Consider the following 57,671-nt stretch of genomic DNA (forward strand, 5'->3'; position numbering starts at 1 on the left):
CTGACCGTGACCGGCACCGTGAACGAGTACCCCACCGCAGCCGACACCGACGTCGTGGACCACCCCGCCACCGTCGTCACCGACGCCGCGGCTGAGGGCAATGACGCAGCATTCGTCACCCCGGCGAAGACCAGCAGACAACTAATCAAAGCGCACAGCCGACGACGCATACGGTCCCCCAAGAAGCAGCAACTTTTGGTGATCATGGCGCCCGCGATGCCCTTCGCACAGCCGATCACGGCAAAATGGCTGATCGCAGGGGCAGCATTCATACTCTGTGGCAGAACGGTCTAGTACATCTGCTCGACAGCCGCTATGCCAACTGTCGGTTGTGTGACGACCGATGGAAGGAAGCGGCTTTTGAGGCTGTTGAAGCTTCGACGGCGCCCGGAAGTCCACGGGACCGCCTGAACGGTCTGCGATGAGGGCGCGACCGCTATGCGAGCCGAGCAGGGACTGACTTGCACATCAGCACGCCAAGGTCGTGGTCGCGGCGTCACCAGACAGACCCCGATGCCGCGCGCTGACCTTGGATCGCTCACATACCCACCCGCAGGCTGAACCTCATGCGGGCGTAGCCAACCACTGCAGACTCATGGCCAGGAGCAGCGAAGAAAGCAAGGACATGTGGCGACAAGGAGGCCAGCAACTTCAGGCACGCGGCGGAAAGACACGCCCTCGATCGTCAGCATGGACGCCACGCCACGTCAGAAACCCCTACGGTCGACCGTATGTGGGAGGGACTCGGGTCGGCGGTCATCGGCGCTGTGGCGGTCGTGGTTGGCGTTTGGTTCGCGCAATGGCTGAGCGAAAGGTCCAAGCAGGCGGCAGCGAAACTGGATGCGGAGGTGGTGCTAGGCATCGCCATCGGCGATCAGCGGGATGCAGCCGTCAAGGGTCGGGGCGCACGCAGAGGCGACTACCACCTCTGGCCACTTCGCAACGAGCTCTTCCGGCTCCGGCCAGTCCTGGGGGCTGACTCCTCGAGTTACAAACTGGCCGCCGAATTCTACAGGGCGGTGGAGTCCCTTCGAGACTGGATCAAGCACCGGTCGCCCGCTGCAGCCGCCGCGGATGATGACAGCCTCGATGTCGCCTTCGCGCGCTACGCAAAAGCACTCGATCAGTATGCGGAGTCAGTGCGAACCTATCTCGGGACACCTGCACAGCTTCGCGGTACTCCTCCCGAAGCGCACATGCCTGAGCTGCCGTAGGCCCTAGGCCGCACCCGCCCGCGGGATGATCGTGGCGGTGCGACGCAACTCAGACGCTCGAGACCTCACGCTCGGGGTCGACGGCCAAGTGCGGTGGGATCGTGTCTGGACGCGGCAGCCTGGTTGGCGCATAGTCGCATCGGATGAGACTCACGCCCAGGAGGATGCATGGCCACGCTGGATGAGTTGCTGGACACGACACTGCCCCTGAATCGGAAAGAGCGGTATTACACCGGGACGGTGTTGCCCGCCCTGTTGTGTGCCGACTCGATGCGCCACTTGGACCGGCTCGCGCGCCCGGATTTGCTCAACCTCGGCGAACTCGACGTGCGCGACGATCCGGAGGATTGCACGGTCCTATTTTTCACCGAGTACAGCCTTATTGAGTCCGCCATCGGAAAGGCAGCGGGCCTGTACCCGGGAATGGCGGCTCTAGCCAAGGACACCCCGGACATCGTCATCCTCATCACCGAGCCGTCCCCAGTCCTGATTGCCCTCGAAGCGAAGATGTTCGATCGCCCCAGCAAGCCAGACCTGCTGAAGCAGTTGTTGGCGCAGAAGGTGCAGTTGGACCAAATTTGCGGCCACCTTGCTGGCCACTTGGGTGTCGACAAGGTGACTCTGGCGCACTGGGCATTGCTTCCCGAGGCGCTCGCAGCGGCGATGCCCGAGCTCGGGACACCAATCATCACCTGGGAGCGACTCCTAGCCGCCTACGCCGACGTCGATCAGCGCTACTTCCTAAGCGTCTTGGCCACGGCACTGAGGCGATACCCCGATTTGGTCAGCAAGTGGGCTGGCTACCAGGACGGCGACCTTGCTGGGGCGAAGCTTGTTGAACGGCACCTGGCCGGAGACCCCACATGGCCATACATGGGTGCGCAGGGTGGACTGAATGGCAGCCGGGTTACCGACCGCATCGTGAATGGAACGTGGGCCACGACTCACTACCAGTGCCGTCACGAGGCGCTCCCTGGCAACCCGAACTGGTTCTCTGTCGCGGAATTTGTCCAGAGACTCAAGGCAGCCGGCGTCCCGGTGGCCGCGCTGGCCCCGACGCCCGACGACGCCAAGATTGGCTGAGAGTTGAGCGTCGGGGCCAGTGCCAGTCGCGGCGGAAAGACGCATAATTCAGTCCGCCCCACTCACCGCTTGCGCCAGAGTTTCACCGCCATTACGCCCGCTACCACAGCACCGACCAAGAGTGCTCCCTGTGCGAGCAGCAGCCCCGCGCGTAGCGGAATAAACTGCCCGGCGCCGTCCCACTCTTCGAAAACCTGAACTGCCAGAGGCAGGAGGATTGCGGCGACGGCTGCCTCGAAGATCGTCAGGACGGCCGTAGCGACCGCATAGCTGGTGCGCTTCCTGCGGAGAGTCGCTGCCTCGTAGTTGTCGGAGACTCTTGGATCGCCAAGCAAGTCGTTGATCATAGGCCAAATAGCCGCCAGGTAGGCCGCTGCAACAGCAAGTAGGAGGCTAACCACAGAGAATGTGTCTGTAATTTGTTTGTCAAGTGCCACTGCGATCGCTCTCTCACTGCTTCTTTATGGGCTCGGTCCAAGGGCGGGCTGGCATGTCAAAATTCGAACGCAGGAAGTCGTAGGTTTCCTCGGGGAATGCCCAGACCGATCCCTTCACGCTGGTCGGGTCGGATTGGGTGCTTGCTCGACAAGTCGACAAGATTGCATCCTTTATGAAGCCCGCCGGGAGGCTGATCTCCCACTTCTTCCCGCTTGCCGATCGCGCTTTGTCCAGCGCCCCCTTCACCTCTTCCGCGATCCTTTCGTTTAGCTCGACCGAGTACCTAGCGAAGGCGGTTGCGATCAGCCGTCTGGCGGTCGGTAAGGGAACCTTGAATAGGGCCGCCACGACCTGCTCGCTGTTGCCGGGCGGTAGGCCTGCCTCGATCAGCCGGAAGACACGGTACATACGCAGGTCTGTAATCGATGAAAAAAGTGCCTCGCCTGTGGCGTATGCCAGGGCTTCACGGGCCCCCGCCAGGAGCACGTACCCCAAGACGTCGTCTAGGTCTGCCGCCGGCCCAAGAACGGACTTTAGGCGCGCTCGCTGGTCGTCGGATACGTCGACTGTCAGATTCACCATGGACTCAGTCTTACCGATTCAGGCCCTAACTCGGCGCAGCATGGCTACTTCGCACCCACCGAACGCTGAGGCAAGGGGGCGCCTCTGTGGCCCTGAACCCCATGTTGCAGGGATGCAGGGGTCTTCGGCCCCTGGAACTACGACGCGCGGAGTGCCGCTCAGCAGAGACACCAGCCTCGGGTTCAATGAGTTTGACCGTCAAGCACCTTCCGATAGAGACCTGATGTGCGCCGGGCCCAAGGTAGGAGAATGCACGGCGTCAAGGGACGAACAACTGCCTGCGAAGGAGCTAGCGCTTCGGGCAGACTGGGCTGGTGGACGGCGATGAGTACGACCGAGCACTGAGGTATCTCTTTGCATCTCTGGAGGGAATTGGCGCGAATGAGGTGCTGCAGACCGTGGTGGCAGCCGGTTCGGACTCGACGTCAACGGGCGGGCAGTTGGTGGCATCCCTCCGTGCTTTGCGGAACACCGTCGCCGCATCCGACCGAACTCGCGTTCGCCGAGTGTTGAATGATTTAAACGAGTTCGCTTCCACGGAGACGGGGGAGCCCATCTCCACGGTATATCTCGAGTTGACCGAAGCTGAGGCTCGGGCGGCCGGCACCGAGCGGCTCGACCTAGCTGAGGATACCGGCGACCTGCGAGAGCTAGTCGTCCTACTGGATGATCTGATCAGCGAACTACTTGACGATGGGGCTCTTGATAGTGCCTCTGAGTGAAGCCCAGTTTCGCGCTCGCATAGATGCCATTCTCGCCGGCTATCAGTCCGGCGGCACGAGGTCGAGCGTCATCGCCCCGGGAGCAAAGCAAGGCAAGCTGTACGAACTTTGGGTAGCTGCAGAAGTGCTGCGACGATTGGCAATTCACGAAGGCTATACGGCGACCTTGCGCGGCGGCACCTCGCTGGTCCTTCGCAGTCAAGGCGGGCCAATAAGCCTTGCCTACGCACACTTCGAGCTCGCTCACCCGCGACGACCCCCGCTCGCGATGTGGACAGACATAGAATTCGTTGGGATGAGTTACGGCTTGACGGGCCCAACGTCAAGACTCGCCGGAGCCTTCTACCATGAGCTTGACCTAGTGGTTGTCGATGCTGGCGTTACAGGTCGTCCACGCCATGACCAAATCGTTATCGGCGTTGAGTGTAAGAACACGAACACGTACGAGAAGCGGATGGCACGCGAAGCGTTCGGTGTTCGCCGGGAACTGAGTCTTCTCCAGCCGGGGCGCACCCGGTTCCGGTCTTGGCCGATCGCAGACGTGCCCGCCGTTCCTCCGTCGTGTCTCATGGTCTACGCGAGCGACGGACGGGTCTCCCGGTATGTCGACCCCGGCGTCGCTTACGGGGTCCAGTTCGAGCACTTGTCGGCTCCATAAGCAGAGCCCTCGCGGCGGATAGACGCATCTTCCGACCCCCCGCACGGATCGGTGCATTCGGCGGGGGAATGGTGCGATTACCTCGCGGCGACCTGCATTATGGAGCGACCCCGAGACGAACGGCATGGAACATATGTCATCAACCTCATCGAAGGACCCGATCCCCAGCGACGGTGAGCGGAACGCGCTGGTCGGCTACAGCGCGCAATTCGTCCTGGCCGCAAAGGTCGTTCACCGATACATACCGACGCTGCAGTGGATTCGTGTCGCAGACCCCAGCGCAGGCGTTGCGGACGACTTCCAGTTCGTGGCGGCAGGGCACCGGCACGCGCTGCAGGTCAAGTGGTCCCAGTACCCGAACACGTTCAACTTCAGTGACCTCCTCGGCAGCGTCGATGGGAAACCGTCCTTATTTGCTGCGCTAGCGGAGGCTTGGAAACGCCTCCGCAACGAGTGGGACGGACCCCTAACGGTTCACCTGTGCACCAACAACTTTCCATCTATCGCTAAACCGCGCGCCAAAAGTGCCCTGGCCACTGCTACGGATACCCCTCAGCATTTCGCGGCGTTCCTCTCGCGATCGTTCGTGCCTGTGCAAGAACACCTTCGGCTCAACCCGAAGGACGGCTGGGCGCAAATCGCCATCCTCGACCTCGTCACGTCCTGGTCGGAGGCATGGACGACGATCAAGGACGGCTGCGGGCTGACCGAGAACGAACTTGCAGACTTCCTCCGCGAATTCGACTTGGCTTTCATCCCACTGGACCACTCAGATCTGTTGCCGCCGCGTGCCATCAACGACCAGAATCATCTTGCGGCAACCCTTCAAAGAATCGTCGTGGATCCCGTTCGAATCGTCCAACTCGACCGAGCCGAGCTCATGGTGAGACTCGACTGGTCCTCGCGAACCCGCTACCAGAACCCGCACCGCTTCCCAGTCCCGGACACGTACACGGCCAACAGCGCCGCACGCATCGCCCTCGAAGACGCACTAGCCTGCCACCAGAACGGATACGTCGCGCTCATTGGGCCGCCAGGCTGCGGCAAATCCACCTTGGTAGAGAAAGTGTCGGTTGCGGGTCGCCTCATCAGGTACTACGCGTTCGTGCCCGATGCTCCAGACCCGCTGAGCGGTCGCGGCGAAGCCCGAAGCTTCCTGCACGATCTCTCCTTGGCCCTGGAGGAAGGCGGCATTTACCGCGAGGGCTTCGGTGCCGACCTCGCCGGCCAACGTGCGGTGCTATTCGACCAGCTGGCTCGGGCCGGCGAGGCATACCTCAAGGACGGCACCCGAACCACGATCGTTGTCGACGGGCTCGATCACATCTCACGCGAACAGAACCCGGCACGGTCCCTGCTGGACGAACTACCTAGCCCTGCCGCGTTGCCGTTGGGCGTATGTGTCGTTCTAGGTTCACAGACCACATCGATCCTCCCAGCGCCGGTCCGCGAAGCCTTGGACGATGACAGCGACGGCCCCCGCGTCGTGGACGTCCCGCCCCTCGCGGACGATGAGGTCGTATCGATCGCGACCATGGCCGGAGTCGAAGACTGGATGCTGCCGGGGCAGTTAGAAGACCTCGTCGAAATCAGTGAGGGCCACCCACTGGTGCTCACTTACCTGATTCAAGACCTGCGCAATCTTGAAGCCGAGCCCAACGAGGAAGCACGCCGTCTCCTCGCCGGGCACATGCTCAGTGGCGCTTACGAGTACCGCGGAAGCATCGATCAGCGATACAGGCACTACCTCGGATCGCTCGCGAAAGACGATGAGGACGTCTTTGCGATCCTCGGAACAGTGTGCCGACTTCGAATCCCAGTCGACCTCGAGTGGTTGGAGACGTGGGTCGAAGCCGCCGCGGTGACCCGGTTTGTATCCCTCACACACACGTTCTTCCGCCGCGAAGCTAACGAGTGGACATTCATTCACAACAGTTTTCGCCGATTCCTGGTCGACCAGACTGCGATGGTCGGCGGCCAGGTCCGCGACTGGAAGTCACGCCAACTTCACGAGCAACTCGCCGAGCAGTGTGCCGCAAGCATGGACTGGCCCCAGTACCGAGATGAGGAACTGGCGCAGCGCTACCTCGCAGGACAGTTCGACCAGGTCCTCAAGGTCGCCACCCCTGCGGGCCTCCGGGCGAGCCTGTTCGCCGGCCGACCCTACGGTGTCGTCCGCGACCAAGCCGTCGTCGTCCTTCGAGCGTCAGCAGAAGCCCAGGACTACCGCGCCCTGAACCGCTCACTCATGTTCCTCAACGAACTGCACCAACGCGACTACGTCGTAGAGGCGGACGCGATGGCGAAAGTCATGAGTTATGTCGACCCGGAGCGAGCCGTAGAACACGTCGTTCAGGGGAGAACTCTGCGGATCAAGGCCCCCGCAGCTCTTGAGGTCGCTGCAGGTCTGGCCGCCGATAACTTCCTTGAGTCTGCCGAGGCGATTCTGCGCGCCGTAGGTGGGCTGCAAGGTCTTGCCGCTGATTTGGGCCGCGCTCACGGTCGGGGGCACGAGTGGGCGTCGAGCGTCGCCGACTGGGCCGAAGTCGTATGGCACCGCTCGGGACTAGACCGTGTACTCCATGAGTTGGACCACCTGCTTCCGTTCCCTGAGCCTCTTGTCGAGGCAACCAGCACCGGCATAAGAGCCGAGACGAACGACGGCGGCGTTCCCTCCGCCAGCTCCGGCGACGACGGTAGTGACCACCTCACCGTCGGCCACCCTGTCTCAGATCCGGCTCAGGTGAGTGCCGGTGACGACCCGGCTAGCGACCCTGCTGGCAACGCCCCTGACTTCCCGCCTGGCAACCCGGTCACGGACCCGGCTTATGCCGTTGATGAAGGCGCTGCCGAGCATCCAGCGGAGGACCCAGCTGAGAGCCCGGTCGATAACACAGTCGACGCTGTTGATCAGGAAGGTGCCGAGCCGATCGACGGAAGCGCCGAGGCCACAGATGCCGTCGGCGGCGCCGGCAGGACCGCGCTCATGGTCGACGATGAGCGCTGGCGGGCCGAGCGCCAGGCACGCGACGCCCGGGAGGCGCGGGCGGCGGTCATCTCCGCGCGAAACGCGGTTCACGCCCGGTGTTTCGACCTCGCGGACAGCGTTCGCGACGGTGATGCATTGTCCCTCTTGGCCAAGCGGATCAACGCGGAGTCCAGTCCCGACTGGCGCGCGCGCATGCACGTCGTCGCGGCTCGCACGGCCCAGCAGGATGGCGATCCCGCCGAAGTACTACGCCAAGTCCAATTGCTCCTAGCGATCGAGGGCCCCGTCCACAGCAAGTCTTCGGCGCCGAGTCCCGTAGCTGCCCCTATGCCGGCCGCGCAAGAGCCGAACGCAGACGTTTCCAGCGGGGCGGCCGAGGGGGCCGAACCGGTTGTTGACACCCATCGGGTAGTCGACGCACATCACACCAACCCGCCAGCGAACGTTGCTGGCGCCGTCGACGCCGACATTGAAGAAGATGAAGAGGAGGTCACTCCTCCTAGGCGACGCCTTTCCCTCAACCTCCGAGTCGTCGCCGCGAACGCACTTGCGCTCTCGGGCCAGGCACACACCGACGAGTTCCGGGATCTTCTGCCACCCGAAACGATGCCAGCCTGGCCGGACTACGTCGGATCCTCGGACGGTCTGGAGTCCTACAGGACGATGCTTCTCGTGCTGCGCATGCGCGCACTGCATCACCTGATTGACATCTACGACACCATCCCCGACGGCGGACTCGAAGTCCCGGCCGCAGCTCACGACCCAGCCCGCACGAGACTCGTTGCAGCACTGACCAACGTCGCCCAACTTGAAGCACAAGCAGTCGCTGCGTCAATGGGCTTCGCTGAGAATCCCGACGTGCCAGCGTTCGCAGAACCCGTAATACGCCTCCTGGAACTGCCAGGTACAACGACACGAGACTGGACCGGCTGGTATCGGATCCCTGAGGCAGGCATTGAGCTCATCACCAGCCTGGTGCCCTTGGCCTACCGGTGCGGAGGCAAGGCACAACTCGAGCGACTGCTAGCGCAGTTCAAGAGGGCCTGGGACAACACTGACCGTGCCGCCTACTGGCCGGCACGCAGACGTGTCGCGGTGATCCGTGCCGCAGCCGCGTGTGGTGAAGCCACCGAATGGTGCCGCGCAGAACTCGACCAGGCAGAAGCGCTCGTGGTTGACGAGGGCGACCCCCACGGCCGGGCGGCCACCTGGCTCGAGGTTGCCAGAGCACGAACGGACACAGCAGATTTCGAGAACGCGATGGCAGCAGTCGGACGCGCCCACCGAGACGGATGGGGCCCAGGGCAACACGATAGAGACCAACAACTGGTGGCCTGGCTGTCCTGGCTGACCGAGACAGCCGACCTCGGAGCAATCGACCAAGCCACTTTCTTGGAGGATGCCTGCGTCTACGCGGCCCGACTCCTCGGCGCCACGGATGAGGCGGATCAACAGGCCAGCGAAGCCGCCGGAGATCTCATCACCGCCGTGTTCCGCCGCGACGCCAGACTCGCCACCAACATGGCCGAAACCTTGTGTGACCGCGGCGTCATTACAGAACCGGACACCATCACGGCCCTCCTCTGCGGTGCAGCACAACGCGCAGACGTCGACCCGGAACTAGTTGCCTCTCTGCTGACTGACTTGCTCATGCCGCTCAGCCCCGACACTCCGTATGACCTCGAAGAGGTCCTTCTCGGTCGGTGCACAGACAAAGCGGAGCTGACCGAACGGTTCGCGCACGCTCGGTCCCTCTGGTCCGTCCCCGACTCGCGGACAGCCGGGGAAGACGCCGCTCGACCTCCGGCAAGCCCCCCGACCGTCACAGAAGAGGTCCCTAACCTGCCGCTGGCCACGATCCTTGGCCAGATGCGGTCCCACAAGGATCCCAACGTTGCGGCAGACACAGCACAACGGTGGTCGCACTCGCTCAATCAATTCACAGACAGCACTCCAAGTGCTGTTGCAGTTGCCGTCCTTGAACAGGCGGAACGACTCGAACTCTCCAACCTCGACGTGGCACGAGCGGCGGGGATCGCGTCTCGGGCCGGCGCGACAGACCGTGCTCGAGAAGCGCTCGGGCGCATTCTCGCCCGAATCACTCCCTACGGTTGGCAGCGCAACTGGGATGGCGGAAGCCGTATTCAAGTGTTCGAGGCCGCAGTCCGCGGGGGTTCACGCGACCTGGTTGACCTCGCAGCTCGCGACCTGGTCGGGCTCATCGCCTCGAAAGCCATCGTGGGTGAGTTCTTGCCACGAGACCTCAAACGCTTCGCAAAAATGTTCGGGGGGACAGACTTGGTCTCACAGTGCTGGCCCGACATCCGCGACTACCTCGACGTCTTCGCGCCCGCCAGTGACGAGCTCGACGAACTGCGACCTAGCACTGCCGACAACCCCGAGTCCGAACTCATCGCTTGGACGACACAACACCTTGGCCACCCGATCAGGATCATCGACTTCGGTGTTCGCCGGGTGCTCGCCCGGAACTACGCACAGCATCAATCGGATATTGAGCTGGCTCTCGCGGAGTCCGTCTCCAGCGGCGGTTGGTTGGCCGAGGCGGCCCTGCACGTCCTCGTAAGGGCTGGCGCCGAAAGGGCCACAGCCGCAACAGACCCTGCCGCAAACCCGGCGACCCCCGCCGGGCTATCGCCCGCACTCACCACCGCCCTGCAGAACGCAGCCGTCAGCGACGACGCCATCAACCGACACCTCGCAGCTCAGGCCCTGGGCCTCAACGGGCTGCAACCCGCCCCTGCCCCCGCGGCCGACCTTTCGCCGCTATACAGAATGGAATTGCCCCCACTACCCAAACGCGAGACCCCCGAACTCGATCGGCGCGGCGTCCCATTCGTCGATTCGAGCAATCCCCAACAAGTCATCGCCCCCTACGACGAGGTACTGCGCGGAATAGCAGACGACGTGGGGATAAGCGCGCGCAACCTCTACTACCGAGCCGCATTGCTAGGACGAACCAAACCTGACCTGTGGACTGGCGGTGGACACAACGCCCACTTCGCACGGCTCTCAAGGAGAGGTACTAGGCATGCTTACCGCCCCTGGGCGTACATGATCGGCCGCAGAGGATGCTCACGCGTTATCGCAGAGCTCATCGACGCCCGAGTCCTGCCCTACGGACTACGCTCGCCATGGTTTAGCGTCCTCTTCGACGACGCCTTGAACTGGATCACTCCGCGCCCGCTCGACCGGACCACACCACTCCCGTGGCGCGCACCCGACAGCAAGGACTACGCGTCAGAGGAGTGGTGTGGCGAAGCCGAATCCGCAGCTGGCCACTACGCAGCGCACTTCGCTGACAACCACGTGATCAGTGAGGATTCTGTGTGGCGCTGGCTTACTTGGGAGACTCCCGAAGAAAAGCGTCGCGTACGAACGCAGCATCGGAAGCCCGCCACCTCGTCGCTTTTCATCGCTAAGCCCGGGCCAACTATCGAAATGACTGTCTACGACGCGACTCGTTATCCCGCCCTCCCTGATCTGACTTGGTCCCACGAAGAACTGGTCGTCCGCGGAAGGCCGTATCACTCCGACCCCGAACTTGTCGAATGGCTGGCCCTCCACCCCGCCGTCGCTGACGCTCTGGGCTGGGTCAAAAGCGAGACCGTATTCGAGTGGATCGGCAGCGACGGTGACTGGCGCGCCCAAAGCATTTTCCGCGTCCGAGGACAACTAAGCCACGAGCCACCGTCCAAGGTCACGTGCGCTGAAGTCTGGCAGGTCGTCCTCAGCGACCAAGGATGGCTGGAACTATCCGCGAGGTTCACCACCCTCGAACGTACCGTCAAAGTGAACCGCGTCCTCAAAGCGGATCAGCGAGGACGGCGGGGCCGGCTTGAGAAGAACGCCACGGCGACCATCCCTGATACCCCGTGAGGGCACATGCGTCTAAGTGGGCGAAATGGGCTACCTAGAGAATCGTCAGGCGGAAGGGCTGGCGGCTTTCAGGTCGGAGGCGTAGACGCCTGAGCGCTCCTGGCCGGACAGTTCGCCGATCGCGTCCATCGTGGCGTCGGTGACCGCCCGGAGCAGAGCCGCCTTCTGGAACTGCGACGACAACCCAGCCACGTCGATCGGCTGACCGAACCGGACCGTCACCTTCCCCGGACGGAACCCGTTCGACCCCGCCGGCTGGACCTTATCGGTCCCGATGACTGCGCACGGAAGCAGGACGGCACCGGTGTTGAGCGCCATACGAGCGACGCCGGTGCGGCCGCGGTGGAGGCGGCCGTCGGGCGAGCGGGTGCCTTCGGGGTAGACCCCGAACGCCTCCCCCGAGCGCAGGATCTCCTCGCCAAGCTCCAGGGACTTCATCGCAGCACGGGGATCGGACCGGTCGACCGGGATCGTGCCCGCGGTCGAGTGGAACCACCGAACCGCACCGCCGCGCAGACCCGTGCCCTGGAAGTACTCCGCCTTGCCCAGGAAGTGCACCTGCCGACCTGAGGCGAGCGGGATGACGATGGAGTCGATGAAGGACAGGTGGTTCGACGCGACGATCAGCGCACCGTCCCGCGGGACGTTGGAGCGCCCCTCGACCCGCAGGCCGGTGAGCAGTCGCAGCGGAGGCCCGATGAGGACGTGCCGCATGACCGCACGGCTCGCCTTGTCCTCCAGCGCCGCGAGCGCGTCGCCCCTCAGCCTCACGCCGACGTCACTCCCACTCGATGGTGCCCGGCGGCTTGCTGGTCACGTCGAGCACGACGCGGTTGATCTCGCGCACCTCGTTCGTGATCCGCGTGGAGATCTTGGCGAGCACCTCGTACGGAACCCGGGTCCAGTCCGCCGTCATGGCGTCCTCGGACGAGACGGGCCGCAGGACGACGGGGTGACCGTACGTGCGGCCGTCACCCTGCACTCCCACCGAACGCACGTCGCCGAGCAGCACCACCGGGCACTGCCAGATGTCGCGGTCGAGGCCGGCAGCCGACAGCTCGTGACGGGCGATCGCGTCCGCCGCCCGGAGGATCTCCAGACGCTCGGCCGTCACCTCACCGACGATGCGGATGCCCAGGCCCGGGCCGGGGAACGGCTGGCGCCAGACGATCGCCTCGGGCACACCGAGCTCGAGCCCGACCTGGCGGACCTCGTCCTTGAACAGCGAGCGCAGCGGCTCGACGAGCTTGAACTGCAGGTCGTCAGGGAGGCCACCCACGTTGTGGTGCGACTTGATGTTGGCCGCGCCGGTGCCGCCACCGGACTCGACGACATCGGGGTAGAGCGTCCCCTGCACGAGGAACTCTACGGGGTGGTCGGAGTCGCCGCGCGAGCCGACGACGTCGCGCGCCGCCTGCTCGAAGACGCGGATGAACTCGCGCCCGATGATCTTGCGCTTCTCCTCGGGGTCCGAGACGCCTTCCAAGGCCGACAGGAACTGCTCGCGCGCATCCACCACGACCAGGTCGACCCCGGTCGCCGCGACGAACTCCTTCTCGACCTGCTCGGCCTCACCCGAGCGCAGCAGCCCGTGGTCGACGAAGACACAGGTGAGCTGGTCGCCCACGGCCTTCTGCACGAGCGCCGCTGCGACCGAGGAGTCGACACCACCGGAGAGCGCGCACAGGACCCGCGACTCCCCCACCTTGTCCTGAATCGCCCCGACGAGCTCGTCCACGACATTCGCCGCGGTCCAGTCGCCGGAGAGCTTGGCCCCGCGGTAGAGGAAGTTCTCGAGCACCCGCTGGCCGAACGTCGAGTGCATGACCTCGGGGTGCCACTGCACGCCATACAGCTGGCGCTCGTCGTCCTCGAACGCGGCGACGGGCGCACCCGCGGTGGAGGCGGTGACCCGCATGCCCGCGGGCGCCTCGGTGACGGAGTCGCCGTGGCTCATCCACACCGACTGGTCGCCCGGCTGGCCGTTGAAGAGCGTGGACGAGGCGTCCGAGATCGAGGCCGGCGTCGAGCCGAACTCGCTGAGCCCCGTGTGGGCGACCGTGCCACCCATGGCCTGGGCCATCGCCTGGAAGCCGTAACACATGCCAAAGACCGGGACCCCGGCCTCGAGCAGCGCCGGGTCGAGCGACGGCGCACCCTCGGCGTAGACCGAGGACGGCCCGCCGGACAGCACGATCGCAGCCGGGCCCTTGGCCAGCATCTCGTCGACCGCCATGGTGTGCGGGACGACCTCGCTGTAGATGTTCGCCTCGCGCACGCGCCGGGCGATCAGCTGCGCGTACTGCGCGCCGAAGTCGACGACGAGCACGGGCTGGGACTGCAGCGGCGTGGAGTCGACCTCGACGAGGTCGCCCTCGGCGGCCTCGACGCGGTCGTCGTCCTGGGCCTGCGTGATGTCAGAGGTGTCGGCGGGGGCGCCGTCGGTCGCGGGGGCGTCGCTCACAGGGGTGTCGCTAGGGGTGTCGCTCACGGGGCAAGGCTACCGGCGAGCGCCGGCTCCACCTCCGCGGCCACCTTCCGCTCGATCCAGAACGCGACGAACGGGATGCACGCACCGAGCACGATCGCGGCCATCCGGCCCATCGACCAGCGCTGGATCGTGCCGAGGTTCCACACCGTGAACACGAAGCCCATGAAGATGAACCCGTGCACGGGGCTCCACCAGGTGAGCGCCTCGTTCTCGAACCCGTACTTCATGATCATCTCGGCGATCAGCACGAACATGGCCGCACCAGCCGCGAAGGCCATGACCTTGAACCACTTCAGCGCCCGCGAGGTCTTCGCCGGGTCCTTGATGCCGCGTGCCTCAGTCGACATGTTCGTCCTCTCGCTCATGCTGAGCATCATCGCGCACCATCCTGAACCACATGAACGCGGCGAACCCGCCGAACACCCACCACTGGAACGCGTATGCCGCGTTGCGCCACTTCAGCCCGCCGACCACCTCGGGTGGGGGCACCCGTTCCAGGCCCGTGCTGGGCTGGAGGCCGAGGCCCGCGGCGGTCCTCTCGGACTGGGCGAAGATGAACGCGTTGTAGATGTCGCCGGGCCACCGGTTGACCAGGATCGACAGGTCGATCGACCCGAGCGCCTCCTGCGGCCAGGCCGGCATCCCGGTCGGCGCCTCGGCAGGGGACTCCCCCGGGGCCAGCGAACCGTCCACCGAGACCTTGCCCGCCGGAGCCGTACCTGCAGCGGCCGGGTCGGTCACGAAACCCCGCACGACGGCCAGCCGCGCCCCGGTCTCCTCGACCACCAGCGGCGTCACCACCCAGTACCCGGTCTTACCGTCGAGGCGGCGCGGACCGACGATGAACTGGTCGGCCGGGACGTACTCCCCGATCGCGGTGACGGCGCGGTTGGACTGCGGGTTCGGGAACGCCTCGTGCGGGCGGACCACGGTGTCGATGAGGGCGGGTCGGGCCTCACGGGCCTTCTGCAGCGCCTCGGCGAGGCCCTTGTCCTGCGCGACGTGCAGCTGCCACAGGCCGAGCTGGGCGCACGCCCAGACGATGCCGACAAGGAGGGCGAACAGTCCCAACCATCGGGGCTTCAGGGCGGTTCGCAGCACCTCGTCAGGTTACGGGACGCCTCGAGTCGTCGAAGACGAGGATGCTCCCGCCGTAGCAGGCGACCCACACGGCCTTGCGCGTCGGCTCGTAGGTGATGCCGATCGGGTGGTAGTCGGTCGCGACCTGCCCGATGACCTCGAGGTCGCTGGTGCGCAGCTTGCTCACCGTCGACGACTCGTAGTTGACCGAGTAGATCGCCGCCCCGTCGGTGGAGATCGTCAGCGAGCGCGGCTGGTCACCGACCCGGGTCGTGGCCAGCACCCTGCCTGTGGCGCGGTCGAGCTTGGCGACCGTGCCGGAGCCGTTGTTCGTGACGTAGAGGTACTTCGCGTCGGGGCTGAGGACGATGTGCCGGGGGCCGTCACCCGTCCCGGCGAACCGCGTCACCGCCTTGGTGCGCAGGTCGACCTTGACGATCCGGTCGGACCCCATCAGGGCGACGTAGGCCGTCCGGCTGTCGGGAGCGACGACGATGCCGCGGGGGTAGGTGCCGCCGAGCGGGATGCGGGCGACCTCCTTGTTCTTGGCGATGTCGATGACCGACAGGTCCCAGGTGCACCAGTTGGTCACGAGGACCGTCTTGTCGTCGGGCGTCACCGCGACGTACTTCGGCACCGCGCCGACCTCGACCACCCGGTCGATGGCGAAGGTCGTGGTGTCGACGCGGTAGACCGTGCTCGGCGACGTCCCGTCACCGGCGCGGCAGCTGTCCAGGCCCTCGGGGCCGTACCCCGCGCCATACATGGAGTAGTTGGACACCCACGCGTGCTTGCCGTCGGCGGTGAAGGCGGCCTCGACGGGCGCGCCCTTGGTCGTGCCCGGGTGGCCCTTGATCCCGAACTTCGCGAGGTCGACCGAATCCTTGACCGTGGCGAGCAGGGCCCCGTCGGCGCCGAACGCGGAGACGGAGTGGCGGTACATCATGTTCTGGGCGACGACCACGCCGGCCGGTGAGGCGACGACCGACTTGGGGGTCAGGTCGCCGGTGAGGCGCATCGTGCGGACCATGGCGGTCTCGGCAGCGGTGCGCCCGACCTCCCCCTGGGGCGAGGCGGGACTCGGCTTCGGGGCGGCTGCCTGCGGCGTGCCCTTGGGCGTGACGGCCGTGGCCGGCGCGCGCTTGGTCACCTGCGCCACCGAGGTGGCCGCGGGTGTCGCCTCGGCGTCACCGGTGAGCAGGGCCGCGGCCAGGCTGACGCCGAACGAGGTCAGCGCGAGGAAGCCGACAGCGGCTGTGGCCGCCACGACGCGCCGCCGGATGTACTTCTTCTCCAGACGGGCTCTACGCGTGGGCACCTGGGGTGACACGCGCCCATGGTAAGCAGCCTCCACCGACAGCCCCCGCAGGCGCACCGGTGGTCCCCGACCCCGTTCGCGGTCGGAGGAGGAGGTCAGAGGAGACGGAGCGACGCCGGCCAGCCAAACCGGCCCGACCGAAAACCAGTGTCGGGCCGTCGGTGCAGCCGCCTACGGTGGGGACCCTGATGCGCGAGATCCCCTTCCCCGATCCCGGCCGTCCCGACACCCGCAGCACGTTGCGCTTCATGGTCTGGATCGGTCGCGAGCAGTGGCGCACCCAGACGCTCGGTGCCCTCACCGGGATGGTGTGGATGGTCTCCATCGCCCTGATCCCCGCCGCCCTCGGCAAGGGCGTCGACGAGGGCATCGTCCCCGGCGATGTCGACGGCCTCGTGAAGTGGGCGCTGGCCCTGCTCGGGCTGGGCGCGATCGCCGCCTCGACCGCCGCGGCCCGGCACTTCTTCGCCGTCCACAACTGGCTCTACGCCTCCTACCGCAGCGCCCAGCTCACCGCCGAGGGCGCCGAGAAGGCCGGCCCGGTGCTCACCCGCGTCATGCCGTCGGGCGAGGTCGTGACCGTGTTCGCCAACGACGTGATGCGCCTCGGTGGCCTGTATGACGCGTTGGGCCGGTTCGCAGGCGCCGTCGCCAGCTACGTCGTGGTCGGGGCGATCCTGCTCGCCGCGTCCCCTCCGCTCGGCCTGCTCGTGCTGGCCGGTGGACCGGTCATGCTCGCGAGCCTGGCCCTCATCGTCCGCCCGCTCCAGCGCCGCCAGGCCCTCCAGCGCGAGGAGGCGGGCCGGCTCACGACCCTCGGCGCCGACACCGTCGCCGGGCTGCGCGTGCTGCGCGGCATCGGTGGCGAGCAGACCTTCCTGCGCCGCTACGAGGACCAGTCGCAGCGGGTCCGCCACCGCGGGGTGCACGTCGCCGGCATCCAGGCCGCGCTCGACTCGGCCCAGGTGCTGCTGCCCGGCGTCTTCGTCGTGCTCGTGACCTGGCTCGGTGCCCGCATGGCCATCGCGGGCGAGATCAGTGCGGGGCAGCTCGTCGCGTTCTACGGCTACACCGCGTTCCTCACCATGCCGCTGCAGACCGCCATCGAGATCGTCGACCGCGGCATCCGTGCCCACATCGCCGCGGGCAAGGTGCTGCGGGTGCTGGCCGTCACGCCCGACCACGACCCGCACCGACCGGCCCGGGACGGTGCGGCGTCTCCCGACGACCACGCCGACCTCGTCGACCCGTTGTCCGGCACCGTGGTCCGCGGCGGACGGCTCACCGCGATCGTCTCGGCCAGGCCCGAGGAGTCGGCGGCCGTCGCCGACCGGCTCGGCCGACACGGCCCCGGCCCGCACCAGACCACCTGGGGCGGGACCCGGCTCGACGACCTCGCGATCAAGGACGTCCGCCGCCGCGTCGTCGTCAGCGAGCCCGACCCGCGCCTGTTCACCGGCGTCCTGCGCGACCAGCTGCTCGGCGGCGCGGCCTCCGACGACGCCGGCGGGCGTGACGTCCTCACCGACACCTCCGACGCGAGGGTGCTGCGCGCCCTCGAGGCGGCCAGCGCCACCGACGTCCTCGACGCCCTGCCCGACGGACTCGACGGGCTCGTCGAGGAGCGCGGCCGGTCCTACTCCGGCGGCCAGCGCCAGCGGCTGGCGCTCGCCCGGGCCCTGCTGACCGACGCCCCCGTCCTCGTCCTCGTCGAGCCGACGAGCGCCGTCGACGCCCACACCGAGGCCCGGATCGCCGAACGCCTCGCCGACCACCGTCGCGGCCGCACCACCGTGGTGACGACCGTCAGCCCGCTCCTGCTCGGGCAGGCCGACGAGGTCGTGCTGCTCGAGGACGGGCTCGTCGCCGCCCGCGGCACGCACCGCGACCTGCTGGAGCACGCGGCATACCGCCACGTCGTCCTGCGCACCGAGGAGGACGACGCATGAGCGGCCAGACCCACCCCGACGAGGTCAGGACCGACCACACCCGGCGCACCCTGCCGATCGCCGACTCGCGCGCCGTCTGGGAGCACACCCGCGAGCTGATGGCCCACCACCGCGGGCTGCTGGCGCGCGTCCTCGGCCTGCACGCCCTCGCCGCCCTGGCGGCGCTCGCCGCGCCGTGGCTCGTCGGTCGGCTCGTCGACGAGGTCAGCGGGCGAGGGAGCCTCGGAGCCGTCGACAAGATCGCCGTGGGCCTCGCCGTGGCGGTCGTTGCCCAGACCGGCCTGACGTGGGCGGCGCGGCGGCTGTCGTTCATCCTCGGCGAGACGGTGTTCGCCCAGCTGCGCGAGCAGTTCGTGGCGCGGGCGGTCAACCTGCCCCTGTCGACGGTCGAGCGCGCCGGCACCGGCGACCTCGTCGCCCGGACCACCAATGACGTCGAGGCGTTGTCGCACGTGGTGCGCTTCGGCATCCCGTCGCTGTTCGTCGCGGTGATGACGGTGCTGATGACGATCGTGGCGGCGCTGTTCACCTCGCCGCTCGCGAGCCTGGCGATCCTCGCCGGCCTGCCCTTCTACTGGTTCTCCACCCGGCGCTACCTGAGGTATGCCGCCAACGGTTACCTCTGGGAGCGCGCCACCTACGCCTCCCTCAACGGCGTCGTCGCCGAGACCGTCGACGGGGCGCGGACCATCGACGCCCTGTCGCTCGCCGGCGTGCGCCGGCACCGGTTCCACCAGGCGCTGCGCGAGTGCTACCGCGCCGAGCGCTACACGCTGGGGCTGCGGCTTCGGTGGTTCCCCTCGGTTGTCTTCGGCTACTACGTGCCCACGGCCACCGCGGTCCTGTGGGGTGGCTGGCTGGCGGTCAACGGCAACATCACCGCCGGTGCCGCCACCGCCGTGACGCTCTACGTCCAACAGATGGTCGGGCCCCTCGACGAGGTGCTGAGCTGGCTCGACGAGATCCAGGTCGGGGCGACCTCGCTGGCCCGGGTCATCGGTGTCGGCGCCGTCCCGCCCGACCGCACCGCCACCGGCGAGCACCCCGACGGGCCGGACCTGTCGGTCCAGGACGTCCGCTACTCCTACCGTCCCGGCCACGACGTCCTGCACGGCGTCAGCCTCGACCTGCGCCCCGGCGAGCGCCTGGCCATCGTCGGGCCCTCCGGCGCCGGAAAGTCCACCCTCGGACGCCTCATGGCCGGGGTCGACGGACCCCGCGAGGGCCGGATCGACGTCGGCGGCGTGCCCCTGGTCGACCTCGAGCTCGGAGAGCTGCGCGGCGAGGTCGCCCTCGTGACGCAGGAGCACCACGTGTTCGTCGGGTCCCTCGTCGACAACCTGCTCCTCGCGCGCCCGGAAGCCAGCCGTGACGACCTCGCCGACGCCCTGCGCGCCGTCGACGCGTGGGGATGGGCCGAGGGGCTGCCCGACGGCCTCGACACCGTCGTCGGCAGCGGCGGCCACATCCTCAGCGAGTCGCAGTCCCAGCAGCTGGCCCTCGCCCGGCTGGTGCTGGCCGACCCGCACACCCTCGTCCTGGACGAGGCGACCTCGCTGCTCGACCCGCGCGCCGCCCGGCACCTCGAGCGTTCGCTGGCCGCTGTCGTCCAGGGCCGCACCGTCGTCGCCATCGCCCACCGGCTGCACACCGCGCACGACGCCGACCGGGTCGCCGTCGTCGAGGACGGCCTCGTCAGCGAGATCGGCACCCACGACGAGCTGGTCGCCGCCGACGGCGCGTATGCCGCGTTGTGGGCGTCCTGGCGCGACGAGGCCCCCGCGAGCGGGCGCCGGAAGACTACCGGCGGGTAGGGCGTAACCCCCGTCCGAAGCCGTCGTTGACCGGGTGGTGTGGCTGGAGATCCCACCCCCGGCTCATCTCCAGCCACACCAGTCAGAGGCGGCGGTCGCGGGATGCAGGGATCCCTCCGACCGCCGCCTCCGACGTGCGGGGGTGGTCGTCAGGAGGCGCCGTACCGCGTCACGGCGGGGTTGGCCGCCTTGACGGGTTCGAGCGCCAGGTAGCCCTCGCCCTGTGCGGGCCGCGGGTCGTGCTCGCCCTTGTTGGGCCACAACGACATCGCGCGCTCGGCCTGGGCGGTGATGCTCAGCGACGGGTTGACACCGAGGTTCGCCGAGATGGCGGAGCCGTCGACGACGTGCAGGTCGGGGTAGTGCCAGACGCGCTGGTAGCCATCGATGACGCCGCGCTCCGGGCTCGAGCCGATCGCCACTCCCCCGAGGAAGTGCGCCGTCATCGGGATGTTGGCGACCTCTCCGAGGCTGCCGCCGGCGAAGGCGCGCAGACCGGTCGCCTCCGAGAGCCGCGCGGCGAGCGCCTTCATCGATTCCTGGCCGGCCGGGATGTACGTCGGGTTGGGCTCGCCGTGGCCCTGCCGGGAGGTCAGCCCCCGGCCGCCGAACCGCCCTCGGGTGCCGGTGACGCGCAGCGAGTTGTCGCGGCTCTGCATGATCAGGCCGATGATGGTGCGCTCGCTCCACCGGTACTGCGAGAAGGAGCGCACGAAGACCACCGGGTGCTTCACCGCCTCCACGAGGAACTGGACGGGTCGGGGCAGCCGGTCGCCGGGGACCATGATCGTCGCCATCGCCCCCATGAGGTTGGAGCCGGGACCGTAGCGGCAGTTCTCGACATGGGTGTCGGCAGTGGGGTGGAACGACGAGGTGATCGCGACGCCCCTGGACAGGTTCTCGCCCCGCGGGACCTTCTCGACCATCACGCCGTTGAGGGCCTCGGAGTTGGTGCGGGTCAGGTGGCCCAGGCGCGAGGAGAGCCTCGGCAGGGCGCCGTTCTGGCGCAGCGTGTGCAACAGCTTCTGCGTCCCCCACGTCCCGCCGGCGAAGACGACCTGGTCGGCGGTGACGGTGCGACGGTCCTTGCGCAGCCACGCCCCCGTCGCCTCGTGCGACACGGCATACCCACCGCCACGGCGCGGGGCCACGCGCACCACGGTCCGCATCGGCTCGATGGTCGCGCCGAGGTTCTCGGCGAGGGCGAGGTAGTTCTTCACCAACGTGTTCTTCGCGCCGACCCGGCAGCCGACCATGCAGTTGCCGCACTGGGTGCAGCCCGTGCGCTCCGGTCCGGCACCGCCGAAGTACGGGTCGGGGACGCGCTTGCCCGGCATGCCGTAGAAGACACCGGTCGGGGTCTTGCGGAACGTGTCGCCGACACCGAGGTCCTCGGCGGTGCGGCGCATGACGTCCTCGACGATCCCCTCGCACGGGTTCGTGACGACACCGAGCATCGCCGTGGCCGTCGAGTAGTGCTGCTCTAGCTCGGACTGCCAGTCGGTGATGTCGGCCCACTGCGGGTCCTTGAAGAACGGCTCGGGCGGCACGTAGAGGGTGTTGGCGTAGTTGAGCGAGCCGCCACCGACCCCCGCCCCGGCCAGCACCATGACATCGGGGAGGCGGTGGATCCGCTGCACCCCAAAGCATTTCAGCTTCGGCGCCCACAGGTAGCTGCGCACGTCCCACGACGTCCTGGCGAAGTCCTCGTCGCGGAACCGGCGGCCCGACTCGATGACGTGGACCCGGTAGCCCTTCTCCACGAGGCGCAGCGCGGTCACCGACCCGCCGAATCCCGACCCGACCACCAGGACGTCGACGTGGCTTCCCGCGGGCAGCGCGCCGTCGTCGCCGGAGGGCAGGCTGGAGGAGCTCTCGGCCGGGGCGCTCATCGGCGACCGACCGCCTTGAGGGTCCGCAGCGCGGCGGTCATGACACGCGCGTAGCCCTCCTCCGACAGCCCCAGCGAGGGAGCGATCGGAAGGAGGTACTGCGCGGTGACGTTCTGCGACTCCGTGTACTTGAGGATGCCCTCGGCCCCGTGGCGACGCCCCACCCCGGACTGCTTCATGCCACCCATCGGAGCGGCCACACTCCCCCACGCGGCGGCATACCCCTCGTTGACGTTGACCGTGCCGACGGCGATCGCCGTGCCGATCCGCCGTCCACGCGCCACGTCGCGGGTCCAGACCGAGGCGTTGAGGCCGTAGTCGGTGTCGTTCGCGAGTCGGATCGCCTCGTCGTCGCTGTGCACGCGGTAGATCGACACGACCGGCCCGAAGGTCTCGTCGTCGCGGACGTCCATCGCGGCCGTGACCCCGGTCAGGACGGTCGGCTCGTGGAAGAACGGCCCGAGGTCGGGTCGGGCACGTCCGCCGGTGAGGACCCGGGCGCCCTTGGCCCGGGCGTCGTCGACGTGCGCGGTCACCCGGTCCAGCTGGGCCTGCGAGACGAGCGACCCCATGTCGGTGCCGAACTCCAGCGCCGGCCCGAGCGTCATCGCCCCGACCGCCTCGACGAACCGCGTCGTGAACTCGTCGGCGATGCTGTCGTGGACGATCAGCCGCTCCACGGAGATGCAGAGCTGACCGGCCGACGAGAAGCAGGCGCGGACCGCACCAGCGACGGCCTTGTCGAGGTCCGCGTCGTCGGCGACGTACATCGCGTTCTTCCCGCCGAGCTCCAGGCTGTACCCCGCCAGCCGGCCGGCCACCGACACCGCGACGCTGCGACCGGTCGCCGTCGAGCCCGTGAAGCAGACGTAGTCGGCGAGGTCGACGACGGCCTGCCCGACGTTCGCCCCGTCACCGAGGACGACCTGGAGCACCGACTCCGGCAGCCCGGCTTCGGTGAGCAGCTGGACCACCCGCAGGGCGGTGAGCGAGGCCTGCAGGTCGGGGCGCAGGACGACGGCGTTGCCGGCCATGATCGCCGGGATCGCGTCAGTGATCGCCAGCGACAGCGGGTAGTTCCACGGGCTGACGATGCCCACCACCCCCCGCGGGTGGTGGTGCTCGGTCGTCTGGGTCAGGACGGGGAACAGCCCGGCGCGACGCCACGGTCGCAGGTATGCCGCCGCGGAGCGGCCGTAGTGCCGCGCCACCAGGGCGACGTCGGCGACCTCCTCGAAGGCCTGGCCCCGCGTCTTGCCGGACTCGAGCTGGACCACGTCGAGCAGCTCGACCTGTCGGTCGAGCACGAGGTCGTGGAACCGCAGCATGATCCGCTCGCGGACCTCCATCGGCGTCCGCGACCACGCGCGCTGGGCTGCGCGCGCGGCGTCCACGGCGACGGCGACGTCCTCGCGGGTCGACAGCGGCAGCGAGGCGAGGGGCGCCCCGGTCATCGGGGTGTGGCTCACGTGGTGCTCCGCGCGGGGCGCGGCGACCACCCTCCGGGCCAGCCGTCGGACGAGGGCCGGGTCCACGGCATACGTCGCGGTGGGGTCGGTCTCGGGGTCGGCGATGAGGTCCGGAGCCATAGGGGCAGCGTAGGTGCGGCCCACGGTTATTACCAGTAGTAAGTTAGCGCCGTCTCACGTGGCCTGGTAGGGCGCGACGACGACCTCGACGCGCTGGAACTCCTTGAGGTCGGAGTAGCCCGTGGTGGCCATCGCCCGGCGCAGCGCACCGATGAGGTTGGTCTGGCCGGAGGCCGTGCGACCCGGCCCGAAGAGGATCTGCTCGAGCGGCGCGATGGCACCGACCTCGACGCGCGAACCACGCGGCAGCTCCTGGTGGTGCGCCTCGGGGCCCCAGTGCAGGCCGCGCCCGGGGGCGTCGGTCGCGCGGGCGAGGGCGGCACCGAGCATGACGGCGTCGGCGCCGCAGGCCACGGCCTTGACGATGTCGCCACTGTCGCCCATGCCGCCGTCGGCGATGACGTGGACGTAGCGACCACCGGACTCGTCGAGGTAGTCGCGGCGGGCCGCGGCGACGTCGGCGATGGCGCTGGCCATCGGGGCGTGGATGCCGAGCGTGCGACGGGTGGTGTGCGCCGCTCCCCCGCCGAACCCGACGAGGACACCTGCGGCGCCGGTCCGCATGAGGTGCAGGGCAGCGGTGTACGAGGCTGCGCCGCCGACGATCACGGGGACGTCGAGCTCGTAGATGAAGCGCTTGAGGTTCAGCGGCTCGGCGCGACCCGAGACGTGCTCGGCGCTGACCGTGGTGCCGCGGATGACGAACAGGTCGACCCCGGCGTCGACGACGTGCTTCCAGAACTGCTGGGTGCGCTGCGGGCTGAGGGCACCGGCCACGGTCACGCCGGCGGCACGAACCTGCTTGAGCCGCTCGACGATGAGCTCGGGCTGGATCTCGGCGGCGTAGATCTCCTGCATCCGCGCGGTGGCGGTGGCCGGGTCGAGCGTCGCGATCTCCGCGAGCAGCGGGCTCGGGTCGTCGTACCGCGTCCACAGCCCCTCTAGGTCGAGGACGGGCAGGCCGCCGAGGTTGCCGAGCTTGATCGCGGACTCGGGGCTCATCACCGAGTCCATCGGGGCCGCGATGACCGGGATGTCGAAGTGGTAGGCGTCGATCTGCCAGCCCACCGACACCTCTTCGGGGTCGCGGGTGCGGCGGGACGGGACGACGGCGATGTCGTCGAAGGAGTAGGCCCGACGGCCGCGCTTGCCTCGGCCGATCTCGATCTCAGTCACCGCGCAAGGCTATCGGCCACGGACCCGAGTGCGAAAAGGCGATGTCCCGCCGCCGGGTGAGGGGGGTGCCGGCGGCGGGACATCTTGGATCGTCGTGCCCGCACGACGGCGGGACGCGACGAGTCAGCGGGCTGACAGCCCTGCTGCGACCACGGGGGACAGGTCGTACCGGCAGCCTAGGAGCGCGACGGCAGTTGACGGCTCAACCGGATTGCGTAGCGGCGACTGGACACCGGACTGGACACCGTTCTGGACACCGAAGCCCGTCCGCCGGTGAACACCCAGCCGCGTCCGCGGGTGGCACCCAGCCGCGTCCGCAGGTGCGGACGCGGCGAGAGTCAGCGGCTGCCGTAGTTGGGGGCCTCGACGGTCATCTGGATGTCGTGCGGGTGGCTCTCCTTGAGCCCCGCCGAAGTGATCCGGACGAACTTGCCGCGCGCCTGGAGCTCGGGGACGGTGTTGGCGCCGACGTAGAACATCGACTGCGCCAGGCCCCCGACGAGCTGGTGGACGACGTTGCCGAGCGGTCCGCGGTAGGCGACCTGGCCCTCGATGCCCTCGGGGACGATCTTGTCGTCGCTGGCGACGTCGGCCTGGAAGTAGCGGTCCTTGGAGTAGGACTTCTTGCCGCGCGAGGCCATGGCACCGAGCGAGCCCATGCCGCGGTAGGACTTGAACTGCTTGCCGTTGACGAAGATCAGGTCGCCGGGCGACTCCTCGCAGCCGGCGAGCAGCGAGCCGAGCATCACGGTGTCGGCGCCGGCCACGAGGGCCTTGGCGATGTCGCCGGAGAACTGCAGGCCACCGTCACCGATGACCGGCACCCCGGCCCGGCGGCAGGCCAGCGACGCGTCGTGGATGGCGGTCACCTGAGGCACGCCGACGCCGGCGACGACGCGGGTGGTGCAGATCGAGCCCGGCCCGACACCGACCTTGACGCCGTCGGCACCGGCGTCGACCAGGGCCTGGGCCCCGGCGCGGGTGGCGACGTTTCCTCCGATGACCTGGACGTGGCGGGTGGCCGGGTCGGCCTTGAGGCGGCGGATCATGTCGAGCAGGAGGCGGGCGTGGCCGTTCGCGGTGTCGGCGACGAGGACGTCGACCCCGGCCTCGACCAGGGTCGTGGCGCGCTCCCAGGCGTCACCGAAGAAGCCGATGGCGGCACCGACGAGCAGGCGACCGTGGTCGTCCTTGCTCGCGTGCGGGAATTGCTCGGACTTCACGAAGTCCTTGACGGTGATGAGCCCGGCAAGGCGACCACGGTCGTCGACGAGCGGCAGGCGCTCGCGCTTGTGCTGGCGCAGGAGCGCGGTGGCGTCCTCGCGCGAGATCCCGACCGCGCCCGATACGAGGGGCATCGGGGTCATCACGTCACGGACGAGGGTCGTCGCCCACTCGGCGACGGGGGTGAACCGCAGGTCGCGGTTGGTGATCATGCCGATCAGGATGTTGTCCGGCTGGACGACCGGCAGCCCGGAGACGCGGTACTCGCCGCAGATGCGGTCGAGCTCCTCGAGCGTCGCGTCCGGGCCGATGGTGATGGGGTTGCTGATCATCCCCGTCTGGGTCCGCTTCACGAGGTCGACCTGGTAGGCCTGGTCCTCGATCGACAGGTTGCGGTGCAGGACGCCGAGGCCTCCCTGGCGGGCCATGGCGATCGCCATGCGCGACTCGGTGACCGTGTCCATCGCCGCCGAGACGAGCGGGATGCGCAGCGAGATCTCGCGGGTGAGGCGCGCGGTCGTGTCGACGTCGGACGGGATGACATCGGTCTCGCCGGGCAGCAGCAGCACGTCGTCGTAGGTCAACCCGAGCTTCGCGAAGGGGTCGTGGTCCTCGACGTCGGGGGCCTGCTGGGCGAGTTCGGGGAGGCGGTCGTCAAACCCAAGGCTCATTGCCCAATCGTAAGGCAGCCCCGCGGATGCCCCGGACGACCCCGAAGGGCGTCCACGCTGCGGACAACGACCGCATCGCGGGACCGGCGCCCAGATCGTGGCCAGCCCTTGAACAAGTCCATACGTTCTGCACAGGTTTGCGCAGGTCAGCCGCGAGTAGCGTCCGAAGCGAGCGGCACGGAGCCGCCGGAGAGCTGAGGGAAGACATGGCGGAGTTGTCACGACTTCCGGGACCGGTGGCAGACCTGTGGGACTGGCAGATGGAGGGGTCCTGTCGCCAGGTGAACCCCGAGGTCTTCTTCCACCCCGAGGGCGAGCGCGGCCCGGCCCGACGCTCGCGCGACTCGGAGGCCAAGCAGGTCTGCGCGAGCTGCCCCGTCCTGAAGCTGTGCCGCGAGCACGCCCTGCGGGTGCGCGAGCCGTACGGCGTCTGGGGTGCGATGACCGAGGACGACCGCGAGCGCCACTACTCGGGTCAGGCGGTCTCGGCCGCGAGCTGAGCCCTCGTAGACTTCCGTCGTGAGCACCGAGCACGAGGTCCCCATCCGCGACGAGTCGATCCGACTGGGTCAGCTGCTCAAGCTCGCCGGTGTCGTCGACGACGGCGCGATGGCGCGCTCGGTGATCGAGCTCGGTGAGGTCTCGGTCGACGGCGCCCCTGAGGTCCGGCGCGGAGCGCAGGTCCGCCCCGGCCAGAGCGTCATCTTCGCGGGCCAGACGATCCGCGTGGTCGCCGGCGGCTGAGCCCAACCCCGGCGTCGGGGTGGCGTCAGTTCGCGTTGAGCAGCGCCCGGAGCATGCTCCGCGTCTCGGGATCGGCGCGCCAGGAGTCCCGCAGGTGCCCGTCCACCGAGAACTCCTGCCCGCAGGTGCTGCTGAGCTCAAGGACCCGACCGGTCTCGGTCCGCGCGCGGATCACCGTGCGGTACGCCGGTCCCTGCCCGCAGTCACCCTTCGCCGTACGCCGCGACCCTGCCCGTGCGAGCTCCTCGTTGAGGTGTGCGAGGTCCGGCAGCCCCAGCACGTTCCCGCGCACCTGACGGAACCTCGGTATGGCGCTCGGTCGCGCCGGCGCCAGGGGATGCAGGCACGCGGTGGCCGAGACCAGCACCGTCCCGCGGCGCAGCCCCGGACCGGTGCCCGTCGGGTCGACGGTGCGGCCGAGCGCCGTGGGACACCCGAGGAAGTCGCCGTCGCCCGGGTCGGAGCGGGCCGCCTGCTCGGCGGTGGCGACGTATACCTGCGCCAGGGCGGGCCACCCGTCGCAGGCCAGTCCCTCGTTGGCCCAGGTGGTCGTCGTGCCGTCCCGTCCGAGGAGCAGCAGGCGGAACGCCGGGCCGTGGGGGAGGTCCGGGCAGGCCGAGCCTGCGCCTCGGGGTTCGAGGACCAGGGAGTCCAGGGCGAGGGCGTCGGTGACCGGGTCGTCAGGAGCCAGCGGGCCGCTCCACACGGAGTCGTCGTCGGTGCGCGCGCACACCAGCGCCGCCACGAACGACGCGCTGAGTGGCGGCTCGACAGGTCGCGGCGGTGCGGGCGACCCGGGTGACGAGCGGCAGGACAGCGCCGACGGCACCAGCCTCGCGGTGGGCCGCGGCGCAGGGGCCGGGCCCGGCACCTGCCCGGGAGGTCCGGGGACGAGGCTGACGACGAGCGCCGTGACAGCCACCGCCCCCACGGCGAACAACCACCCCCACGCACCCCGGCGTCGCGCCGACGGCGCCACCTCCGCCGAGAGCAGGAGGTCCACCGGCGGGTCGTCCGGCGCGAGCGACTCGAGCAGGCCGCGCACCCCACGCTCATCGAGCCCGAACCGGTCGTTGAGCACCGCGAGCGCGTGGCGGAGGTGGTGGCGGACCGGGCCGACGTCGTCGTCGAGCAGGTCGGCCACCTGGCCCACCCCGAGTCCGTCGAAGAGGACGAGCACCAGGATCGTCCGCTCCACCCGAGAGAGGGCGTCGAGCGGCCCCAGAGCGTGGAGGTGCGGGTCCTTCTCGTTGTCAGTGAGCGGATCACGTTGTGGCGCAGACGATTTCCGACCACCGACGTCGGGGCCTGCACCATGGTGGTGTCGCCGCAGGTGGGCCTGGACGAGGAACCGTCGAAGGTCGGTGTCGTAGGAGCCCGCCCCGTGCTCGGCCAGGTGCGACCACTGCGGCCACGCCCGGGCGAGCGCCGTGCGGACGAGCCGGTAGGACGCCTGCTCCTCGCCCACGAGCAGCCACGCGGTGCGCAGCAGGTCGCCACCGCGGGCCACGACGTACTCGTCGAACCCCGGCCGGTCCACGACGTGCTCTGCCACGGCCACCTCGCTGTGCACTCCCCCACCACAGCGTCGCACCGAGGGCGACCGTGCGCCATACCCGCAGGCTTCCGGGCATGCAGGAGGGCCCGCCCCCACCGTGGTGGGGACGGGCCCTCGAGGTATGGCGCGGGGTCCCCCGCGCGTCACCGGCTCAGGTCAGTCCTGGACGACCTGCTGCGCCCGGTCAGTCCTGCACGACCTGCTGCGCCCGGTCAGTGACCGTGGCCGTGTCCGTGACCGCCACCGGCGGCCTCGGGCTCCTCTTCCTTCTTCTCCACGACGAGCGTGTCGGTGGTGAGGACCATCGACGCGATCGAGGCGGCGTTGCGCAGGGCGGAGCGGGTGACCTTGACCGGGTCGATGACGCCGGCCTTGATCAGGTTCACGTACTCGCCGGTCGCCGCGTTGAGGCCGTTGCCGGGCTCGAGCTCGGAGACCTTGGAGACGGCGACGTAGCCCTCGAGGCCGGCGTTCTCGGCGATCCAACGCAGCGGCTCGGCCGACGCCTTCTTGACGATGAGCGAACCGGTCGCCTCGTCGCCCTCGAGGCCGAGGTCGTCGATGGCGGAGGAGGCGTGGACGAGGGCGGAGCCGCCACCGGCGACGATGCCCTCCTCGATGGCCGCGCGGGTCGCCGAGATGGCGTCCTCGATGCGGTGCTTCTTCTCCTTGAGCTCCACCTCGGTGTGGGCACCCACCTTGATGACGCAGACGCCACCGGCGAGCTTGGCGAGGCGCTCCTGGAGCTTCTCGCGGTCCCAGTCGGAGTCGGTGCGCTCGATCTCGGCCTTGATCTGGTTGACCCGGCCGTCGACGTCGGACTTGTCGCCGCCACCGTCGATGATCGTCGTGTTGTCCTTGGTGACGACGACGCGGCGGGCCTGGCCCAGCACGTCGAGGTCGGCCTGATCGAGCTTGAGCCCGACCTCCTCGGAGATGACCTGGCCGCCGGTGAGGACGGCGATGTCTTGGAGCATGGCCTTGCGGCGGTCGCCGAAGCCGGGAGCCTTGACGGCCACGACGTTGAACGTGCCGCGGATCTTGTTGACCACCAGAGTCGACAGCGCCTCGCCGTCGATGTCCTCGGCGATGATCAGCAGGGGCTTGCCGGACTTGACGACCTTCTCCAGCACCGGGAGGACGTCGGAGATGGCCGAGATCTTGCCCTGGTTGATGAGGATGTAGGCGTCCTCGACCACGGCCTCCATGCGCTCGGCGTCGGAGACGAAGTACGGGGAGATGTAGCCCTTGTCGAACTGCATGCCCTCGGTGAACTCGAGCTCGGTCGTCGCGGTCGAGGACTCCTCGACGGTGATGACGCCGTCCTTGCCGACCTTGTCGAACGCGTCGGCGATGGTGGAGCCGATGACCTGGTCCTGCGCGGACAGCGCAGCGACCTGGGCGATCTCGTCCTTGCCCTCGATCTCGCGGGCGGTCTCGAGCAGGCGAGCCGACACGGCCTCGACGGCCTTGTCGATGCCGCGCTTCAGGCCGGACGGGGCGGCACCCGCGGCAACGTTGCGCAGGCCCTCCTTGACCATGGCCTGGGCGAGCACGGTGGCGGTGGTGGTGCCGTCACCTGCGACGTCGTTGGTCTTGGTGGCGACCTCCTTGGCGAGCTGGGCCCCGAGGTTCTCGTACGGGTCCTCGAGCTCGACCTCACGCGCGATGGTCACACCGTCGTTGGTGATCGTGGGGGCGCCCCACTTCTTGTCGATGACGACGTTGCGGCCCTTCGGGCCGAGCGTCACCTTGACTGCGTTCGCGAGCGCGTCGACTCCGCGCTCGAGCGACTTGCGAGCGGAGTCGTTGAACTCCAGCGTCTTAGCCATGAAAGTCCTTCTTTAGCAGCGAAAAACGGGGAACGAAGGCAACATGCCCTGTATGCCGACCAGTCGGCATACAGGGCATGTCACTCACGCGGTGCGGATGCTCAGCCGACGATGGCGAGGATGTCGCGCGCGGACAGGATGAGGTACTCCTGGCCGCCGTGCTTGATCTCGGTGCCGCCGTACTTGCTGTAGATGACCCGGTCGCCGACGGTGACGTCGAGCGGGACGCGGTTGCCGTTGTCGTCGATCCGGCCGGGACCGATCGCGAGGACCTCGCCCTCCTGGGGCTTCTCCTTCGCGGTGTCCGGGATGACGAGACCGGACGCAGTGGTCTGCTCGGCCTCGACGGACTTGACGACGATGCGGTCTTCGAGCGGCTTGATGGAAACCGACACGATGGTGACCTCCCCTTCGGGAATGTCGAAAGTGGACAGGTGGATGGTGCTGGTGCTGCAGGTGGTGCGAGTGCTGCCGGGCGGTCGCCGTCGCGGGGATCGACCGACTGGCTGGCTGGCACTCGACGAACCTGAGTGCCAACGCAAATCTAGGCTCGTGGTTAGCACTCGGTCAACTCGAGTGCCAGACGTTCTCCGTCCGTTCGCCGAGGGCTGATCCGGCCCGGCGGCCACAGTCGCCGGAAACCCGGTTGCGGTGGAGGCCGGCACCCGGAAGGTTCGGGCCGTGACCGACCCCCGAGACGACTCTCGCAGCGACTCCCAAAGCGACTCCCACAGCGCCTCCCGAAGTGATCCTGCGGCCCTCCTGCGCGCCTACGACGAGCAGCTCCGCGACGAGGCCGAGACGCCGTCGGCCGTCCACGTCGAGCGGCTCGGTCCGCTGCGCCTCGCGACCTTCCTGCGTGGCCGCGGCTTCATCACCTACTCGACGCTCGCGCAGGACGGTCGACCTGCGACGCCCGAGTCGGTCGAGGCGCTCGTCGACGGCGCCCTCGCGCACTACCGGTCCGACCCGTCGATCGTCTGTGTCGAGTGGAAGACCCGCGGCCACGACCACGCCCCGGGGCTCCACGAGACGCTCCTCGCCCACGGCTTCACGCCGGACGAGCCCGAGTCGGTGATGGTCGGCGAGGCCGTCCTGCTCGCGGTGGACGTCGCGGTCTCCCCCGACGTGGCCGGCGAACTCGTCGTCCGTCAGGTCACCGACGAGGACGACGTCCGCGCCATGTGCGCCATGCAGGCCGAGGTGTTCGGTGACACCCCCGAGTTCGCCGAGGAGATCCTCGCCCAGGTGCTGCACCGGCTGAGGACCCGGGACGACATGGAGATGTGGGTCGCCGAGGTCGGCGACCAGATCGTCAGCGCCGGCCGGCTCGAACCCGTCGAGGGCACCGAGTTCGCCGGCATCTGGGGCGGTGCGACAAGACCGGAGTGGCGGGGCAAAGGGATCTACCGGGCCCTGACCTCCGCCCGTGCGCGGTCCGCGATCTCCCTCGGCAAGCGGTACCTCAACAGCGACTCCACGGAGTTCTCCCGGCCGATCCTCGAGCAGTCCGGGCTCGTGAAGGTCACCACCACGACCCCCTACGAGTGGCGCAGGGACGCCTGACGCCGCAACCGCGCGCAACCTCCGCGTCCGCGCACCCGCGACCACGCGGTATACGCCAGAATGCTCGCCATGGACCTCCCCCTGCTGCGCCGGCTCACGACCGGTGAGGGGTGGGGACTCCTCCAGTCACTGCCCCCGTACGACGAGTCGGGGGCTCTCGCGCTGCAGCAGCGGCTGCGCGGCGCAGGGTTCGAGCCGGACCTCGTGGCGGCGGCCCTCAACCAGGCCCGGCTGCGCGAGAAGGCGACGGGGAAGTTCGGCCAGTTCGCTCGCGGCATGGTGTTCACCTCCGACGGGCTCGAGCAGGCCACCCGCCTGTCCGTCGCGGCGCAGCACGCGCAACGGTTCCGCGCGGCAGGCATCCACACGGTCCACGACCTCGGCTGCGGGATCGGGGCGGACGCGATGGCCGTGGCCGGCCTCGACCTGCGCGTCCGCGCCATCGACGCCGACGAGGTCACCGCAGCCATCGCCGCCGTGAACCTGCGCCACTGGCCCGACTCCACCGCCGAACAAGGGCTGGCGGAGGAGTTCACCCCGCCGGCCGGCGAGGGTGCACGAGGCGTCGGAGCGTGGCTGGACCCGGCGCGACGCACCCCGGGGGTCGCCGACATCACCGGACGCACCCGCCGCCTGTTCCGCCTCGAGGAGATCTCGCCGTCCTGGGACACGGTGCAGGAGCTGGCCAAGGCGCTGCCCGCCACCGGGGCGAAGCTCAGTCCCGGGTTCCCCCACGCCGCGGTGCCCGCGGGGGCGGAGGCGCAGTGGACGTCGGTGGACGGCGAGGTCGTCGAGTGCACGGTGTGGTTCGGCCCCCTGGTCCGGACCGCCGGGCGCACCGCCGCGGTCCTGCGCGAGGGGTCCTCCCCCGTCCTGGTGACCGAGCGCGACGGCGACAGCACGGCGCCGACCCTGACCAACCTCGCCGAGGTCGGGGCCTGGCTCTACGAACCCGACCGCGCCGTGCTCCGGGCTGGGCTCGTCCCCGCCCTCACCGCCGCGACCGGTGGCGCCGAGCTCGATGCCGGGGTCGGCTACGTCGGCTCCTCCCGGTCCGTCGACATCCCCTGGGCACGTCGGTATGCCGTCGTGGAGGCCATGCCGTTCAACGTCAAGGCGCTGCGTGGCTGGTTGCGCGACCACGGCATCGACCGGCTCACCATCAAGAAGCGCGGGGTGAGCATCGACGCCGACGTGCTGCGGCGACAGCTGCGGCTGCCCGCCAAGGGCCACACCGAGGCGATCGTCGTGCTCACGCGGGTGCGCAGCAACCAGGTCGCGCTCATCGTCAAACCCGCCTGAGCACACCGCCTCAACCCGTCCTCAGCACGTCGATCGGGCCCAACCCCCCGCAAGGGCACGCAAACGACCACCATCGGCGCGACGCGCCGCCGGGGTTGGCCACATCCGGGGGGCCTGACCTAGCCTCGACGGCAATGTCTACCGAGAACCCCGGCCCCGGCCGCCACCGCGGCGCGGGCCTGCCCCCCACGTCCTTGGTGAGCGCTCTCTGGCGACGCCCCAACCACCGCTCGGCCCTCAAGGGCCTCGGCCTGGCTGCCACCGCCCTCGGCGTGGCCACCGCCTTCGCCGCCCCACCGGCCACGCCGTCGTACCAGCTGACGGCCGAGGAGCGGCAGGCTCCGGTGCGCGCCGTGGCCTCCGAGGCCGCCGCCCCCGAGAAGGTCGACGAGTACGGCGTCATCGGGTTCACCGCGCAGGCCAAGCCCAAGCCGAAGCCCAAGCCCGCCCCGAAGCCGGCCGCCAAGCCGTCGGCCACGACCGAACGTGCCCCCGAACGGGTCTCCCGCGGCGCCAACTACTCGCGCGCCGGGCTCGGCCCGCTGGCCGGCATGTCGTCCAACGCCGTGGCCGTCGTCAACGAGGTGCACGCGGCCTTCCCGTCGCTGAGCAACATCGGCGGCTTCCGGGCCGGCGACCCCGGCGACCACGGCTCCGGCCACGCGGTCGACATCATGTGCTCCTCCGGCCCCGGCGACGCCGTCGCTGCGCACCTGCAGGACATGGCCGGCGAGCTCGGCATCAAGTACATCATCTGGAAGCAGCGGATCTGGTACCCCGGCGGTGGCTGGAAGAGCATGGAGGACCGCGGCAGCGTGACCGAGAACCACTACGACCACGTGCACGTCTCGGTCAACTGACGGAGTCGTTCCCTCCGCTCTGCACGGCTTTCCGGGCCGTTGACGGTACATCGAATTGCGTTGCGCTGCAGCGCCTTCCGGAGCTGCGAATCACCCTGACCGTTGTCAGTGGTCGCCGATAGCGTTCTCGGTATGGCGCTCGCACCAGACTCCCAGCACCCCACCTCTGGTGGCGGTTCGGGCCCCGGCGTGCTGGCCTCGGCGCAGGACGCCCTGCACGCCGTCACCGGTGCGGACCCGACCCGGTTGTGGGTGTTGACCGACCCCCAGGTCGCACAGGCCCTGGGAGTCCTGGCCGAGCTCGGCGCCGCTGTCCGGGCCCAGGTCGCGGTGGTCCTGGCCGAGGCCAAAGGCCGCGGGCTCGGGTCGGGCCAGGGGTGGGGGCCTGTGGACTGGGCCCGCGCCCAGGCCCCATCGTTGCCGACCCGCGACCTGCTGGACGCCGACGCGGTCGCGGTCGCGATGACCCATGCCGCAGCGGTCGACTGCGGTGACCACCGTCTCGATGAGGTCCTGTCCGCGGTCCGCGACGCCTGCTCTCCCGAGGCCGACCAGCGCGCTGATGCTCTTGGGGTGGGCAAGGCAGCGCAGCTGTGCCGGTTCCACACCAGCATCCGCGGGCTGGCCGACCCCGACGACCTCGCCGGAGCCACGACGGCGCTGCTCCACGGTGCCCGCGGAGCCGACGGGTTGCCCGAAACGCGACTCGCGACCGCGGTCCGGCGTGCCGGTGAGGTGATCCGCCCCGACGCCGCGGTCGAGCGCGACGCTGACCACCGGCGGGCGCACCGGTCCCTGGTCAAGGGCCGCGGCCCGGTCGGCATGAGCCGCTACACGCTGGTCCTGGACGAGGAAGGCGCCGCGATCGTCGACGCCGCCGTCGACGCCCTGGCCAGACCCCGCCGTGACCAGGACACCGGGGAGCACGACCCACGCACCCCAGCCGCGCGCCGGGCGGACGCGCTGCTGGACCTGGTCGGGCGGGCCGTGTCGGCCCCCGACGGGGTGCCGCGGCAGGCCAAGACGTCACTGGTCGTCACGGTGCCGTTGGAGGTGCTGGCAGGCCGCTGCCATGGCAGCGGCATCACGATGGGTGACGAGGGGTTGACCGCGGGAGCGGTGCGCCGCCTCGCCTGTGATGCACAGGTCATCCCAGTCGTCCTCGGCTCCCGCGGCGAGGTCCTCGACCAAGGCACGGCGGTGCGGTTGTTCGACCGGGCCCAGATCCGCCACCTATGGCTCCGCGACGGCGGATGCACCTTCCCAGGATGCTCCAAACCCCCAGCCTGGGCCGACGCCCACCACCTCGTCCACTGGGTCGACGGTGGCCCCACGGACATCGACAACGCCGCCCTCCTCTGCCGCGCCCACCACACCCTCGTCCACCAACAGCGCTACGCCGGCCGCGTCGTCGACCACCCCGACCGAGGCAGGCCGCGGGTCGAGTGGGACCTGACCATCGGGTCCTACGACACCGCCCTGGACCAGTGGCGCAGACGAAAGCGACCCCGCTCCATACCCGCTGCAGCCTGAGCGGGCGATGGCCGATGCCACCACGGGCACGCGGTGAGCAGCCGGCGTGGGGGCTGGCTCGTCAGAGGGCGGGGTCGGACTGGGCGCCGGTGTGACGAACGGCTTCAGCCCCTGCGTCACTCGCCCTGAGCACGGCCTCCGACCGGTCTGCACCGTCGGCCAGGGCCGCTGCGAGCGCTCCGCAGAAGGCATCGCCGGCGCCCGTGGTGTCGACGACGGCGTCGCCCTCGACCGGGGTGCCGTCGTGCCGGACGCCGTCCCAGCTCGAACCGGCCCCGCCGAAGGTCACGAGCAACGAGCTCGGGACCACGTCGGAGTCGGCGAGCTGCATGGCCTCGTGCTCGTTCACGACGAGCGGGTCGGCGAGGGCGGCAACGTCGTGCGGCAGGGCTGCATACGGGGCGGCGTTGATGACCACCCGGGCACCGCGTCCGTGGGCGGCGCGAGCAGCCTTGGCCACCACGGGGATCGGGACCTCGAGCTGGGCGAGCAGCACGTCCCCCGGACCGAGCTCCGGGAGCTCGCCGGAGACGTGGGCGTTGGCGCCGGCGATCACGACGATGGAGTTCTCGCCTTCGCCGTCCACGACGATCCAGGCCTGACCGGTCGGCGTGCCCTCGACGACGCGGACTGCCGCGACGTCGATCCCCCTGCCGCGCAAGCGATTGAGGTAGGCGGTGCCGGGCTCGTCGTCGCCCACCGCCCCCACGAAGACGACCTCGGCCCCGGCCTCCGCCGCGGCGAGCGCCTGGTTGCCGCCCTTCCCGCCGGCGTAGCGCTCGACGGCACCGTCGGCGAGGACCGTCTCGCCGGGGCGCGGGTGGCGTTCGACGTGGGTGACGAGGTCGATGTTGAGCGACCCGAGGACGACGACGCGACCCATCAGCTGGTCCTTCCGGAGACGGTGTCGAGCCAGAGGTCGGCGCAGCGCTGGGAGTCGACCTCGAGGCAGACGTCGATGGTGGACCTCGCCTGGCCGTGCGGGTCGTGGGAGAGGTCGCCGGTCCAGTCGCGGCGGTCGACGATCGTGCGGCCGCGCGACCAGGTGCCGGCGAGCTCCACGCGCACCGGGAGCTTCTCGCGCCGCACCGCGTCGGGGGCCAGCACGGCGCACACCGCGCCGGCGTCGCCGATCGTCGCCGAGTCCGACCCGAACCGGTCGCACTGGAACGCGATCAGCCGCCCGGCCAGCTCAGCGGATCCCCGGCCACCGGCAGCAACGAGTGCTGCCGCCTGCTCGCGCGAGATGCGCGGGTCGTAGAAGACGTCGAGGCCGTACATGGTGACCGCGATGTCGAGGTCGGCGCAGGCATCGAGGACGATCGCCGCAGCCTCCGGGTCGTGGAAGACGTTGAACTCTGCCGAGGCCGTCGCGTTGCCCACGTGCGCGGCGCCACCCATGAACACGATCTCGCGCAGGCCGCGCGCCACCTCGGGGTGGGTGCGCAGCAGCAGGGCGATGTTGGTCAGCGGCGCCAGCGGGACGAGGGTCACCCGGTCCTCACCACCGCGCTCACCGGCGTCGACGAGCACGTCGCGCAGGACCTCGACGGCGTGCCGCGGGTCGGCTCGGCGCTGGGACTTCGGCCAGTCGAGGTCGCCCATGCCGTCCTGGCCGTGGACGTGCCGGGCGTCGACGGCCTCCTCGAGCAGGGGGCGTTCGGCGCCGCGGGCCACGACCACGTCGGGGCGGCTGGCTGCGTCGAGGACCGTGAGGGTGTTCGCGACCACGTCGTCCACGGGCGCGTTGCCGCCGACACAGGTGACCGCCCGCAGCTCGAGGCCGGGGTGGAGCGCGGCCAGCAGCAGCGCGCAGGCGTCGTCGACACCGGTGTCGACGTCGAGGACGACGGGGATTGCCATGCCGGTGATCCTGCCAGAGGCCACGAGTGCTGGCGTGAGGGCAACAGTCGCGGCCGAACGCCCGGATCCGCCACGAGATGTGGCGTGAGGGCAGCAGTCGTGGTCGAACACCCGGATCCGCCACGAGATGTGGCGTGAGGGCAGCAGCCGTGGCGGTGCGAGCGGTTTCGTCGTCGCGGCGGGAGCGGGATAGGTTCGATCGGTGAGAGCCCGTCCCGCCCGTCCCCTGCGCGCCCTCGGTGTCGTCTCGCTCGCGACCCTCGTCGCCGCGGGGTGCGACGCCGGCTCGCCCTCGACCCTCGCGACCACGACAGGACCAGGCTCCGCCACCTCGAGCGCCACCTCGGGCGCGCCCACGACGTCGAGCACGTCGTCGACCGCGTCCCCCTCGAGCAGCAGCACGACCACGACGACAACCACGGCCGCGTCGTGCGGCGAACGGCTCGCGGCGAAGATGACCCCGGAGCAGAGGGCAGGGCAGCTGCTCATGGTGGGCCTGCAGCCCACCGGCAGCTCGACCCGCCTCGCCGCCCAGGTGAAGGCGCAGCACCTCGGCGGCGTGATCTACCTCGGCGGGTGGTCGGGTGGCACCGCCTCGATGGCACGCATCTCGGCCAGGCTCCAGAAGGGCGGGGGCGGTTCGCTGCTCATCGCGGCCGACCAGGAGGGCGGCCAGGTCCAGCAGCTCAAGGGCCCGGGCTTCAGCCAGATGCCCTCGGCGAGGGCGCAGTCGGACAAGGGCACCAAGGCCGAGGAGGCCAACGTCCGCGAGTGGTCGCAGGAGCTCGCCAAGGCCGGCGTCACCATCAACCTCGCTCCCGTCGCCGACACCGTCCCGACCTCGATCGGTGCCGCGAACCAGCCGATCGGCCGCTACCGCCGCGACTTCGTCCCCGGCTCGGCCAAGGGCAACGCCACGTATGTCGCGGCCTTCGTCCGCGGGTCGCTCGCCGCCGACGTCATCCCCACGGTCAAGCACTTCCCCGGGCTCGGCCGGGTCACGGGCAACACCGACCTGACCACCGTCGGGACGACCGACTCGACGACGGACGTGGGCGACCCCTACCTCCAGCCGTTCGAGGCAGGGATCGAGGCGGGTGCGCCGGTCGTCATGGTGTCCTCGGCCCGCTACCCCAAGCTCGACGCGGAGAACCGGGCGATGTTCTCCTCCAAGGTGATCGACGGCCTCCTCCGCGACGACCTCGGCTACGACGGCGTGGTCATCACCGACGACGTGGGGGCCGCCAAGGCCGTGCAGGGGGTGCCGGTGGGCGACCGGGCGACCCGGTTCATCGCGGCCGGCGGCGACATCGTGCTGACGGCCGACGCCGATCAGGCGGCCACGATGCTGAAGGCGATCGCCCGCAAACGCGCCGCCAGTGCCACCTTCGCCACGCAGGTCGACACGGCCGCCGCCCGGGTGCTCGACCTCAAGGCCGACTCCGGCCTCCTCACCTGCGACTGAGGTCCGCCGGGCGACAGATCAACCGTGGCAGGTCAGGACTGGACCAGCGTCACCGGCATCGACGAGTCCGCAGGCAGGTCGAGCTCGGACGGCGTCCGGCCCTTGAGGACCATCTGCGCACCGAGGGCGGCCACCATCGCACCGTTGTCGGTGCACAGCCCCGGCCGCGGCACCCGCAGCGTGATCCCTGCCGCGTCGCACCGCTCCTGGGCCATGGCACGCAGCCGAGAGTTCGCGGCGACGCCTCCACCGATCTGGAGGTTCTGCACCCCGTGCTCGCGACAGGCCAGGATCGCCTTGCGCGTGAGGACGTCGGTGACGGCCTCCTGGAACGACGCGGCGACGTCGGCGACGGGCACCGGCTCCCCCGCGGCCTCCTTGGCCTGGACCCACCGCGACACAGCGGTCTTGAGCCCCGAGAAGGAGAAGTCGAACCGGTAGCGCTCCATGTCGCGTCCGGTCGTCAGACCCCGGGGAAAGTCGATGGCGACCCGATCCCCTTCTCGCGCAACACGATCGATGTGCGGTCCTCCGGGGAACGGCAGACCCAGCACACGGGCGACCTTGTCGAACGCCTCGCCCGCAGCGTCGTCGATGGTCGAGCCGAGGGACTGGATGTCGTGCGTGACGTCGGGGACGAGCAGCAGCGAGGAGTGCCCGCCCGACACGAGCATGGCGAGGGTCGGTTCCGGCAGCGGTCCGTGCTCGACGATGTCGACGGCGACGTGCGAGGCCAGGTGGTTCACGCCGTACAGGGGCTTGCCGAGGGCGACGGCGAGCGACTTCGCGGCGGCCACGCCGACCATCAGGGCGCCGGCCAGGCCGGGGCCAGAGGTGACGGCGATGGCGTCGACGTCGTCGAGCCGGATGCCGGCCTCACGGGTGGCGCGCTCGATCGTCGGGACCATCGCCTCGAGGTGGGCCCGACTGGCCACCTCGGGCACGACCCCGCCGAACCTCGCGTGCTCGTCGACGCTGCTCGCGATCGCGTCGAACAGCAGGGTCTCGCCGCGCACGGCGCCGACCCCGGTCTCGTCGCACGACGTCTCGAAGCCGAGCACCAGCGGCTGGTCTGCACTCATGAGGCCCCTCCGGCCAGGGTCAGGCGCATGACATGGGCGTCCACGTCACCGGGCTGGTAGTAGCGTCGCCGAACGGTCAACAGCTCGAATCCCCTTGTGTCATACAGCTTCCGGGCGGGGGCGTTGTCCTCGCGCACCTCGAGGATGAGGTATGCCGCGTGGTCGGCCTGCGCCCGAGCGACCAGCTCGTCGAGCAGCCGTCTCCCGAGTCCCTGAGCTTGCGCGGACGGGGCCACTGCCATCGTCATCACGTCGGCCACCTCGCCACCGAGGTCGACCCCGGCGTAGCCGACGACGCGACCGTCCTGCTCCTGCACGACGTACGACCGGCGCGGACGACCGGCGAGCTCGGCCCACCACGTCTCAGGCGCCCAGGCGTCATCCGGGAACAGCTCTGCCTCGAGGGCTGCCAGCTCGGGCAGGTCGGTCCAGTGCAGGTCCCTCACTTCTTCCCCCGCTCGGCCGTCGTCAGGGCATCCGGGCGGCGCAGGTAGAGCGGCTCGACCGGCATCTCGTCGGAGGCGAGGATCCCGCGCTCGGCCAGCAGCGCGAGGGTCGCCGCCTGGACGTCGAGGACCCCGAGGGAGTGCGGGAACAGGTCGGGGAAGAGGTCGGGTCCGCGTCCGGCCGTGGGCAGTCCGCGCAGCTCCTCGGGCAGGTCGGCCGGGCGGTCGACAGCCGGCTCGGTGAGGCGACGCGTGACGAGGGACTCGGGGACGTCGGGATCGGTGAGCTCGACGGAGTACCGCGCCCAGTAGACCTCCTTGCGTCGGGCGTCGGTGGCCACGAGCAGGTCCCCACGTCCCACGAGCGGTGCAGCCTCCACGGCGAGGGCGTCGAGGCTGCATATCCCGTGGACCGGGACCCCGCGAGCGTGGCCGAAGACCAGCCCGCTGACGATGCCGACGCGCAGTCCGGTGAAGGGGCCGGGACCGTTGCCGACGACGACGTCGGTGACGTCGGACGGCCCGAGACCCGCGGTGGCGAGGCAGCGCTGGATGAGCGGCGCGACATGCTCTGCGTGGCCGCGGGCGTCCAGGACGCTCGCGGCAGCGGCGACGCCCTCGCCGCGCAGGGCGACGGTGATGGCGGAGGTCGAGGTGTCGATGGCCAGGATCAGCATCAGAGGGTCTCCACCTCGTCGGTCACGGGGGCGGTGAGGGCGGCCAGGTCCACTGAGGCCCAGCGCTGCCCGTGCGGCGTCACCGACGCGATCCGCACGTCCTCACCCTCGAGGACGACCTCGAGGCGGTCGTCGGACAGGTCCTCGGCGAGGCCGTGGCCCCACTCGACGATGGTCACCGACTCCTCGAGCGAGGCGTCGAGGTCGAGGTCGTCGAGCTCGGCGAACCCACCAAGGCGGTAGGCGTCCACGTGGACGAGGGCCGGGCCGTCGACGAGCGAGGGGTGGACCCGGGCGATGACGAACGTCGGGGAGGTGAGCGGGCCGCGTACGCCGAGCCCCTCACCGATGCCCTGCGTGAGGGTGGTCTTGCCCGCACCGAGCCCACCTGTCAGCACGACCAGGTCACCGGCGCGCAGGAACGACGCGAGTCGCACGCCCCACGCCCGGGTGGTCTCGGCCGTCGCGAGCGGCGGGCTGGTCACCTCAGGCACTCCTGCCCCCTCGGCTGCTGCCGCGGCGGGCCTTGGCGACCCGGCGACGCTTCTGCAGGTCTGTCACGGTGCGGCGCACGCGTGGCTTGCGACCGATGTCGATGTGCTCGGCGGACGCGCGCATCCCGCGCTCGACGAGCTCGAGGAACTGCTCGTTGATCACCTCGGGGTGCTCGAGCATGATGATGTGCCCGGCGTCCTCGACGACGACGTGCTCAGCGCCGGGGACGAGCCGGACGATCGCCTCGGAGTGGTCCGGCGGGGTCAGCAGGTCCTGCATCCCGTTGACCACGAGCGTCTCGATGCCGTGGAACTGCTCGAGCGCGGACTGCTTGTCGTGGACGTTGATCGAGGGCAGGAAGTCGGCCATGACCGACAGGGGCGTCCCCATGATCATGTCGCCGGTGTAGCGAATCGTGTGCTGCGCCACCGGGGAGGCGAAGCTGTAGTGGTCGACGATGAGGTCCTCGACGTCGCGTCCGACACGGCGGGCGGTGTTGACGAGCTTCTGCTGCGTGCCGATCCGGGCGAGGAAGCGCGGCCCCAGACGCCCCAAGAGACGACCGACGAACTGGCCGAAGCCCAGCGTCATCATGTTCTGGCCACCGGCGCTCGTGGCCACGAAGGCGGCCGCGATGACGCGCTGGCGCACCACCTCGGGGAACTGGTCGGCCATCGACATCACCGTCATGCCACCCATCGAGTGGCCGATGAGGACCAACGGGCCCTCGGGCGCCGCCTCCTCGATGACGCGGTGCAGGTCACGTCCGAGCTGCTCGATCGTGCACGAGTCGCTGTCGGCCACCTCGGAGCGGCCGTGGCTGCGCTGGTCCCACAGGACGACGCGATATCCGGCTCGCTGCAACGCTTTGCGCTGCAGGACCCAGCTGCGCAGGCTCAGTGTGTAGCCGTGGCTCATGACGATCGTCGGCTTGGCGGCGTCGGCTGCGTCCGCGGCGGGCTCGTCGACCTCGACGTGCAGCGGCACCCCGTCGTCGGCGATGACCGCGAGCTCGTGGTCCGGCACGTGCGCGTACGCCCCGTCGGGAGCGAGGACGGACAGCCGGGCCGTGCGCTCACGGTTGACGCGACCAGCGGCCACGCCGGCTGCTGTGGCGACACCGGCGGCGGCGAGGCCGACCCCGAGTCCGATGAGTCCGCGGTTCGGGGGCGTCACGCCTCCACCTCTCCCAGGTAGACCCTCGGCACCCTGGCGCCGACACGGGTCACGATCTCGTAGTTGATGGTGTCGACTGCCGCAGCCCAGTCCTGCGCGGTGGGCTCGCCGGCGGCCCCGACACCGAACAGGACCGCCTCGTCTCCGGCCACGGCATGGCTGTCGGGGCCGAGGTCGAGCACGAACTGGTCCATGCAGACGCGTCCGGCGACGGTGTACCTGCGCCCGCCGACCTGGACCGGCCCGACGCTGCTGGCGTGGCGGGGCACCCCGTCGGAGTAGCCCATCGGCACCAGGCCGAGCTTCGTCTGCTCGGTCGTCGTGTAGACGTGGCCGTACGAGACGCCTTGTCCCGCAGGCGATTCCTTGACGCTCGACAGGTGCGACACCAACCGCATGGCCTCACGGAGGCCGAACGACTCCGGTGAGCCGAGGTCGGGCACGGGCGACAGCCCGTAGACGGCCACACCGGGCCGGACGAGGTCGTAGTGGGCCGAGGGGTTGGTCAGCGTCGCCGCCGAGTTGGCGAGGTGACGCACCGAGGGACGTATGCCGCTGCGAGCCGCCTGCTCGACGATCCCCTCGAACCGCTCCTGCTGGGCCCGCACCGTCGGGTGCTGCGGCGCGTCGGCATACGCGAAGTGGGAGAAGATCCCCACGACCTCGAGCACGCCCTCGGACTGGAGCGCGGCTGCGCTCGTGAGAATGGCCTCGAGGTCGGCGTCCCAGGCGCCGTTGCGCCCCAGGCCCGTGTCGACCTTGAGGTGGACGCGGGCCGTCGTCCCGGTCCCCCGTGCGGCTGTGACGGCCTGGTCCAGCGCCCAGGTGGTAGAGATCCCGAGCTGGACGTCGTTCGCCAGCGCCGGGGCGAAGTCCTGGCCGGGGACGTGCAGCCAGGACAGCAGCGGCGCGGTCACGCCGGCGGCACGCAGCTCCAGGGCCTCCGGCAGCTGGGCGACCCCGAGCCAGGTCGCGCCGCCCCGCAGGGCCGCCCGCGCACTGGGGACGAGGCCGTGGCCGTACGCATCGGCCTTGACCACGGCCATGAGCTCGGCGGTCGGGGCGTGGCCACGCAGGGCGGCGACGTTGGCGCTGATCGCGCCCAGATCGACCTGCGCGCACGCGGGAAACCCCGGCGGGGCCGGGGCAAGGGGGGTGCTGGACGCCGTGTGGGTGGTCATCACCCACCAGTCTTCCACGGCCTCCCCGGACCTTCTCGCCCGACGGGGCGGCCTCCACCGAACGACGTCCGTCGCCCGCCACTCGGGCATCCCGGCTGCCGTTGGAGCAGGTGGGCGATGCTGGTGCCGTGAGCGGCCCGCCGAATCCACCCAGCGGCCCGCCGCGCGAGATCCGGCGTGCCCGCTGGGCCACGGCAGCGATGTTCGCCACCAATGGTGCGGTCTTCGCCAACGTCGTGCCTCGCTACCCGGACATCGTCGCGCGGCTCGACCTCGACAAGGCTGCCTTCGGGACCGCGGTCGCGGGCTACGGGCTCGGGGCGGTGCTCGCGGGACTCGTGGCGGCTGCCCTGGTCAACCGGCTCGGGTCGGGGCGGGTCGCGGTGGGCGGCACCCTCGCCGTCGCGGCCAACCTCGTCCTGGTCGGCGCAGCACCGTCCTGGGTGCTGCTCGCCATCGCCCTCGGGCTCGCCGGTGCCCTCGACTCCGTGACCGACATCGCCGAGAACGCCCAGGGGCTTCGGGTCGAGCGGGAGTACGGCCGCTCCATCCTCAACTCGATGCACGCGACGTGGAGCATCGGTGCGGTCGTCGGTGGGGCGATGGGCAGTGCCGCCGCCGGGCTCGGCGTCCCGCTGGTGCCGCACCTCGCGGTGGCCGCGGCGTCGGCCATCGCCCTGGCCCTCGTGGTCCGGTCCCGCCTGCTCCCGGGCCGTGACCCCCACCCGGACCGCCCGACCGCCCCGACCGCCCCCGGAGCTGCTGTCGCCCACGGACGTCGCCGGGTCGGGCTCGTGGTCCGGCTCCTGGCCCTGGCCGTGGTGGGTTCGATGGCGCAGGGCATCGAGGACCTCACCTCGACGTGGAGCGCGCTCTACCTGCGCGAGGACCTCGGGGCAGCAGCCGTCGTGGGCGGGCTCGGGTTCGTCGCCCTCCAGAGCCTGCAAACCGTCGGCCGGCTGGTGGGCGACCGTGCCGTCACGGCCTGGGGCGACAGGGCCGTGGCCAGGGCCGGTGCCGGGCTGGCCACCGCAGCGATGGCCCTGGCCCTGCTGGCGCAGTCCCCCGTGCTCACGGTGGTCGCGTTCGGGCTGGTCGGGCTCGGCATCGGCACGCTGATCCCCGCGTCGCTGCGCGCCGCCGACGACATCCCCGGTCTCCCGCGGGGTCTCGGCCTGTCGATCATCGGCATGGGGTTCCGCGTCACGCTGCTCGCCTCCCCGTTGGCGATGGGCGCGCTGGCCCAGTGGCAGGGCCTCGGCGCCGTCATGACGGCGATCCCCGTCGCCGCGGTCCTCGTGCTGGTCCTGGCCGGCTCCCTCCCCGGTCGCGCGCAGCCCGGTCCAGCACGGCCCTGAGCCGCACACCCCCGATGCCGAGGCCCGGGACCTCGGCGCGAGGACGCGAGCGATCAGCAGCCGCTCAGCGGGTGAGGAGGTGGGCCACCGTGCCGGGTATGGCGTGGGCGAGCGCCAGCGCCCGCACCGGACCTCCCGGGTTGGCCCGGTCCGCAGCGACACCGTGGACCAGCGCACCCAGGGACCCCGCGTCGAGGGGCGACAACCCGGCCGCCAGCAGCGCACCGCACACACCCGCGAGCACGTCACCGGCGCCGGCGGTGGCGAGCCACGGCGGGGCGTCGTTCTGCGAGCGGACGGTGCCCTCGGGCGGCACGACCAGGGTGGTCGCGCCCTTGAGCAGCACCGTCGCGCCGGTCAGCCGGGCGGCCCGTCGCGCGTGGGCGAGCGGGGACGCCTGCACCTGCTGACGGGTGACGTCCGCGGAGTCCGCTCCACCGAGCCGGTTGAGCAGCCGGGCCAGCTCACCGGCGTGCGGGGTGAGCAGCGTCGGGGCGTCACGCCGTCCCGTCACGAGGTCGAGCCCCCCGGCGTCGACGAGCGCCGGGAGGTCGGACGCCAGGGCCGCCCGGGCGATGTCGAGCTGGGCCTTGCTGCCTGCCGCGCGCGACGTCGTGTCGAGGCCGGGGCCGACCACCCACGCCTGCACCCGACCGTCGCCGATGACGGCCTCGGGCACGCTCGCCCGCACCAGCGCCGTCGGGGCCGGGGTGCCGACGTAGCGGAGCATGCCGAGCCCCGCTCCGACAGCGGCGGTGCAGCACAGCACGGGTGCTCCGGTGTAGCTCTCGCCACCGGCGACCACCCCGAGCACCCCGCGGGAGTACTTGTCGTCGCTGGCCGTGGGGACCGGCCAGAGCCCCGGCACGTCGGCGAAGTCGAGGCGCTCGACCTCGGGGTCACCCTCGAGCTCGATCCCGATGTCGACGACGGTCAGGCGGCCGACGGCCGACTCGGTCGCGGGCAGCACGTGCACCGGCTTGGGCACCCCGAAGGTCACCGTCTCGTCGGCGAAGACCGCGTCCTCGTGGGCGACCTCACCGGCCGGGTCCTGCCCCGAGGGGAGGTCGACGGCCACGACGTAGGCGTCAGGTGGCAGCGCGTCCACCCAGGCGACGGCCTCGTCCGGCAGGCCGGGTCGTCCACCGATCCCGAGCACGCCGTCGAGGACGAGGTCCGCCCCGGTCAGGACCGCGCGCCAGTCGCCGTCAGCCGCGACGATCCGCACCCCGGCCTCCTGCCAGGACGAGGAGTCGCCGATGGCGAGCGGCCAAGGCCCTTGCAGCGCAACGCATTCCGCGCCCTCGTCCGCAAGGTGGACCGCGGCATACAAGGCATCTGCGCCGTTGTTGCCCGGGCCGGCGAGCACGACCACGCGGCTGCCACCGGTCTCCTCGAGCCGCGCGCGGCAGACGCGCGCGAGGCCCCACGCCGCTCGCGCCATGAGCTCGCCCTCGTCGTCGAGGGTGGCCATGAGCGCGGCCTCCGCCGAGCGCACCGCGTCCGCGGACCAGGCGCGCAGCACCTCAGCCCTCCGCGATGACGACGGCCGACGCGATGCCGGCGTCGTGCGACAGCGAGACGTGCCAGGCGTGGACGCCCAGCGCCTCGGCCCGGGCCTCGACGGTGCCGGTGATCTGCAGGTGCGGCCGGCCGTCCTCACCACGGCGGACCGTGGCGTCCTGCCAGTTGAGGCCCACCGGCGCGCCGAGCGCCTTGGCGAGCGCCTCCTTCGCCGCGAACCGCGCGGCGAGGGAGTTGAGCGGCAGCGACCGCTCCTCCGCCGTGAACAGGCGGTCGAGCAGGCCGGGGGTGCGCTCCAGGGTCTGCCCGAAGCGCTCGACGTCCACGACGTCGATCCCGACCCCGACGATCACGGGTTGCCGCCCACCGCGCCGGTCACTCGACCGTGACGCTCTTGGCGAGGTTGCGGGGCTGGTCGACGTCGAGGCCCTTGGCCGTCGACAGGTGCAGGGCGAAGACCTGGAGCGGGACCACGGTCAGCAGCGGGGCGAGCAGCGGCGACGTCGCGGGCACGCGGATCACCTCGTCGGCGAACGGCACCACGTCCTCGTCACCGTCCTCGGCGACGACGATCGTGCGGGCGCCGCGGGCGCGGATCTCCTGGATGTTGGAGACGACCTTCTTGTGCAGCTCGTGCGGCGTGCCGGGGCCGGGCACCACGATGAACACCGGCTGGCCGGCGTCGATCAGCGCGATGGGGCCGTGCTTGAGCTCACCCGCGGCGAACCCCTCGGCGTGGATGTAGGCGAGCTCCTTGAGCTTGAGCGCGCCCTCCATGGCCACGGGGTAGCCGACGTTGCGGCCGAGGAAGAGCACCGAGCGGGTGTCGGCCATGAACCGCGCGATCTCCTTGACGCGGTCCATGCGGCCGAGCAGCTCCTCGAGCTTGGCCGGGATCTCGTGCAGCTCCTTCATCACCGACTGGGCGTCGTCGGCGAAGGTGCCGCCGCGCAGCTGGGCGAGGTAGAGGCCGAGCACGTAGCAGGCGGTGATCTGGGCGAGGAACGCCTTGGTCGAGGCGACCGCGATCTCGGGCCCGGCGTGCGTGTAGAGGACGGCGTCGGACTCGCGCGGGATGGTCGAGCCGTGGGTGTTGCAGATGCTCAGCGTGAGCGCGCCCAGCTCGCGGGCGTGCTTGACCGCCATCAGGGTGTCCATCGTCTCGCCGGACTGGCTGATGGAGACGACCAGCGTGCGCTCGCTGGCGATCGGGTCGCTGTAGCGGAACTCGTGGGCCAGCGACACCTCGACGGGGATCCGGGTCCAGTGCTCGATGGCGTACTTGGCGACCATGCCGGCGTAGGCGGCGGTGCCGCACGCGACGATGATGATGCGGTCGACGTCCTTGAGCTGGTCCTCGGTGATCGACATGTCGTCGAGCACGAGGCGGCCGTCGGAGTCGGTGCGACCCAGGAGCGTGTCGCCCACGGCGTGCGGCTGGTCGTGGATCTCCTTCTCCATGAACGTCGCGTAGCCACCCTTCTCGGCGGCCGCGGCGTCCCAGGTGACCTCGTAGGGCTTGCCCTCGGCGGGCGTCCCGTCGAAGTTGATGACCGTGTAGCCGTCGGTGGTGATGGTGACGATCTGGTCCTGGCCGAGCTCCAGCGCCTGGCGGGTGTGGCCGATGAAGGCGGCGACGTCGGAGCCGAGGAAGTTCTCGCCCTCACCGAGGCCGACGACGAGCGGGCTGTTGCGACGGGCGCCGACGACCACGCCGGGGCTGTCGGCGTGCACGGCGAGCAGCGTGAAGGCACCCTCGAGGGTGTTGACGACGGCCTTCATGGCCTCGGTCAGGTCACCGGTCTCGGCGTAGGCGCGGGCCACGAGGTGTGCGGCGACCTCGGTGTCGGTCTCGCTCTCGAAGGTGACGCCCTCGGCCAGCAGGCCCTTCTTGAGGGAGTGGAAGTTCTCGATGATGCCGTTGTGGATCAGGGCGAGCCTGCCCCCGTCACCGGCGCGGTGCGGGTGGGCGTTCTGGTCGGTGGGTCCGCCGTGGGTGGCCCAGCGGGTGTGGCCGATGCCGGTCGTCGCGCCGGGGAGCGTCTCGGCGTCGAGCGCGCTCTGCAGGTTGACGAGCTTGCCGGCCCGCTTCTCGCTCGAGACCCCGTCGGTCGTGACGAGCGCGACGCCCGCCGAGTCGTAGCCCCGGTACTCCAGGCGGGCCAGCCCCTCCATGACGACGTCCAGCGCCTTGCCGTCGGCGTTCGGACCGACGTATCCCACGATTCCACACATGCGGAGCAGCCTAACGGCCTGCGGCCCGGCCGTCGGTATCCGCGGCGACCCGGCCGCGCCGAGGAGCGGCACTGCGCACGACCGGGGCTCGTGGTGGGCAACAATGACGCCCGTGAGCCATCCCGCAGCGAGCCATGCTGCCCTCCCTTCGCCCTACGTCGAGCTCGACCGGACGGCGTGGGCCCGGCTCCGCGAGAACCACCCGCTCAACCTCGACGCCGGTGACGTCGCCCGCCTCCAGGGCCTCGGCGAGCGCATCGACCTCGCCGAGGTCGAGGAGGTCTACCTGCCGCTGTCCCGCCTGCTCAACTTCTACGTCGGCGCGACGGCCGGGCTGCACCGCATCACCAGCGACTTCCTCGGCGAGCGGCCGGCCAAGGCGCCGTTCGTCATCGGCGTGGCCGGCTCGGTCGCCGTGGGCAAGTCGACGACGGCCCGCCTGCTCAAGGAGCTGCTCTCCCGCTGGCCCGGCACGCCCCGGGTCGAGCTGCTGACGACCGACGGCTTCCTCTTCCCGAACGCCGAGCTCGAACGCCGGGGCCTGTTGCAGCGCAAGGGTTTCCCCGAGTCCTACGACCGGCGCGCCCTTCTGCGCTTCGTCGCGGAGGTCAAGGCCGGCAAGGCCGAGGTCGCCGCCCCGGTCTACTCCCACCTGACCTACGACATCGTCCCCGGCGAGCAGGTCGTCGTGCACCAACCCGACGTCCTCATCGTCGAGGGGCTCAACGTCCTCCAGGCGCCGCGCCTGCAGGAGGACGGCCGCACCGGCATGGCGGTGAGCGACTTCTTCGACTTCTCGGTCTACGTCGACGCCCACCTCGACGACATCCGCCAGTGGTACGTCGACCGGTTCCTGCGCCTGCGCGAGACGGCCTTCGCGGACCCCGACTCCTACTTCCACCGGTACGCGGCCTTCACCGACGAGCAGGCGCGGGAGCGGGCCAGCCAGATCTGGGCCGACATCAACGAGGTCAACCTCCGCGAGAACGTGCTGCCCACCCGGAGCCGCGCGACCCTCGTGCTGTCCAAGGGCAAGGACCACAGCGTCCGCCGGATCCGCCTGCGCAAGCTCTGACGCGCACAATGGCAGGTATGGAGCCTGCTTCCGACCCGACCCCGCCCACCTCTGCCCCGTCGACCCCGCCCACCGGCGCCCCGTCCGCCGGCACCCCGGCCACGGGGGCACCGGGCGACCGGCCCGCCACCCGCACCGAGCACGACTCGATGGGCGATGTCGAGGTCCCGGCCGACGCCCTCTGGGGTGCCCAGACGGCCCGGGCGGTCGAGAACTTCCCCATCTCGGGGCAGCCCGTGCCGCCCGGGGTCGTGCACGCCCTCGCCCTGCTCAAGGGTGCGGCGGCGCGGGTCAACGCCGACCTCGGGGTGCTCGACGCCGACCTCGCCTCCTCGATCGCCGACGCCGCGGACGAGGTGGCCGACGGGCGCCACGACGAGCAGTTCCCGGTCGACGTCTTCCAGACCGGGTCGGGCACCTCGACCAACATGAACGTCAACGAGGTGCTCGCCCGGCTGGCCCACCTCGCCACCGGCGCAGCCGTCCACCCGAACGACCACGTCAACGCAGGCCAGTCGAGCAACGACACCTTCCCGAGCGCGCTGCGGATCGCGGCCACCCTCGCCGTCCACCAGGACCTCGCCCCCGCCCTCACCCACCTCGCGCAGGCGCTGCGGGCCAAGGAGGCGGAGTTCGCGGACGTCGTCAAGGCCGGTCGCACCCACCTCATGGACGCGGTCCCCGTGACCCTGGGCCAGGAGTTCGGCGGGTATGCCCGCCAGGTCGAGCTCGGGGTCGAGCGCGTCACCACCGCTGCCCGGGCCACGGCCGAGCTCCCGCTGGGCGGGACGGCTGCCGGGACCGGCCTCAACGCCGCGCCGGGCTTCGCCGCGGCAGTCATCGCCGAGGTCAGCGAGCGCACCGGGGTGGAGTTCCGCGAGGCGGCCGACCACTTCGAGGCGCAGTCGGCCCAGGACGCGGTCGTCGAGCTGAGCGGCGCCCTCAAGGTCGTCGCGGTCGGCCTGACGAAGATCTGCAACGACCTGCGCTGGATGTCGTCGGGACCACGCAGCGGGCTCGGCGAGATCCACCTCCCCGACCTCCAGCCGGGGTCGAGCATCATGCCCGGCAAGGTCAACCCGGTGCTGCCCGAGGCCACCCTGATGGCGTGCGCCCGCGTCATCGGGAACGACACCACCATCACGGTCGCCGGGGCGTCCGGCGCCTTCGAGCTCAACGTCATGCTCCCCGTCATGGCGCAGGCCGTCCTCGAGTCGACGACCCTGCTGTCGACGACGACCCGCCTGCTCGCCGACCGCTGCGTCGACGGCATCACCGCCGACCGCGAGCGCTCCAGGGAGCTTGCGGAGGGGTCGCCCTCGATCGTCACGCCGCTCAACCGCTTCATCGGTTACGAGGCGGCCGCTGCCGTGGCCAAGCAGTCGATCAAGGAGCGCCGCCCCATCCGCGACGTCGTCATCGAGCGCGGGTACGTCGAGGCGGGCGAGCTGACCGAGGCCCAGCTCGACGAGGCGCTCGACGTCCTCGCCATGACCCGCCCGCCGCGGTAGCACCGCCACCGCCACCGGCCACGCGCCATACGACGAACGCCGCCCCGGTCAGGACCGGGGCGGCGTTCGCGTGCGCTCGTGGGAGCTGCTGGCTCAGTACCAGTGCGGGGAGCGGCTCTGCCACGCACCCCAGGCGGCGCACGGCGTGCCGTACGACGACTTGATGTACTTCAGGCCCCAGGTGATCTGGGTGACCGGGTTGGTGCGGTAGTCCGCGCCGACCGTGGCCATCTTGGAGGCCGGCAGCGACTGCGGGATGCCGTAGGCGCCGGACGAGGAGTTCTCGGCGCGGAAGTTCCAACCGCTCTCGCCGTGCCAGAGGTTGTCCAGGCAGCTCCACTGGCTGTCGTCGAAGCCGAAGTCGCCGAGCATGGCCTGGGCCGCGGCGCGCGGGTCCTTCTGCGCATTCGCGATCAGGGCCTGCTTCTTGGCCTCGAGCGCCTTGCGGGCCTTGTCACGGGCTGCCTTCTTGGCGGCCTCGCGGCGGGCCTCGGCGGCAGCCTTGGCTGCGGCGACGGCCTTCTGGCGGTCCTTCTCCTGCACCGCGGCGATGCTCGCGTTGGTGTCGTTGCGGTCGGTGGCGAGGCGGGCGGTGTCCTCGATCTGCGCGTCGGCGAGCTCGTTCGCCTGGGCGATGGCCTCCGTGCTCACGGTGAAGGCCGCAGTGCCGGTCTGGCGCTGGTCGGTGGCCTGGTACCCGGCGGCGGTCGTGGCGATGACGGCCAGCAGGAGGCTGGAGGTCACCGCGGGACGCCGCAGGGAACGCGTGAGTCCGGAGGAGCGAGAGGGCGTCCTGCCGTGGGTCGCCACGTTGCGGTGACGGCCCTGGTAGGGCTGGCTCATACAGGTTCCTCCAAGGGAGAGGCCACCGTGGGTGTGGTGGCCTCGTTGGTGCCGGGGGGATGGCGTGCGCCGGGGCCCTGCCTGTCGAACCAGCGCGTTATGAAAACGAGATCTTACCTGAGTACCCACCCGCTCCCGAAATCGCCTCCGCCCGAAATCGTGGCCACAGGGGCGCCTGTGACCCGTGGGGCGACAGAATGGCCCGTTCGTCCGAGTCCCACCCCCGTCTGGGCGTGACCGACCGCACGACAGGGGTATGCCGCGGGGGCACCCCCGGTGGAAGGTGCCCCCGCGACGGACGGGTGGAGCAGGCGGGCTCAGACCTCGAGGCCCTCGAGCAGGTCGGTCACCAGCGCCGCGATGGGGCTGCGCTCGCTGCGGGTCAGGGTGACGTGGGCGAAGAGCGGGTGACCCTTGAGCGCCTCGATGACGGCGGCGACACCGTCGTGGCGCCCCACCCGCAGGTTGTCGCGCTGGGCGACGTCGTGGGTGAGGACGACCCGGGAGTTCTGCCCGATGCGGGACAGCACGGTCAGCAGGACGTTGCGCTCCAGGCTCTGCGCCTCGTCGACGATGACGAACGCGTCGTGCAGCGAGCGCCCGCGGATGTGGGTGAGCGGCAGGACCTCGAGCATCCCGCGGTCCATGATCTCCTCGACCACCTCGTGCGACACGAGCGCACCGAGGGTGTCGAACACCGCCTGCCCCCAGGGCCCCATCTTCTCCTGCTCGCTGCCGGGCAGGTAGCCGAGCTCCTGGCCCCCGACGGCGTACAGCGGGCGGAAGACGACGACCTTGCGCTGCTGGCGACGCTCCATCACGGCCTCGATGCCGGCGCACAGCGCGAGCGCCGACTTGCCGGTGCCGGCCCGGCCACCGAGGGACAGGATGCCCACGTCGGGGTCGAGCAGCAGGTCGAGGGCGATCCGCTGCTCGGCGCTGCGCCCGTGCAGCCCGAACGCGTCGCGGTCGCCGCGGACCAGCCGCACCTGCTTGTCGGCGCCGACCCGCCCCAGACCGCTTCCCCGCGGCGAGAGCAGGACGAGGCCGGTGTGGCACGGCATCTCGGCGGCGGCGGCGTTCTCGATCCGGCCGTGCTCGTAGAGCGCGTCCATCTCCTCGACCGTGACGTCGAGCTCGGCCATCCCGGTCCAGCCGGACTCGACGGCGAGCTCGGCCTGGTACTCCTCCGCCGCCATGCCGACCGCGGAGGCCTTGACCCGCATGGGCAGGTCCTTGCTCACGACGGTGACGTCGAAGCCCTCGTTGGACAGGTTCTTGGCCACGGCGAGGATGCGGGTGTCGTTGTCACCGAGCCGGAAGCCGGCGGGCAGCGAGCTCGGGTCGGTGTGGTTGAGCTCGACCCGCAGGGTCCCGCCCTCGTCGCCGACGGGCACCGGCGCGTCGAGGCGTCCCTCGCGGACTCGCATGTCGTCGAGCAGGCGCAGCGCCTGGCGGGCGAAGTAGCCGAGCTCGGGGTGGTGCCGCTTGGCCTCGAGCTCGGTGACGACCACGACCGGCAGGACGACCTCGTGCTCCTTGAACCGCAGCATGGCCTTCGGGTCGGACAGGAGGACGGAGGTGTCGAGCACGAAGGTCCGGGAGCTCGGGGTTCGGCCCTTGCTCCTGCTCTTCGGCGACGCGGCAGCGCTGGTGGCGGAGCTGGTCGAGGTGCGACGGGTGGTGTCGTGGTTCGAGGCCATGTCTCTCCTTGGCACAGCGCGCGCTTCGGCGCGGTGCGCCTACTCGCGAACGAGGTGCCGGGACCAGGCCAACCCACCACGGTGGGGCCGGTTCCGACCCTCCGCCCGGAGCTGGATCTGCTCCATAGGTTGGCCTCCCCGAACGCAGAACGGGTGCTCTGCGTCACTGCCGACGGTACGACTCGCCCGACCTCGGGAAACGCAGGCTCGCGGCGTGTCACGCAGAGTTAACCCGATGGTCGGAGGGCGTCCTCCCACGTTGTGTGGAGCCCTCGCGCACCACCCGTCACACCCGCCTCAAAGGTATGGCGCGCGGCTGCCTCAGCCGCCGAAGCGACGGTTGCGCTCGGAGTAGGCGCGCAGCGCGCGGAGGAAGTCCACGTGCCGGAAGTCGGGCCAGTACGCCTCGCAGAAGTAGAACTCGCTGTGCGCGCTCTGCCACAGCAGGAAGCCCGACAACCGCTGCTCCCCCGAGGTGCGGATGACGAGATCCGGGTCGGGCTGGCCCTTGGTGTAGAGATGCTCGGCGATGTGCTCGACCTGGAGGGTCTCGGCGAGCTCCTCGATGGTCGTGCCGCTCGCGGCGTGCGAGACGAGCATCGAGCGGACGGCGTCGGTGATCTCCTGCCGCCCGCCGTAGCCGACGGCGACGTTGACCGTCATCCCGGTCACGTCCTCGGTCGCGTCGGCGCTCTCCTTGAGCCGTCGAGCGGTCTCGGCGGGCAGGAGGTCGAGCGAGCCCACCGGGTTGAGCCGCCACCGCTTGGTCTGGGCGAGGTCGGAGACGGTGTTCTCGATGATCGACAGCAGCGGCACGACCTCTGCCGCGGGCCGGCTGAGGTTGTCGGTCGACAGCAGCCACAGCGTGACGACCTCGACCCGGGCCTCCTCGCACCAGTCGAGGAAGTTCGCGATGTTGTCGGCGCCGGCCTGGTGCCCCTCCTTGGTCCCGTGACCGCGGGCCTTGGCCCAGCGACGGTTGCCGTCGAGCATGACCCCGACGTGGCGCGGCAGGGACTCGCGCTGCAGGCGCCGGCTCAGGCGTCGCTCGTACGCGGCGTAGAGGAGGTCGGACAACGCCACGTCGCACTCCTTCGCAGGCCTGCGGGACGGTTGTCCGCGCACCGGACCACGCTACCCCCGTCACGACGGCGGGGTGGGGCAGGATGCCGATCATGTCGCCGCAGCAGGACGCCCTTGCCACCGGCTCCTTCTACTCCCTCGACGCGAGCGCCCCGGGCCGGGTTGTGGCTGCTCCCCCGCAGCGAGGAGGGGCCGCGGACAGGGCCGCGCCGCCACGACGATCGCCGGGGGTGCGATCGGCCTGGCCTGGGCCGAGGTCTTCGACGAGCACGGCTTCGTCGGACAAAGCTCGCAAAGCCTTCCGGTGAGGCCGACGCCACAACCTACGACTTAGTAACCTACGGGACCGTAGGTTACGATGGGGTGCATGACAACGGCACCCGCACCCCGCTCCGAGCAGGGGCCCGTCGAGTCGGTCGTGGCAGCGGTGAAGCCGCACCTGCGCGGCTGGCTGCACGCCGGCATGTTCCCCCTGGCCCTGGCCGCGGGCATCGTCCTCATCGCCCTGGCCCCCACGACCTCCGGCCGCGTCGCCGCGCTGGTCTTCTCGATCTCGGCCTGGCTGCTGTTCGGCACCTCGGCGGTCTACCACCGCGGCAACTGGTCACCCCGCGTGGCCGGCGTGCTGAAGCGGATGGACCACTCCAACATCTTCCTCATCATCGCAGGCACCTACACGCCCTTCGCGCTGCTGCTCCCCCGCGAGCAGGCGAAGACCATGCTGCTGATCGTGTGGATCGGCGCCGTCGCCGGCGTCCTGTTCCGCGTGTTCTGGGTCGGCGCACCCCGCTGGCTCTACACCCCGGTCTACGTCGCGCTCGGCTGGGTGGCCGTGTTCTACCTCGGCCCGTTGCTGCACTTCGGCGGCCCCGCCATCGTCACGCTGATCGCCGTGGGCGGGCTGCTCTACACCGCCGGCGCCCTCGTCTACGGCATCAAGCGCCCGAACCCGTCCCCGCGCTGGTTCGGGTTCCACGAGATCTTCCACGCGCTGACCGTGGCCGCCTTCGCGGTCCACTACATCGCGGCCTCGATGACCGTCTACGGCATGGGTTCCTCGGCCTGAGGGCCCGACCCACCTGCGCGCACCACGGCTCGGCCGACGGGGACTACCCGGACGCCGGGCCGTTCGCGTCCCCGTCGGCGCGCTCGGGGGTGTCCCCGTGAGCACCCTCGGGGGTGCCCCTGCCGTCCTTGCTCCTCCCGGCCTTGCGCGCCTTCTCGGCCGCCAGCTCCCGCTCGGCCTCGCGCGCCAGCTCCTCGGAGCGGTAGGACATCCGCCGCATCCGCGCGTTCATGTTGCGCATCAGCAGGTAGAGCGCGAGCCCGAGCAGGAAGAAGGCGAAGAAGCCCCACAGCCCGGGCGAGACCATCGAGGACGGGGCGCCGTTCACAGCGTCGACTCCTGGCGACCGTCGTACGCGATCTCGAGGCCGCCCTTGGTGGCCAGCGCGTCACCCTCGGCGGCGTCCGCGATGCCGGCGAACAGGTCGTCCTCGCCCTCGGCGATCGGCACGTAGGACAGCGCGGCCTCGTACTCCTCGGTCGGCCACACCTTCGACTGCACGTCGCGGGGCACCTTGAACCACGCGCCGTCCGGGTCGATCTGCGTCGCATGGGCGAGCAGCGCCTGGTCTCGCTTGTCGAAGTACTCCGAGCACGGGATGCGGGTGGTGACCACGCGCTCGGGCCGGTCCTCCCAGCGCTCCAGCCACTCGGCATACGGGCTCTCCTCGCCGAGGGCCGTGAGGGCCTCGTGGAAGGCGATGATG

General features: G+C 70.2%; 48 protein-coding genes (1 of these 48 running past the window's edge). 18 read left to right on the plus strand and 30 right to left on the minus strand.

The features are described 5' to 3' along the window. The 3 genes from ABD286_RS11160 to ABD286_RS11170 all read left to right on the plus strand — a co-directional run. On the plus strand, positions 1 to 294 hold a 294-nt coding region (locus ABD286_RS11160; protein WP_344193371.1), incomplete at its 5' end, for a hypothetical protein. Between the two features lie 437 nt (positions 295 to 731). Beyond that, positions 732 to 1,214, plus strand: a complete 483-nt coding sequence (locus ABD286_RS11165) for a hypothetical protein (RefSeq protein WP_344193373.1) — start codon at positions 732 to 734, stop codon at positions 1,212 to 1,214. Positions 1,215 to 1,382: 168 nt separating this feature from the next. Continuing rightward, entirely contained in the window at positions 1,383 to 2,297 is a 915-nt protein-coding gene (locus ABD286_RS11170) for a hypothetical protein (protein ID WP_344193375.1), read from the plus strand. Between the two features lie 62 nt (positions 2,298 to 2,359). On the opposite strand, the gene ABD286_RS11175 is transcribed toward ABD286_RS11170, so the two are convergent. Continuing rightward, the gene (locus ABD286_RS11175; RefSeq protein ID WP_344193377.1) at positions 2,360 to 2,644 is read right to left on the minus strand and encodes a hypothetical protein; all 285 of its coding nucleotides are present in this window, start codon (positions 2,642 to 2,644) and stop codon (positions 2,360 to 2,362) included. Between the two features lie 103 nt (positions 2,645 to 2,747). Next, complete coding sequence (locus tag ABD286_RS11180) at positions 2,748 to 3,317, minus strand: hypothetical protein (protein ID WP_344193379.1); 570 nt, start codon at positions 3,315 to 3,317, stop codon at positions 2,748 to 2,750. Positions 3,318 to 3,631: 314 nt separating this feature from the next. Here ABD286_RS11180 and ABD286_RS11185 point away from each other — a divergent pair, with 314 nt between their 5' ends. Together ABD286_RS11185 and ABD286_RS11190 are read left to right on the plus strand one after the other, a co-directional pair. Further along, positions 3,632 to 4,039, plus strand: coding sequence for a hypothetical protein (locus tag ABD286_RS11185; RefSeq protein ID WP_344193381.1), 408 nt, complete (start codon positions 3,632 to 3,634; stop codon positions 4,037 to 4,039). 782 nt (positions 4,040 to 4,821) lie between these two features. Continuing rightward, positions 4,822 to 11,583, plus strand: a complete 6,762-nt coding sequence (locus tag ABD286_RS11190; RefSeq protein ID WP_344193383.1) for a hypothetical protein — start codon at positions 4,822 to 4,824, stop codon at positions 11,581 to 11,583. 45 nt (positions 11,584 to 11,628) lie between these two features. On the opposite strand, the gene ABD286_RS11195 is transcribed toward ABD286_RS11190, so the two are convergent. The 5 genes from ABD286_RS11195 to ABD286_RS11215 all read right to left on the minus strand — a co-directional run bounded on the left by ABD286_RS11195 (position 11,629) and on the right by ABD286_RS11215 (position 16,484). Then, positions 11,629 to 12,354, minus strand: a complete 726-nt coding sequence (locus tag ABD286_RS11195; RefSeq protein ID WP_344193385.1) for a lysophospholipid acyltransferase family protein — start codon at positions 12,352 to 12,354, stop codon at positions 11,629 to 11,631. Between the two features lie 7 nt (positions 12,355 to 12,361). Then, positions 12,362 to 13,927: a glutamine-hydrolyzing GMP synthase gene (gene guaA, locus ABD286_RS11200; protein WP_344193679.1), complete on the minus strand. Its 1,566-nt coding sequence runs from the start codon at positions 13,925 to 13,927 to the stop codon at positions 12,362 to 12,364. Positions 13,928 to 14,070: 143 nt separating this feature from the next. Beyond that, positions 14,071 to 14,421 (minus strand): DUF3817 domain-containing protein, encoded by a 351-nt coding sequence (locus ABD286_RS11205; RefSeq protein WP_344193387.1) that lies wholly within the window; start codon positions 14,419 to 14,421, stop codon positions 14,071 to 14,073. Continuing rightward, positions 14,411 to 15,175, minus strand: a complete 765-nt coding sequence (locus ABD286_RS11210) for an SURF1 family protein (protein ID WP_344193389.1) — start codon at positions 15,173 to 15,175, stop codon at positions 14,411 to 14,413. Before ABD286_RS11210 ends, ABD286_RS11205 begins: the two co-directional genes overlap by 11 nt. Before the next feature lie 4 nt (positions 15,176 to 15,179). Next, positions 15,180 to 16,484: a beta-propeller fold lactonase family protein gene (locus ABD286_RS11215; RefSeq protein ID WP_344193391.1), complete on the minus strand. Its 1,305-nt coding sequence runs from the start codon at positions 16,482 to 16,484 to the stop codon at positions 15,180 to 15,182. 176 nt (positions 16,485 to 16,660) lie between these two features. Here ABD286_RS11215 and ABD286_RS11220 point away from each other — a divergent pair, with 176 nt between their 5' ends. Both ABD286_RS11220 and ABD286_RS11225 read left to right on the plus strand, forming a co-directional pair. Next, on the plus strand, positions 16,661 to 18,421 hold the full coding sequence (locus ABD286_RS11220; protein ID WP_344193393.1) for an ABC transporter ATP-binding protein: 1,761 nt from the start codon (positions 16,661 to 16,663) through the stop codon (positions 18,419 to 18,421). Beyond that, positions 18,418 to 20,235, plus strand: a complete 1,818-nt coding sequence (locus ABD286_RS11225; protein WP_344193395.1) for an ABC transporter ATP-binding protein — start codon at positions 18,418 to 18,420, stop codon at positions 20,233 to 20,235. The genes ABD286_RS11220 and ABD286_RS11225 overlap by 4 nt, the downstream gene beginning before the upstream one ends. Positions 20,236 to 20,384: 149 nt before the next feature. Here the strand turns inward: ABD286_RS11225 and ABD286_RS11230 are convergent, their stop codons facing one another. The 4 genes from ABD286_RS11230 to guaB all read right to left on the minus strand — a co-directional run bounded on the left by ABD286_RS11230 (position 20,385) and on the right by guaB (position 26,787). Then, positions 20,385 to 22,127 (minus strand): GMC oxidoreductase, encoded by a 1,743-nt coding sequence (locus tag ABD286_RS11230; RefSeq protein WP_344193397.1) that lies wholly within the window; start codon positions 22,125 to 22,127, stop codon positions 20,385 to 20,387. Next, positions 22,124 to 23,716, minus strand: a complete 1,593-nt coding sequence (locus ABD286_RS11235) for a succinic semialdehyde dehydrogenase (RefSeq protein ID WP_344193399.1) — start codon at positions 23,714 to 23,716, stop codon at positions 22,124 to 22,126. Before ABD286_RS11235 ends, ABD286_RS11230 begins: the two co-directional genes overlap by 4 nt. Positions 23,717 to 23,770: 54 nt before the next feature. Continuing rightward, complete coding sequence (locus ABD286_RS11240; protein ID WP_344193401.1) at positions 23,771 to 24,892, minus strand: GuaB3 family IMP dehydrogenase-related protein; 1,122 nt, start codon at positions 24,890 to 24,892, stop codon at positions 23,771 to 23,773. A 338-nt stretch (positions 24,893 to 25,230) separates the two neighbouring features. Then, complete coding sequence (gene guaB / locus ABD286_RS11245; protein ID WP_344193403.1) at positions 25,231 to 26,787, minus strand: IMP dehydrogenase; 1,557 nt, start codon at positions 26,785 to 26,787, stop codon at positions 25,231 to 25,233. A 206-nt stretch (positions 26,788 to 26,993) separates the two neighbouring features. Between guaB and ABD286_RS11250 the strand changes: the two genes are divergently transcribed. Together ABD286_RS11250 and ABD286_RS11255 are read left to right on the plus strand one after the other, a co-directional pair. Next, positions 26,994 to 27,287 carry a WhiB family transcriptional regulator gene (locus ABD286_RS11250; protein ID WP_344193405.1) on the plus strand — a complete coding sequence of 98 codons (294 nt, stop codon included), beginning with the start codon at positions 26,994 to 26,996 and terminating at the stop codon, positions 27,285 to 27,287. Positions 27,288 to 27,306: 19 nt separating this feature from the next. Further along, a complete protein-coding gene (locus tag ABD286_RS11255) occupies positions 27,307 to 27,531 on the plus strand; it encodes an RNA-binding S4 domain-containing protein (RefSeq protein WP_344193407.1) in 225 nt (74 codons plus the stop codon). Positions 27,532 to 27,556: 25 nt separating this feature from the next. Here ABD286_RS11255 and ABD286_RS11260 read toward each other — a convergent pair whose 3' ends face one another. The 3 genes from ABD286_RS11260 to groES all read right to left on the minus strand — a co-directional run bounded on the left by ABD286_RS11260 (position 27,557) and on the right by groES (position 31,316). Continuing rightward, positions 27,557 to 29,086 carry a SigE family RNA polymerase sigma factor gene (locus ABD286_RS11260; RefSeq protein ID WP_344193409.1) on the minus strand — a complete coding sequence of 510 codons (1,530 nt, stop codon included), beginning with the start codon at positions 29,084 to 29,086 and terminating at the stop codon, positions 27,557 to 27,559. Between the two features lie 215 nt (positions 29,087 to 29,301). After that, positions 29,302 to 30,921 carry a chaperonin GroEL gene (groL, locus tag ABD286_RS11265; protein WP_344193411.1) on the minus strand — a complete coding sequence of 540 codons (1,620 nt, stop codon included), beginning with the start codon at positions 30,919 to 30,921 and terminating at the stop codon, positions 29,302 to 29,304. Between the two features lie 101 nt (positions 30,922 to 31,022). Further along, a complete protein-coding gene (groES, locus tag ABD286_RS11270) occupies positions 31,023 to 31,316 on the minus strand; it encodes a co-chaperone GroES (protein ID WP_344193413.1) in 294 nt (97 codons plus the stop codon). A 367-nt stretch (positions 31,317 to 31,683) separates the two neighbouring features. On the opposite strand from groES, the gene ABD286_RS11275 reads away from it, so the two are divergent. From ABD286_RS11275 to ABD286_RS11290, 4 genes are all read left to right on the plus strand, one after another. Beyond that, entirely contained in the window at positions 31,684 to 32,487 is an 804-nt protein-coding gene (locus ABD286_RS11275; protein WP_344193681.1) for a GNAT family N-acetyltransferase, read from the plus strand. Positions 32,488 to 32,556: 69 nt separating this feature from the next. Then, positions 32,557 to 33,789: a THUMP-like domain-containing protein gene (locus ABD286_RS11280; RefSeq protein WP_344193416.1), complete on the plus strand. Its 1,233-nt coding sequence runs from the start codon at positions 32,557 to 32,559 to the stop codon at positions 33,787 to 33,789. Positions 33,790 to 33,923: 134 nt separating this feature from the next. Beyond that, on the plus strand, positions 33,924 to 34,649 hold the full coding sequence (locus tag ABD286_RS11285) for a VldE C-terminal domain-containing protein (protein WP_344193418.1): 726 nt from the start codon (positions 33,924 to 33,926) through the stop codon (positions 34,647 to 34,649). A 132-nt stretch (positions 34,650 to 34,781) separates the two neighbouring features. After that, entirely contained in the window at positions 34,782 to 36,182 is a 1,401-nt protein-coding gene (locus ABD286_RS11290; protein ID WP_344193420.1) for an HNH endonuclease signature motif containing protein, read from the plus strand. A gap of 61 nt (positions 36,183 to 36,243) precedes the next feature. Here the strand turns inward: ABD286_RS11290 and ABD286_RS11295 are convergent, their stop codons facing one another. Then, entirely contained in the window at positions 36,244 to 37,065 is an 822-nt protein-coding gene (locus ABD286_RS11295; RefSeq protein WP_344193421.1) for a PfkB family carbohydrate kinase, read from the minus strand. Next, positions 37,065 to 38,045 (minus strand): nucleoside hydrolase, encoded by a 981-nt coding sequence (locus ABD286_RS11300; RefSeq protein WP_344193423.1) that lies wholly within the window; start codon positions 38,043 to 38,045, stop codon positions 37,065 to 37,067. Before ABD286_RS11300 ends, ABD286_RS11295 begins: the two co-directional genes overlap by 1 nt. A 202-nt stretch (positions 38,046 to 38,247) precedes the next feature. Between ABD286_RS11300 and ABD286_RS11305 the strand changes: the two genes are divergently transcribed. Continuing rightward, a complete protein-coding gene (locus ABD286_RS11305; RefSeq protein ID WP_344193425.1) occupies positions 38,248 to 39,510 on the plus strand; it encodes a glycoside hydrolase family 3 N-terminal domain-containing protein in 1,263 nt (420 codons plus the stop codon). A gap of 32 nt (positions 39,511 to 39,542) precedes the next feature. Here ABD286_RS11305 and tsaD read toward each other — a convergent pair whose 3' ends face one another. From tsaD to alr, 6 genes are read right to left on the minus strand one after another with little or no spacing between them, the layout of a single operon-like run. Further along, entirely contained in the window at positions 39,543 to 40,592 is a 1,050-nt protein-coding gene (gene tsaD / locus ABD286_RS11310; RefSeq protein ID WP_344193427.1) for a tRNA (adenosine(37)-N6)-threonylcarbamoyltransferase complex transferase subunit TsaD, read from the minus strand. Continuing rightward, a complete protein-coding gene (rimI, locus tag ABD286_RS11315; protein ID WP_344193429.1) occupies positions 40,589 to 41,038 on the minus strand; it encodes a ribosomal protein S18-alanine N-acetyltransferase in 450 nt (149 codons plus the stop codon). Before rimI ends, tsaD begins: the two co-directional genes overlap by 4 nt. Continuing rightward, positions 41,035 to 41,715: a tRNA (adenosine(37)-N6)-threonylcarbamoyltransferase complex dimerization subunit type 1 TsaB gene (gene tsaB, locus ABD286_RS11320; protein ID WP_344193431.1), complete on the minus strand. Its 681-nt coding sequence runs from the start codon at positions 41,713 to 41,715 to the stop codon at positions 41,035 to 41,037. Before tsaB ends, rimI begins: the two co-directional genes overlap by 4 nt. Beyond that, the gene (tsaE, locus tag ABD286_RS11325; protein ID WP_344193433.1) at positions 41,715 to 42,209 is read right to left on the minus strand and encodes a tRNA (adenosine(37)-N6)-threonylcarbamoyltransferase complex ATPase subunit type 1 TsaE; all 495 of its coding nucleotides are present in this window, start codon (positions 42,207 to 42,209) and stop codon (positions 41,715 to 41,717) included. Before tsaE ends, tsaB begins: the two co-directional genes overlap by 1 nt. Next, positions 42,202 to 43,386, minus strand: a complete 1,185-nt coding sequence (locus tag ABD286_RS11330) for an alpha/beta fold hydrolase (protein ID WP_344193435.1) — start codon at positions 43,384 to 43,386, stop codon at positions 42,202 to 42,204. Before ABD286_RS11330 ends, tsaE begins: the two co-directional genes overlap by 8 nt. Further along, positions 43,383 to 44,567, minus strand: coding sequence for an alanine racemase (gene alr / locus ABD286_RS11335; protein ID WP_344193437.1), 1,185 nt, complete (start codon positions 44,565 to 44,567; stop codon positions 43,383 to 43,385). Before alr ends, ABD286_RS11330 begins: the two co-directional genes overlap by 4 nt. A gap of 128 nt (positions 44,568 to 44,695) precedes the next feature. On the opposite strand from alr, the gene ABD286_RS11340 reads away from it, so the two are divergent. Further along, positions 44,696 to 45,925 (plus strand): MFS transporter, encoded by a 1,230-nt coding sequence (locus ABD286_RS11340; RefSeq protein WP_344193439.1) that lies wholly within the window; start codon positions 44,696 to 44,698, stop codon positions 45,923 to 45,925. A gap of 64 nt (positions 45,926 to 45,989) precedes the next feature. On the opposite strand, the gene ABD286_RS11345 is transcribed toward ABD286_RS11340, so the two are convergent. The 3 genes from ABD286_RS11345 to glmS are packed head-to-tail and all read right to left on the minus strand — an operon-like array spanning position 45,990 to position 49,684. After that, positions 45,990 to 47,450: a bifunctional ADP-dependent NAD(P)H-hydrate dehydratase/NAD(P)H-hydrate epimerase gene (locus ABD286_RS11345; RefSeq protein ID WP_344193441.1), complete on the minus strand. Its 1,461-nt coding sequence runs from the start codon at positions 47,448 to 47,450 to the stop codon at positions 45,990 to 45,992. A gap of 1 nt (position 47,451) precedes the next feature. After that, positions 47,452 to 47,802, minus strand: coding sequence for a holo-ACP synthase (locus ABD286_RS11350; RefSeq protein ID WP_344193443.1), 351 nt, complete (start codon positions 47,800 to 47,802; stop codon positions 47,452 to 47,454). 22 nt (positions 47,803 to 47,824) lie between these two features. Beyond that, the gene (gene glmS / locus ABD286_RS11355; protein ID WP_344193446.1) at positions 47,825 to 49,684 is read right to left on the minus strand and encodes a glutamine--fructose-6-phosphate transaminase (isomerizing); all 1,860 of its coding nucleotides are present in this window, start codon (positions 49,682 to 49,684) and stop codon (positions 47,825 to 47,827) included. A 103-nt stretch (positions 49,685 to 49,787) separates the two neighbouring features. Here glmS and coaA point away from each other — a divergent pair, with 103 nt between their 5' ends. Together coaA and ABD286_RS11365 are read left to right on the plus strand one after the other, a co-directional pair. Beyond that, on the plus strand, positions 49,788 to 50,759 hold the full coding sequence (gene coaA, locus ABD286_RS11360; RefSeq protein ID WP_344193448.1) for a type I pantothenate kinase: 972 nt from the start codon (positions 49,788 to 49,790) through the stop codon (positions 50,757 to 50,759). A 17-nt stretch (positions 50,760 to 50,776) separates the two neighbouring features. Continuing rightward, on the plus strand, positions 50,777 to 52,270 hold the full coding sequence (locus ABD286_RS11365; RefSeq protein WP_344193450.1) for a class II fumarate hydratase: 1,494 nt from the start codon (positions 50,777 to 50,779) through the stop codon (positions 52,268 to 52,270). A 93-nt stretch (positions 52,271 to 52,363) separates the two neighbouring features. On the opposite strand, the gene ABD286_RS11370 is transcribed toward ABD286_RS11365, so the two are convergent. The 3 genes from ABD286_RS11370 to ABD286_RS11380 all read right to left on the minus strand — a co-directional run bounded on the left by ABD286_RS11370 (position 52,364) and on the right by ABD286_RS11380 (position 55,899). After that, the gene (locus tag ABD286_RS11370; RefSeq protein WP_344193452.1) at positions 52,364 to 53,014 is read right to left on the minus strand and encodes an aggregation-promoting factor C-terminal-like domain-containing protein; all 651 of its coding nucleotides are present in this window, start codon (positions 53,012 to 53,014) and stop codon (positions 52,364 to 52,366) included. A 416-nt stretch (positions 53,015 to 53,430) separates the two neighbouring features. Beyond that, complete coding sequence (phoH2, locus tag ABD286_RS11375) at positions 53,431 to 54,816, minus strand: RNA 5'-3' helicase PhoH2 (protein ID WP_344193454.1); 1,386 nt, start codon at positions 54,814 to 54,816, stop codon at positions 53,431 to 53,433. 321 nt (positions 54,817 to 55,137) lie between these two features. Further along, positions 55,138 to 55,899, minus strand: coding sequence for an isoprenyl transferase (locus ABD286_RS11380; RefSeq protein WP_344193456.1), 762 nt, complete (start codon positions 55,897 to 55,899; stop codon positions 55,138 to 55,140). 367 nt (positions 55,900 to 56,266) lie between these two features. Between ABD286_RS11380 and trhA the strand changes: the two genes are divergently transcribed. Beyond that, on the plus strand, positions 56,267 to 56,965 hold the full coding sequence (gene trhA / locus ABD286_RS11385) for a PAQR family membrane homeostasis protein TrhA (protein ID WP_344193458.1): 699 nt from the start codon (positions 56,267 to 56,269) through the stop codon (positions 56,963 to 56,965). 43 nt (positions 56,966 to 57,008) lie between these two features. On the opposite strand, the gene ABD286_RS11390 is transcribed toward trhA, so the two are convergent. Together ABD286_RS11390 and mca are read right to left on the minus strand one after the other, a co-directional pair. Beyond that, the gene (locus ABD286_RS11390; RefSeq protein WP_344193460.1) at positions 57,009 to 57,293 is read right to left on the minus strand and encodes a hypothetical protein; all 285 of its coding nucleotides are present in this window, start codon (positions 57,291 to 57,293) and stop codon (positions 57,009 to 57,011) included. Then, positions 57,290 to 57,671, minus strand: the 3' portion of a protein-coding gene (mca, locus tag ABD286_RS11395; protein ID WP_344193462.1) for a mycothiol conjugate amidase Mca. Its footprint extends 557 nt past the window's final position; the window shows 382 of its 939 coding nt (coding positions 558-939); its start codon lies off the right edge, out of view — the gene reads right to left on this strand; it ends in the stop codon at positions 57,290 to 57,292. Before mca ends, ABD286_RS11390 begins: the two co-directional genes overlap by 4 nt.

Origin of the sequence: Pedococcus aerophilus (genome assembly GCF_039532215.1) — a bacterium.
GTDB lineage: Bacteria > Actinomycetota > Actinomycetes > Actinomycetales > Dermatophilaceae > Pedococcus > Pedococcus aerophilus.

Excerpts from the sequence above, each read along its gene's own strand:
- ABD286_RS11165 (WP_344193373.1), top strand. The coding sequence starts at position 732 with ATGTGGGAGGGACTCGGGTCGGCGGTCATCGGCGCTGTGGCGGTCGTG.
- ABD286_RS11170 (WP_344193375.1), top strand. The coding sequence starts at position 1,383 with ATGGCCACGCTGGATGAGTTGCTGGACACGACACTGCCCCTGAATCGG.
- ABD286_RS11175 (WP_344193377.1), bottom strand. The coding sequence starts at position 2,644 with ATGATCAACGACTTGCTTGGCGATCCAAGAGTCTCCGACAACTACGAG.
- ABD286_RS11180 (WP_344193379.1), bottom strand. The coding sequence starts at position 3,317 with ATGGTGAATCTGACAGTCGACGTATCCGACGACCAGCGAGCGCGCCTA.
- ABD286_RS11190 (WP_344193383.1), top strand. The coding sequence starts at position 4,822 with ATGGAACATATGTCATCAACCTCATCGAAGGACCCGATCCCCAGCGAC.
- ABD286_RS11205 (WP_344193387.1), bottom strand. The coding sequence starts at position 14,421 with ATGTCGACTGAGGCACGCGGCATCAAGGACCCGGCGAAGACCTCGCGG.
- ABD286_RS11220 (WP_344193393.1), top strand. The coding sequence starts at position 16,661 with ATGCGCGAGATCCCCTTCCCCGATCCCGGCCGTCCCGACACCCGCAGC.
- ABD286_RS11225 (WP_344193395.1), top strand. The coding sequence starts at position 18,418 with ATGAGCGGCCAGACCCACCCCGACGAGGTCAGGACCGACCACACCCGG.
- ABD286_RS11230 (WP_344193397.1), bottom strand. The coding sequence starts at position 22,127 with ATGAGCGCCCCGGCCGAGAGCTCCTCCAGCCTGCCCTCCGGCGACGAC.
- ABD286_RS11235 (WP_344193399.1), bottom strand. The coding sequence starts at position 23,716 with ATGGCTCCGGACCTCATCGCCGACCCCGAGACCGACCCCACCGCGACG.
- guaB (WP_344193403.1), bottom strand. The coding sequence starts at position 26,787 with ATGAGCCTTGGGTTTGACGACCGCCTCCCCGAACTCGCCCAGCAGGCC.
- ABD286_RS11250 (WP_344193405.1), top strand. The coding sequence starts at position 26,994 with ATGGCGGAGTTGTCACGACTTCCGGGACCGGTGGCAGACCTGTGGGAC.
- groL (WP_344193411.1), bottom strand. The coding sequence starts at position 30,921 with ATGGCTAAGACGCTGGAGTTCAACGACTCCGCTCGCAAGTCGCTCGAG.
- ABD286_RS11280 (WP_344193416.1), top strand. The coding sequence starts at position 32,557 with ATGGACCTCCCCCTGCTGCGCCGGCTCACGACCGGTGAGGGGTGGGGA.
- ABD286_RS11285 (WP_344193418.1), top strand. The coding sequence starts at position 33,924 with ATGTCTACCGAGAACCCCGGCCCCGGCCGCCACCGCGGCGCGGGCCTG.
- ABD286_RS11290 (WP_344193420.1), top strand. The coding sequence starts at position 34,782 with ATGGCGCTCGCACCAGACTCCCAGCACCCCACCTCTGGTGGCGGTTCG.
- ABD286_RS11295 (WP_344193421.1), bottom strand. The coding sequence starts at position 37,065 with ATGGGTCGCGTCGTCGTCCTCGGGTCGCTCAACATCGACCTCGTCACC.
- ABD286_RS11300 (WP_344193423.1), bottom strand. The coding sequence starts at position 38,045 with ATGGCAATCCCCGTCGTCCTCGACGTCGACACCGGTGTCGACGACGCC.
- tsaD (WP_344193427.1), bottom strand. The coding sequence starts at position 40,592 with ATGAGTGCAGACCAGCCGCTGGTGCTCGGCTTCGAGACGTCGTGCGAC.
- tsaB (WP_344193431.1), bottom strand. The coding sequence starts at position 41,715 with ATGCTGATCCTGGCCATCGACACCTCGACCTCCGCCATCACCGTCGCC.
- alr (WP_344193437.1), bottom strand. The coding sequence starts at position 44,567 with ATGACCACCCACACGGCGTCCAGCACCCCCCTTGCCCCGGCCCCGCCG.
- glmS (WP_344193446.1), bottom strand. The coding sequence starts at position 49,684 with ATGTGTGGAATCGTGGGATACGTCGGTCCGAACGCCGACGGCAAGGCG.
- coaA (WP_344193448.1), top strand. The coding sequence starts at position 49,788 with ATGACGCCCGTGAGCCATCCCGCAGCGAGCCATGCTGCCCTCCCTTCG.
- ABD286_RS11365 (WP_344193450.1), top strand. The coding sequence starts at position 50,777 with ATGGAGCCTGCTTCCGACCCGACCCCGCCCACCTCTGCCCCGTCGACC.
- phoH2 (WP_344193454.1), bottom strand. The coding sequence starts at position 54,816 with ATGGCCTCGAACCACGACACCACCCGTCGCACCTCGACCAGCTCCGCC.
- trhA (WP_344193458.1), top strand. The coding sequence starts at position 56,267 with ATGACAACGGCACCCGCACCCCGCTCCGAGCAGGGGCCCGTCGAGTCG.